The sequence below is a fragment of the Bordetella sp. 2513F2 genome (genome assembly GCF_054642735.1).
Window position 1 is genome coordinate 999,489 of sequence record NZ_CM137755.1, and the last position, 56,247, is coordinate 1,055,735.

The window sequence follows — 56,247 nt, forward strand, 5'->3', positions numbered from 1 at the left end:
TGTTCCAGGGCGAGCGCGAGATTGCCGCGGGCAACAAGGCGCTGGGCGAGTTCAATCTCGAGGGCATCCCGCCCGCGCCGCGCGGCGTGCCGCAGATCGAGGTGACCTTCGACATCGACGCCAACGGCATCCTGCACGTGTCGGCCAAGGACAAGGGCACGGGCAAGGAAAACAAGATCACGATCAAGGCCAACTCGGGTCTGTCCGAAGAGGAGATCCAGCGCATGGTCAAGGATGCCGAGGCCAATGCCGAGGAAGACCATCGCCTCGCCGAGCTGGCCCAGGCCCGCAACCAGGCCGATGCGCTGGTGCACGCCACCCGCAAGTCGCTGGGCGAGTACGGCGACAAGCTGGAGGCTTCCGAGAAGGAAGCCATCGAGCAGGCCGTCAAGGACCTCGAAGAGGTGCTCAAGACCGGCGACAAGGCCGAGATCGACGCCAAGGTTGCCGCGCTGTCCACCGCCTCGCAGAAGCTCGGCGAGAAGATGTACGCCGATGCGCAGGCGCAGCAGCAGCAGGGCGCCCAGCAGGCGGCCGACGAAGCCAAGCCGGCCGACGACAACGTGGTCGACGCCGACTTCAAGGAAGTCAAGCGCGACCAGTGATGGCCTGCGCCCGATACTGATGGCCCTCGCCTGCCCTCGGCCGCCCGGTAGCCGGATTTCCGCCTACCGGGCGGGCCGTTTTGTGTAGTACTGAAACAAGGTTCCGTCCGGACCCATCCCGACATGGCAAAACGCGACTACTACGAAATCCTCGGCGTGGCGAAGAACGCCTCCGAAGAAGAACTCAAGAAGGCCTACCGCAAGCTGGCCATGAAATACCATCCGGACCGCAATCCGGACAGCAAGGAGGCCGAGGAGAAGTTCAAGGAAGCCAAGGAGGCCTACGAGGTCCTGACCGACGAGCAGAAGCGCGCCGCCTATGACCGCTACGGCCACGCCGGCGTGGATCCGAACGCGGCCGGCATGGGCGGCGCCGGCATGGGTGGGGGTTTTGCCGATGCCTTCGGCGACATCTTCGGCGAGATCTTCGGCGGCGGCCGGCGCGGCGGAGGCGGTCCGCAGGTGTATCGCGGCGCCGACCTCAAGTACGCGCTGGAGATCACGCTGGAGCAGGCGGCAAGCGGTTTCGACACCGAGATCCGCGTGCCCAGCTGGGAGAACTGCGATACCTGCCATGGCAGCGGCGCCAAGCCCGGCACGTCTCCCAAGACCTGCCGCACCTGCGGCGGCGCCGGCGCGGTGCGCATGCAGCAGGGCTTCTTCAGCGTGCAGCAGACCTGCCCCACCTGCCACGGCAGCGGCAAGGAGATCACCGATCCCTGCCCCGCCTGCGACGGCGTGGGCCGCATCCGCCGCAACAAGACCCTGCAGGTGAAGATCCCGGCGGGCATCGACGACGGCATGCGCATCCGTTCCAGCGGCAACGGCGAGCCCGGCCTGAATGGCGGGCCGCCGGGCGACCTGTACGTCGAGATCCACATCAAGCAGCACAAGATCTTCCAGCGCGACGGCGACGACCTCCACTGCGAGCTCACCATTCCGTTCACCACGGCGGCGCTCGGCGGCGAGATCCAGGTGCCTACGCTGGGAGGCAAGGCGGAGATCTCCATCCCCGAGGGCACGCAGTCGGGCAAGACCTTCCGCCTGCGCGGCAAGGGCGTGCGGGGCGTGCGCGCCAGCTATCCCGGCGACCTGTACTGCCACGTGGTGGTCGAGACGCCGGTACGCCTGAGCGACGAGCAGAAGGCAATCCTGCGCCAGTTCGAAGCCTCGCTGAACGACGGCGGAGACCGCCATTCGCCCCAGAGCAAGTCGTGGACGGACCGCGTGAAGGAGTTCTTCTCCTGATCGGGGATGCTGCACCGCCAGCAGGAAAGACGAAGCCTCCCTCGGGAGGCTTCGTCGTTGTTGAAGGGCCGGATGCGGCCCCGGCCTATTTCTTGTCGAAATCGCCCGCCACGGCGCTGCTCAGCGCCTGCGGCTTCAGGTACTTGCGCAGCGCCGCGTTGACGGCCTCGGGCGTCAGGGCCTTGAGCCTGGCGTCGATGTCGGCCGACCACGCGAAGGTGCGGTCGGTCTTGAGGTAGTCGATCCAGGCGCCGGCCAGCACGTCGTCCTGCGAGCGGGCCAGGGTGCGGTAATTGAGCAGCGCCCGGATGCCGTCGCGCACCTCGGCCTCGGTGAAGCCCGAATCCAGCGCGCGGCGCAGTTCTTCGGACACCGCCGCCTCCAGCCGCTGGCGGTTCTGGGGCGCGTAGATGGCGTAGACGGTCCAGTTGCCCGACGGTTCGAACGACGACACCGACAGGTTGCTGCGCACGTTGTACGACAGGCCCTCGGTTTCGCGCACGCGGTGCCACAGGCGCGAGGTCTCGGAAGTGCCGAGCAGGAAGTTGGCCAGATACAGGGCGGGGAAGTCCGGGTCGGTGTCCTGCAGGGCCACGGGCATGCGCGCGATGTAGAAGGCGTTCGCCTTGTCCGGCGTCGGCAGCGTGAACTGCCGGGCCGGCACCTCGCGATAGGGCTGGTCCAGGCGCGTGTACGGGGCGCCCGGCTGCCATCCCTGCAAGCCGCGGGTGAGCGCCTGCTCCACCGCCTGCACGTCGAAGTCGCCCACCGCCGAGAACTTCACCCGGCCGGCGCCATAGAAGGTGTCATGGAAGGACTGCAGCTGCGCCCGGGTCAGGCCCTGCACTTCGGCCAGCGCCTCCTCGAAGCTGGGCACATAGCGGACGTCGTCGGCCGGCCATGGATTGGCATGGCGCGACAGCGCGCGCGACGCCAGGGACGTGGGTTCGGTCATCGCGTCCTGCAGGCCGGTGGCCACCTGCCGCTTGTACTCCGCCAGTTCGGCTTCGGGGAAGTTCGCGTTGCGGATCACGTCCAGCACCAGGCTCACGAGCTCCGGCAGGTGCTCGCGGGCGGTGGACATGGTGATTTCGAGATCGGTGCCCGCGCCTTCGAACGCCACCTCCGCCTGCAGGCGGTCGAAGCGGTCCTGGATGGCCTGGCGGGTCAGCTCGGCCGTCCCGCGTGCCAGCAGGTCGGCGGTGGCCGAGGCCGCCAGGCGCTGGCCCCGCAACGACCGGGCGTCGCCGAACTGCAGCAGCAGCTGGGCCTGCACGCGTCCGCCGCGGGTGGCCTTGGGCAGCAGCGCGAGCTGCAGCTGGCCGTTGGGCAGGTCCAGCGTGCGCCGCTGCGTGAGCGCGTCGATATTGGCCGGGGTGGGGTCGAAGGCGGCAGCGGCCTGGAAGTCCGGATCCCCCTGGTAACCCTCGAAGATCCTGGCGAGGTCCGGGGTCTCGCCCTGCGGGGCACGCTCGGGCTTGGCCGTGGGCAGATAGCGGCCTTCGGTGCGGTTGCTGCGTACCAGGTAGGCGGTGGCCACGCGCTGCACGTCATCGAGGCTGGCGGCCTTCACGCGGTCGCGCTGCAGGAAGAACAGCCGCCAGTCGCCGGCTGCGATCGCTTCCGACAGGGCAACCCCCACGCGCTCGGGGTCCGCATAGGTCTGCTGCCAGCTCGTCAGCCACTTGCTGCGGGCGCGTTCCAGTTCTTCCCCGGTGAAGGGCTGCTTGCCCAGCGATTCCAGCGTGGTGGTGAGCGTGGCGAGGGCCTTGTCCGGGTCCATGTCGGGCTGCAGCTGCGCGCCGAACATGGCGATGCCCGGGTCGTGCTGGTCCATGGAGAAGCCGAACACCGCAGCGGCCTGGCCGGTGGGGACCAGGGCATGGTAGAGGCGGCCGGACGGCGTGTCGCCCAGGATGGTGGTGGCGAGGTCGAAGGGCACGTAGTCGGCGCTTGCGGCAGCGGGGGCGTGATAGACGGCGGCCACCAGCGGCGTGCCGCCGGCGCGGCGCAAGGTGACGGCGCGCTCGCCGTCCTGCACCGGCTCCACGGTGTATTCGGGCGGCAGCGTGCGCTTGGGCCGCGGCAGCTTGCCCAGCGTGTCGCGGATGTCCTGCAGCGTGGCCACGGGATCGAACTTGCCGGCCACGATGAGCACGGCGTTGTCCGGCTGGTAATACTGGCGGTAGAAGGCCCGCAGCTGTTCGACGTCGACGTTCTCCACATCGGAGCGCGCGCCTATGGTGCTCTTGCCGTAGTTGTGCCACTGGTAGGCGGCGGCCTGCATCTTCTGCATGAGCACGCGGAACGGGTTGTTCTCGCCGCTTTCCATCTCGTTGCGCACCACGGTCATCTCGGAATCGAGGTCCTTCTTGTCGATCAGCGAGTTCACCATGGCATCGGCCTGCCAGCCCAGGTACCACTTGAGCGTGTCGGGGTCGGCCGCGAAGCTGGCGAAATAATTGGTGCGGTCCGACGAGGTGGAGCCGTTGGCCTGCAGCCCCCGGCGCGAGAACTCGCCCAGGGCGTTGCGGATGTCGGGCGTGCCCTTGAACAGCATGTGCTCCAGCAGGTGCGCCATGCCGGTCTGGCCGTAGTTCTCGTGGCGCGATCCCACCAGATACGTCATGTTCACGGTGGTGGTCGGCTTGGACTCGTCCGGCGCGAGCAGCACGCGCAGCCCGTTCTCGAGCCGGTATTCGGTGATGCCTTCCACCGACGCCACCTCGGAGACGCCGGCCGGGGGCTCGGCTGCCATGCCCGGGAAGGCGAGGAAGGCGGATACCAGCAGGAAATGCAGGCGGCGCGACAACGCCGGAAAGAGTGAACGCATATCGGGGAGTTCCTGTCAGCGGGACGAATCCGTTGGAGTGTATACGCAGCGGCGGGTTCCTCCGCCACGGCGTGCCGGCAGGCGCAGCCGCCCCGGAGCCGTTTGAAGCGCTTCAGTGTGCGGGTGTAAGCTATTGAAGACAAAGAAATAATCCAGGCGGGGCGAGGCGCGGACAGCGCCCCGCCGCCGTCGGGCGCCGGGCGGGCCCAGGCCTGCGGGGAAGGCGCGCGTGCGCGATGCCGGCAGAGGCCGGCCTTCAACCGGAGGACACATCCCATGCTGCATGATCTCGTTACCCAGGCCTTGTCGCAACTGTTCGGACAGGACCGCGGCGGCCAGCCGGCAGGGCGCTTCCGCTATGCCTATGCCAGCGACGACGGCCGCTACGTTGCCATCCTGACCCACGAGCTGGTGACCTACGTGGTCGACGTTCCGCAGAAGCGCTATTTTGCCGAACGTGCAGGGCTGCCCTGCGGCTTCGCCGGCCACGTGCTCGAAATGGAAGACGCGCCGCGGCGCCAGCGGACGCTGCCTGCCAACGACATCTTCGACCTGGACCTGGAGGCCGAGGACATCGACTGGCGCGTCTGCCCGGGAGCGCGGGCGGCCTGAGTTCCGCCGCGCTCCTGGCTACAATGCGCGGCATGAGCCTTCCGCCGCCTGCCGGTCCGTGCGCCGGCGCCACCCTGATCGATTGCACGCACGCGCGCCATGCCGCCGCCATCCTGGCCATCTTCAACGACGCCATCCTGACGTCCACGGCCCTGTACGACTACAAGCCGCGGACCATGGCGTCCATGGATGCCTGGTTCCAGGCCAAGTCGGCCGGCGGATTCCCCGTGATCGGCTACGAGGATGCCGACGGCCAGCTCATGGGCTTTGCCAGCTACGGCACCTTCCGCGCCTGGCCGGCCTACAAGTATTCGGTGGAGCACTCGGTGTACGTGGATGCGCGCTATCGCGGCCGCGGCCTGGGCGAGGCGCTGCTGCGCCATCTGGTGGCCCGCGCCCGCGCCAACGACGTGCACGTCATGGTCGGCGGGATCGACGCGGCGAACGGCGCCAGCATTGCGCTGCACCGCAAGCTGGGATTCGTGCACGCCGGCACCATCACGCAGGCGGGCTTCAAGTTCGGCCGCTGGCTGGACCTGGCCTTCTACCAGCTCACGCTCGATACCCCTGCCCAGCCCCGGGACGGCTGAGCGCCGGGCAGAGGCGCCGCGCCTATTTCGACAGCAGGCGCATCGCCTGCTCGAGGCCGGCCACCGTGACGGGGTACATGCGGCCCTGCATGATGTCGCGCATCAGCGCAATGGACTGCCGGTAGCGCCACGACGCCGAGGGCTCGGGATTGAGCCATGCCGCCTTGGGCCAGGCATCGAGCAGCCGCCGCATCCATGCCGCGCCGGTCTCCTTGTTGTAGTGCTCGACCGAACCGCCGGGCTGCAGGATCTCGTACGGGCTCATGGTGGCGTCGCCGACGATGATCAGGCGCCAGTCGGCGTTGTAGCGGCGCAGGATGTCCCAGGTGTCGAAACGCTCGGACTGCCTGCGGCGGTTGCTCTGCCACAGGCTTTCGTAGGGGCAGTTGTGGAAGTAATAGACCTCGAGGTTGCGGAATTCGCTGCGCGCCGCCGAGAACAGCTCCTCGACGCGCGTGATGTGGTCGTCCATGCTGCCGCCCACGTCCAGCAGCATCAGCACCTTGGCGTTGTTGCGCCGCTCGGGCACCAGCCGGAGGTCGAGGTGGCCGGCATTGCGCGCCGTGCTGGCGATGGTGTCGTCGAGGTCGAGCTCGAGGTCCGCGCCGTCGCGCGCGAAGCGCCGCAGGCGGCGCAGGGCCACCTTGAAATTGCGCGTGCCGAGTTCTACCTGGTCGTCGTAGTCGCGGAACTGCCGCAGGTCCCAGACCTTCACCGCCGTGCGGTTGCCGGCCGACTCGCCGCCCACGCGTATGCCTTCCGGATGGTAGCCGCCGTTGCCGAAGGGCGAGGTGCCGCCGGTGCCTATCCACTTGCTGCCGCCGGCGTGGCGTTCGTGCTGCTCCTCGAGGCGCTGCTTGAAGAGCTCCATGAGCTTGTCCCAGCCATGCTGCCGGATGGCTGCCTTTTCCTCGGGCGTGAGGCTGTTCTCGAACTGCTTGACCAGCCAGTCGAGCGGGATGTCCTTGCCGGCCGGCAGCGCGGCCTCGATGCCCTTGTAGTAGGCCGCGAAGGCCTGGTCGTAGCGGTCGTAGAGGGATTCGTCCTTGATCAGCGCAGTGCGGGCGAGGAAGTAGAAATCGTCCAGCGTCGGCGTCATCACGCCGCCGCGCAGCGCGCCCAGCAGCGTGAGGTACTCCTGCACCGAGACCGACAGACGGTGCGCGCGCAGGTGGTAGAAGAAGTCGATCAACATGGCGACGCGGGGGGAATTCAGCGGCGGGTCATGGCCGAAAGCCGCTCCAGCAGCTGCATGTCCTGTTCGTTCTTGAGCAGGGCGCCGGCCAGCATGGGCACCGCCGTGGCGGCGTGGGCCTCGATCTGCGCGGCGGTGGCGTCCTCGGCCAGCAGCAGGCGCAGCCAGTCGAGCAGTTCGGACGTGGAGGGCTTCTTCTTGAGGCCGGGCGCTTCGCGCAGCGCGAAGAAGGTGTCCAGGGCCGCGCGCAGCACGTCCTGCTTGAGGTCGGGGTAGTGCACCGCCACGATCTCGCGCATGGTCTCGCGGTCGGGGAAGCGGATGTAGTGGAAGAAGCAGCGGCGCAGGAAGGCGTCGGGCAGGTCCTTCTCGTTGTTGGATGTGATGATGACCAGCGGCCGGTGGCGCGCGGCAATGGTCTGGCGCGTCTCGTATACATGGAACTCCATGCGGTCGAGCTCGCGCAGCAGGTCGTTGGGGAATTCGATGTCGGCCTTGTCGATCTCGTCGATCAGCACCACCACGGGCTGCTCCGACTCGAAGGCCTGCCACAGCGTGCCCTGCACGATGTAGTTGCGGATGTCGCGCACTTTCTCGTCGCCCAGCTGCGAATCGCGCAGGCGCGAGACCGCGTCGTATTCGTAGAGGCCCTGCTGCGCCTTGGTGGTGGACTTGATGTGCCATTGCAGCAGCGGGCGGCCCAGCGCACGGGCCACTTCCTCGGCCAGCATGGTCTTGCCGGTGCCGGGCTCGCCCTTGATCAGCAGCGGCCGCTGCAGCGTGAGGGCGGCGTTCACCGCGAGCTTGAGGTCGTCGGTAGCGACGTAGCGGTCGGTGCCTTCGAAACGGGACGCGGGATGCGGGGCAGGGGATGCGGGGAATGAGGACATGGCAGGCGATCGGGGCAGGATGGGCGCGGTTGCGCCCGCAAACCACACAGTATGGACCTGGATCAATTATCGTACAATGCTGGCGTTTGCCAGCAGGGTCAGTGCGAACAGGTTCTCGCCCCGCTGTGGTGTACCAGCTTCATTCCTCAGACATACCAAGAGAAGAGACAAGCTTATGAAGTTGAGACGTCCCCTGAAGCACATGTTGCCTCTGCTGGCCCTGGCGGCCTCCTGTGCCATGGCCGGCCAGGCCCGCGCCCAGGCTGCCGGCGCGCCTGCCGCCGGCAATGTGCAGAACGCGCGCGACAAGGTGTCCATGTGCATCGGCTGCCACGGCATACCTGGCTACAAGGCGTCGTTCCCGGAGCTCTACCACGTGCCCATGATCGCGGGCCAGAATGCCAGGTACATCGAGGCGGCTCTCAACGAATACAAGAAGGGCGCGCGCAGCCATCCCACGATGGACGCCATCGCCGGCAGCCTGTCCGACCAGGACATCGCCGACCTGGCCGCCTACTACGCCAATCTCAAGTGACCCGGGGAGAGACCATGAATCGCGCGACTCTCGCCCTCGCGGGCGCCATCCTCGCCCTGGCCGGCCTCGCGCCGGCGCAGGCCCAAGACCTGGCCGCCGGCAAGGCCGTGTTCGACAAAATGAACTGTGCCTCGTGCCATGGCGCCGATGCCAAGACCTCGGTGCAGCCCGAGTACCCGGTCCTGGCGGGGCAGCATGCCGACTACCTGGCGCATGCGCTGCGCGCCTACAAGCGGGGCGCCTCCGGCAGCCCCGCCACCGCCAACGTGCGCAAGAATCCCATCATGGGCGCATTCGCGGCGCAGCTGTCCGACCAGGACATCGTCAACGTCGCGGCCTGGCTGTCGTCGCTGCCCAGCGACCTCGGCGTGCGGCGCTGAACCCGGCAGCCCGGGAAATCCGACTCCACCCACGGCCCGCCCGGCAGACGCCGCGGCGGGCCGTGTCGCCATGGCGCAATGCGCGCTCAGCGCCCCGCGCGCTGGCGGATGAGCTCGATGTAGGCGTCGCTGTCGAGCGGCGTGCCCAGGCGCTGGGCTTCCCACACCACCTGCCCCAGGCACTCCATGATCTCGTGCGCCGCCTGGTGCGCGTCGCTGCGCGCGACCAGCTTCTGGTAGGCGGCGCGGATGCCGCGCGGATGGTCGATGGACAGCTGCTCGGCGATGGCCAGGTGCATCGACAGATGCAGGAACGGATTGGTGCGGCCCTGCTCGACCGGATACTCGGCCTCGGACGCGGCGGGACTTTCGAGGTCGCCGTGGTACTCCGGATGCTCGATGATCCAGTCCAGCGCCATGGACTCGAGCGGCGTGAGGACTTCGGCGGCGCGGTGCTTGCGCCAGGTCTGGACGAAGAATTCGCGGACCTGTTCGCGGGAAGGGTTGAACATCGGATGGGGTGCAGGACGGCGGGAAAACTCCGATTTTACGCCCGGGCGCAGGTGGCCCCCAGTGGGGGCAGGAGATAAAATCGGTTCACATCCGCCATCCGGGCGAGGGTTGCAGCAACTGGAGCATTCATGTCCTACCAGCACATCGAGGTCCCCGAGCAGGGGCGGAAGATCACGGTCAATGCCGACGCCAGCCTGAACGTGCCGGACGAGGTCGTCGTCCCGTACATCGAGGGCGACGGCACGGGCGTCGACATCATGCCCGTGATGCGGGAAGTGGTCGACGCCGCCGTGCAGAAGGCCTATGGCGGCACGCGCCGCATCCACTGGATGGAAGCCTACGCCGGCGAGAAGGCCACGCGCCTGTATGGTCCGGACGTCTGGCTGCCCGACGAGACGCTGGAGGCGGTGAAGGAATACGTGGTCTCGATCAAGGGCCCGCTCACCACCCCGGTGGGCGGCGGCATCCGTTCGCTCAACGTGGCCCTGCGCCAGCGGCTCGACCTGTACGTGTGCCTGCGGCCGGTGCGGTACTTCAAGGGCGTGCCGTCCCCGGTGTGCAACCCCGAGCGCACCGACATGGTGATATTCCGCGAGAACTCCGAAGACATCTACGCGGGCATCGAATATCCCGCCGAGTCCGAGCAGGCCCGGGCGCTGATCCGGTTCCTGCAGACCGAGCTGGACGTGCGCAAGATCCGCTTTCCCGACACCTCTTCGATCGGCGTCAAGCCCGTGTCGCGCGAGGGCTCCGAACGCCTGGTGCGCAAGGCCCTGCAGTACGCCATCGACCACGATCGCGCCTCGGTCACGCTGGTGCACAAGGGCAACATCATGAAGTTCACGGAAGGCAGCTTCCGCGACTGGGGCTACGAACTGGCGCGCCGCGAGTTCGGCGCGCAGCCGATCGACGGCGGCCCGTGGTGCAGGCTGAAGAACCCGCGCACGGGTCGCGACATCGTGGTCAAGGACGTCATCGCCGACGCCTTCCTGCCGCAGGTGCTGCTGCGCCCCATGGAGTTCGACGTGATCGCCACGCTGAACCTCAATGGCGACTACATCTCGGCCGCGCTGGCCGCGCAGGTGGGCGGCACCGGCATCGCCCCGGGCGCCAACATGTCCGACTCCGTGGCCATGTTCGAGGTCACGCACGGCACCGCGCCCAAGTATGCCGGCAAGGATTACGTCAACCCGGGCTCGGCCATACTTTCGGCAGAGCTCATGCTGCGGCACATGGGCTGGACCGAAGCGGCCGGGCTGATCATCGCAAGCATGGAAGCCACCATCCAGTCCAAGGTGGTCACCTACGATTTCGCCCGCCTGATGCCGGGCGCCACCCAGGTCTCGTGTTCCGGTTTCGGCCGGGCCATGATCGCCAACATGTGACGGCAGGGCGGATTGATGCATAATATCGCCGTTGTCTTATGTCTTATATAAGACTTGGCGGCCTAACCCCGCGGAGGCGGCCAGGATCCCGCAATGCAGCCGTTCCCGCGACAGATCAAGGTTCAAGAGGAAAATGTCCACCACTCCTAAGATCATCTACACCCTCACCGACGAAGCGCCGGCGCTGGCCACCCACTCGCTGCTGCCCATCGTCGAGGCGTTCACCCGTTCGGCCGGCGTGTCGGTCGAGACGCGCGACATTTCGCTGTCGGGCCGCATCCTGGCCGCCTTCCCCGATCGCCTGACCGACGCCCAGAAGACTTCCGACGCGCTCGCCGAGCTGGGCCAGCTGGCCACCCGGCCCGAGGCCAACATCATCAAGCTGCCCAACATCAGCGCCTCGATCCCGCAGCTCAAGGCTGCCATCAAGGAGCTCCAGGACCAGGGCTACGCGCTGCCCGACTACCCCGACGAGGCCACGACCGACGCCGAGAAGGACGCCAAGGCCCGCTACGACAAGATCAAGGGCAGCGCCGTGAATCCGGTGCTGCGCGAGGGCAACTCCGACCGCCGCGCGCCGCTCTCGGTGAAGAACTACGCCCGCAAGCATCCGCACAAGATGGGTGCCTGGACGGCCGATTCCAAGTCCCACGTGGCCAGCATGGATGGCGGCGACTTCTACGGCAGCGAGAAGTCCACCACCGTGGCCCAGGCCGGCGACCTCAAGATCGAGCTCACCGCCAAGGACGGCACCAAGACCGTGCTCAAGGAAAAGACCCCCGTGCTGGCAGGCGAGGTGATCGACGCGTCCGTGCTTTCCGTCGCCAAGCTGCGCAGCTTCCTGCAGGCCCAGATCGAGGATGCCAGGAAGCAGGGCGTGCTGTTCTCGGTGCACCTGAAGGCCACCATGATGAAGGTCTCCGATCCGGTGATCTTCGGGCATGTCGTGTCGGTGTTCTACCAGGACGTGCTGGCCAAGCATGCCGACGCGCTCAAGCAGGCGGGCTTCGATCCCAACAACGGCATCGGCGACCTCTACACCAAGATCGCCTCCCTGCCCGCCGAACAGCAGGATGCCATCAAGGCCGACATCGACGCCGCCTACCGGAACCTGCCGGGCCTGGCCATGGTGAATTCCGACAAGGGCATCACCAACCTGCACGTGCCCAGCGACGTCATCGTCGATGCCTCCATGCCCGCCATGATCCGCGACTCGGGCAAGATGTGGAACGCCGAGGGCAAGCTGCAGGACGCCAAGGCCGTGATTCCCGACCGCAGCTATGCCGGCGTCTACCAGGCCGTCATCGACGACTGCAAGCGCAACGGCGCCTTCGACCCGGTCACGATGGGCAGCGTGCCCAACGTGGGCCTGATGGCGCAGGCTGCCGAAGAATACGGCTCGCACAACAAGACCTTCATCGTGCCGGCCGACGGCACGGTCCGCGTGACCGACGCCTCGGGCACCGTGCTGCTCGAGCACGCGGTGCAGGCCGGCGACATCTGGCGCATGTGCCAGACCAAGGATGCGCCCATCCAGGATTGGGTGAAGCTGGCCGTCACCCGCGCGCGCCTCAGCAACACGCCGGCCGTGTTCTGGCTGGACCAGAACCGCGCCCACGATGCGCAGCTGATCGCCAAGGTCGAGCGCTACCTGAAAGACCACGACACCACCGGGCTGGACATCCGCATCCTGAGCCCCGTCGAGGCCACCCGGTTCTCGCTGGAGCGCATCCGCCAGGGCAAGGACACGATCTCGGTCACGGGCAACGTGCTGCGCGACTACCTCACCGACCTGTTCCCCATCATGGAACTGGGCACCAGCGCCAAGATGCTGTCCATCGTGCCGCTGATGGCGGGCGGCGGCCTGTTCGAGACCGGTGCGGGCGGCTCCGCGCCCAAGCACGTGCAGCAGTTCGTCGAGGAAGGCTTCCTGCGCTGGGATTCGCTCGGCGAGTTCCTGGCGCTGGCCGCCTCGCTCGAGCACCTGGCCAACACCTACCAGAACGCCAGGGCCAAGGTCCTGGCCGACACGCTGGACCGCGCCACGGGCAAGTTCCTCGACGAGAACAAGTCGCCCGACCGCAAGGTCGGTGGCCTGGACAATCGCGGCAGCCACTTCTACCTGGCCATGTACTGGGCGCAGGCGCTGGCCGAACAGACCGACGACGCGGCCCTGCAGGCCCAGTTCGCCGGCCTGGCCAAGGCGCTGGCCGACAACGAGGCCAAGATCGTGGCCGAGCTGGCCGCGCCGCAGGGCAAGCCCACCGACATCGGCGGCTACTATCGTCCCGACACCGCCAAGGTGAACGCAGCCATGCGCCCCAGCGCCACGCTGAACGCCGCGCTGGCCGCGCTGGGCTGACGAGCCGATAAGCCATCCCCGGGCCTTCGGGCCGGTGGGGCAGAAAGCGGGGTCCGTTCCGTACGGACCCCGCTTTTTTGTCGACTGATTCGGGGCGGAAATGCGATGGCGCCGTGGTCGTCGTGTCAGCTTGGCCGGAAGGGCGCCCAGACCTGCTTCAGCCTACCGACAATTCCCGCGCGCGCTGTTCGGCCTTGTGCACCGCTTCGCTGATCGCTTCGGCCACCCCGGCGTCGCGCAAGTGCGTCAGGGCCGCGTAGGTGGTTCCGCCTTTGGATGTGACGCGATCCTGCAATTCGGCCAGCGACGTCTCTTCGCTGGCCGCCAGGCCCGCGGCGCCACGAAACGTGGCGACGGCCAGGCGACGGGCGTCCGAGCCGGAAAAGCCCAGGTCGGCCGCGGCCTTTTCCAGGGCCGCCATGAAATGGAATACATAGCCCGGGCCGCTGCCCGTCACGGCGGTGACGGCGTCGATCATGGCTTCGGTGTCGGTCCAGATGCGATCGCCCACGGCAGCGAACAGCTCGTCCACGCGGTCGCGTTCGGCCGCGCTGCATGCTGCCGTGGCGTACAGGCCCGTCACGCCCAAGCCCACCTTGGCGGGCGTGTTGGGCATGGCGCGCACGATGCGCGCATGCCCGCCTAGCCAGGTCGACAGCGACGCCAGATTCACGCCCGCGGCGATGCTGACCACGGTGGCGGAAGCGGCCAGGTGTTCCCGTACTTGGCCGCAGGCGTCCTCCAAGCTCTGTGGTTTGGTGGCCAGCAGGCATAGCGCGGCGTCCCCGATGGTCGGCCCCACGCTTTGCCGGCAGGCCAATCCCCGGGCAAGCAGCGCATCACGCGTGGGCGCGTAAGGCTCGATCACCAGGAAGTCGGCTCGGTCCCGGCCTTGTCCGAGCAAGCCATCGATGATGGCGGAGGCCATGTTGCCGCCTCCGATGAAAACGATCTTTTCACGCATGGGAATCTGGTTCCAACAAGGCTGCGACGTCAGATAGAATATTGTATATCACTACATATAATCGTATATCGATTATTGGTCGGTAGGAGAATCTGTACAGGATGTCCGCTCCAAGGCCTAGGACATACCCTAGATTCAATTGATATACGATTAATCAAATCGAAAAACGATTTAAGTGATCGTATTCTGTGCCCCCAATGCGCTCGGGTTCCTGTGATGCCCGGGCTTCATCCGGGACCACAGACATGACCAACGGCATCACTGTGCTAGACGCGTTGACCCAGGCCCTGGGCGTCGACGCCATCCTTCATTCCGAAGCCGACACGGCGGGCTATACCGAAGACTGGCGCGGCCGCTACAAGGGCCCGGCGCTGTGCGTCGCTCTTCCAGGCACCACGCAGCAGGTGGCTGATGTCGTCAGGCTATGCAACGCCCATGCCACACCCGTGTTGCCGCAGGGCGGCAACACCAGCCTGTGTGGCGGCGCCGTGCCGGCAGCCAGCGGCAATCCCCCCGTGATTGTCAACCTGGCACGCATGCGCCGCATACGCCGGATCGACGCCGCCAACAATTCCATGGAAGTCGAGGCGGGTTGCGTCCTGGCCACCGTCCAGGAAGCGGCGGCCGCCGAAGGCCGGTTGTACCCAATCAGCCTGGGCGCCGAAGGCTCGTGCCAGATCGGCGGCACCATTGCCACCAATGCGGGCGGCACGGGCGTTCTGCGCTACGGCAACACCCGTGACAACATCCTGGGCCTGGAAGTGGTGCTGCCCGACGGCACCATCTGGAACGGTCTGACCGCATTGCGCAAGAACAATACCGGCTTTGACCTGAAACACCTGTTCATCGGGGCCGAGGGCACGATGGGCATCGTCACCGCCGCCGTGCTCAAGCTGCACCCGCTGCCCACCCGCTACGCCGTCGCCTGGCTGGCGCCGGACAGCCCCGAAGCGGCTCTGGAAATATTGGGCATGTTCCAACGCGCCTGCGGATCGCGCTTGTCGGCCTTTGAAATGATCGACAGCAATCAGCTGGACATCGTGATGACGCATGTCCCGGGTCGCAAGAATCCGCTGGGCGGCCGGCACGCGTGGCATGTGCTGGTCGAACTGTCCGACACCGGAAGCGGCGACGAATTGCAGGAGCTATTGCAGCAGACGCTTGAACGTGCGTCGGAACAGGGCCTGTTGCACGACGCCGTCCTGGCCAGTAACGACGCCCAGCGCGCCGCGCTTTGGGAAGTGCGCCACAGCGTGTCCGAAGGCAATAAGAAGGCGGGCGTGGGCCTGACAACGGACAGCGCTGTGCCCGTGTCCAGCGTGCCTCGCTTCATCGACGAGGCCACTGCCGCGGTGCGTCGCCTGGTGCCCGGCTTGCCGGTGCTGATCGTGGCACACCTTGGCGACGGCAACGTGCATTTCATTCCCTTCTTCACGTTCGATGCCTGGAACGCCCTGCCCGACCGTGACGCGATGGCCGCTGACATCCGCCGTACCGTCAACGATGTGGCTGACGCGCTGGGCGGTACCTTCAGCGCCGAACACGGGGTGGGCCGCACGTCGCTGGCCGAAATGGCGCACTACAAGTCGCCCGTTGAACTGGCGATGATGCGCGCGTTGAAAACCACGTTCGATCCCGCCAATCTCTTCAACCCCGGCCGCTTGCTGCCTTGAGCCGCCGTCCCTGACCCGACCCGAAGGAGCTTTCCATGAAATCGATCGCCCACAATGCTTCGCGGCGCACCGTGCTGAAAACCGTGGCCGCCGGCACTGCCGCCCTCGCCATGCCCATGATCTGGACGCCCTCGCGCGCGGCTTCCAAGCGCATTGTCGTGCGCGACGATGGCGGCATCTACAGCAAGGCGTACGGTGCCGTGTTCTATAAGCCGTTCTTGGAAGCCACCGGTATCCAGGTGGTGGGCGTCCAGGCCAACGCCGAACCCACCGCGCAGATCCGCAGCATGGTGGATACCGGCAACTACACCTGGGACATGGCCAAGGTCAGCCAACCCGCCATCCTGATGCTGACCGAAGGCGACAAGGTCTATCTGGAAAAACACGGCCTGGAATCCGACCCGGTCGTGGCCACCATCCCGAAGCAATACATGTCGCCGTACGGCGTTGGCCACAACGTCTACACCACCGTGCTGGCGTACCGCACGGATGCTTTCAAAGGCCGCCGTGCGCCGGCGTCTTGGGCCGACTTCTGGAATGTCCAGGAGATCCCCGGCCGCCGTGGCTTGCGCAAGCATCCGTTCGACACCATCGAAGAAGCGCTGATGGCCGACGGCGTTCCGACCGACGAGGTCTACCCCTGCGACATAGACCGCGCGCTGGCCAGCCTGGACAAGGTAAAACCGTCGGTGGACGTGTGGTGGAACACGGGTGCGCAGGTCGAACAGATGCTGGGCTCCGGCGAGGTCGACATGATCGCGACCTGGGTGTCGCGCGCGCAAGCGGCAATTGCCAGCGGCGCGCCGGTACAGATCGTGTGGGACCAGAACATCTGGGGCTGCGACAACTGGTCCATCCTGAAAGGCACGCCGAACGCGGACGCCTGCCGCGAATTCATCAAGTTCGCGTCCGACCCCAGGCGCCAGGCCGCGTTGGTCGAGTACTTCGGCGCCGGCGTCACCCAGCCCGCTGCCTTCGATTACATCAAGGCCGATGTGGCGCGCAGCTGCCCGACCCACCCCGACAACATCAAGACCGGCCTGCATATCAATGCCGCGTACTGGTTGGAGAAGCAGCGCGACGTGCTTGAACGCTTCAACGGCTGGGTCCTGAAATAACCCATCGGCCGCGTGCCATCGCCATGGCCCGCGCCGGGGCAAATCTTAATGTATTGAACACCATGTCTTCTTCCAATCTGCAAATTTCGGGCCTGGGCAAACGCTATGGCGATTTCGTCGCGTTGGCGCCCACATACCTGGACGTCGCCCGCGGCGAATTCCTGACCCTGCTGGGCCCGTCCGGGTCCGGCAAGACCACCTTGCTGAGCCTGATCGCCGGTCTCGCGCAGCCCGACGAGGGCCGCGTGCTGATCGATGGTGCCGACGTGACCTATGGCGCCCCGTACGAGCGGGACATCGGCATGGTGTTCCAGAACTACGCGCTGTTTCCGCACATGAGCATCGAAGAGAACATTGCGTTCCCCTTGAAGATGCGCAAGGTGCCTGCGGCGGAGGCGCGTCGCCGCACCCAGGAGGCGCTCGAAATGGTGCGCCTGGCGCATGTGGCCACGCGCCTGCCGCGCGAACTGTCCGGCGGCCAGCAGCAGCGCATCGCGCTGGCGCGCTGCATGGTCTATCGACCGGCCATCATCCTGATGGATGAACCGTTGGGCGCGCTGGACAAGAAACTGCGTGATCAGATGCAGTTGGAGATCAAGCGCATCCATCGCGAGCTGGGTACCACCATCGTGTACGTGACGCATGACCAGGAAGAGGCCATGACCATGTCAGACCGCATCTGCCTGATGAACGGCGGCGCGATCGAACAGTTGGGTACGCCGGCAGATCTGTACTTTCGGCCCCGCACGCTCTTCGTTGCCGACTTCCTGGGCGAGTCGAATCTATTGCAGGGCGAGGTCACGGCGGTGGACGGTGACACCCTGACCATCAAGCTGGCCCACCAGGGCGTCACCGGCCAGGCGCTGTCCAACGGCGCTCCCATCAGAGTTGGCCAGAAGGTCACGGTGATGTTGCGCCCGCAGAACCTGCGCGTGGCTACCTCAGGCGCCGGCCTGACCGGCAAGCTGCTGGACGTGATGGTTACCGGCAGCCTGACCAAGCTGTATCTGGACCCGGGCGTGGCCGACGCTTCGCCGATCGTCGTGGCGCACCCCACGCAGCGCCAGGCCGAGCAATACGCCATCGGCCAACCGCTGACGGTCAGCTGGCAGGCCGCAGATGCGGTGGCCATTGCGGAGTGAACGCATGATGACCCCTGCTACTTCCCGCAAGCGCATGAGTCCGGGCCTGCGCCATTTCTTCATGGCTGCCCCGCTGGTCGTGCTGCTGCTGGTGCTGCTGATTTATCCGGTGGGCCAGCTGCTATTGCTCAGTGTCGTCGGCGACCAGGGTTTCACGCTGGCGCAGTATCACCGGCTCTTCGAGTCGTCCGTGTACGTGAACGTGCTGTTGATCACGTTGAAGATCTCGTTGTGGACAACGTTCTTCTCCGTGGTCGCCGGCTACCCCGTTGCCTATCTGATATCCAGCCTGTCGGCCGGGCGCAAGACCTCGCTGCTGTTCTGGGTGCTGCTGTCGTTCTGGACCAGCTTCCTGGTGCGCACCTTCGCGTGGGTGGTGCTGCTTGGCCGAAACGGCGTAGTCAACCAGCTGCTGCAGGCATTGGGCATTCTGGATGCGCCAGCCAACCTGCTCTACAACTTTGGAAGCGTGCTGGTGGGCATGGTGCATGCGCTGATGCCGCTGGCGGTCTTGACGATGCTGTCTGTCATGGAGAACATCGACCGCAACCTGCCGCGCGCCGCATCCACGTTGGGCGCGCGCCCCGGCACTGCATTCTGGAAGATCTATTTCCCACTGTCGATGCCCGGCGTCGCGGCCGCGGCCATCATGGTGTTCGTGACCGCCATCGGCTTCTTCATTACGCCAGCGCTGCTGGGTGGACGCAAGGAAACGATGATCACGCAGATCATCATCGATCAGGTGCAGCAGACCATGAACTGGGAGTTTGCCGGCGCGGTGTCGGTATTGCTGCTGGTGGTGGTGCTGGCGGTCTTCGCCATCTATGACAAGATCCTGGGCTTGTCGACCATGACGGGCAGCGCGTCTACCCGCGTCCGCGCATCCGGCAAGGAAAGCCTGTCGCGGCGTGCGGGCGATGCCGTGCTCACGATTTTGGCGCGTGTGTCGGATGCGCTGTTCGCGCTGCTGCCCAAGCGGGTTCGGCGGTCGGTGTCGGGTACCGGACAATCCCGCACGCTATGGTGGGTCGTGCTCGGCGTGCTGGCGTTTCTTAGCGCGCCGGCCTTCCTTATGATCCCGTTGTCATTTGATTCGGGTTCCGGGCTGACGTGGCCGCCTACGGGTTTTTCGCTGCAATGGTACGAGCAGATGTTCACCTCGCCCGTGTGGATGCAGGCCATCACACGATCGCTGACCGTAGGTGTGGGAACCGGCTTGCTGGCGATGCTGATCGGTACGCCCGCCGCCTTCCTGCTGGTGCGCGCCAACATGCGCGCCAAATCCGCCATGCTGGCCTTCGTGCTGTCGCCCATCGTGGTGCCGCGCATGATCATCGCCGTGGGCATGTTCTATTTCTTTGCCCGCGTAGGGCTAGTGGGCTCCACCATCGGGCTCATCCTGGCGCATACCGTGGTGGCGGTGCCCTATGTGGTGATCACGATGATGGCCGTGCTGCGCAACTACGACACGCGGCTGGACCTCGCGGCGCAAAGCCTCGGCGCGGGGCCGTGGGCCACGCTGCGCTTCGTGACGTTTCCCATTCTGGGCGCTGGGTTGATGTCTTCATTCCTGTTCGCCTTCGCCACGTCGTTCGACGAATTGACGATAGCCCTGTTCGCCTCCGGCGGCCTGAACGCCACGCTGCCTAAACAGTTCTGGGACGAGGTGACGCTGCAGATTTCCCCGGTCATTGCCGCCGTCTCTACCTGCTTGTTCATTTTCATTGCCGCCCTCATCTGGCTGGCCGACCGGCTGCGCCGCCGCAGCCTGGCCAACTGAATCCGGTTTTTTCTCTAGGATACGCAACATGCTGAACGCAACCCAATTGCGCGGAGTCTTCCCCGCCATTCCCACCCCGGTCAACGCCGACGACACGCTCAACGCCGCGGCCGCGAAGGCGCTGGTCGCCTACCTGATCAAGCAGGGCATCGATGGCATCGTCCCGCTGGGTGGCACGGGCGAATACGGCGCATTGGCCCGCGCCGAGCGCATCCGCATGTGTGAGCTGACGGTTGAGGCCGTTGGCGGGCGCGTGCCGGTCATCCCCGGGGTGCTGGATCCCGGTTTTCATGACGCCCTGCAAGCCGGGCGCGAATTTGCCGAGGCCGGCGCCGATGCCCTGATGGTGCTGACGCCCTATTACACGACGCCCACGCAATCGGGCATCCGCGACTATTTCCTGCGCTATGCGGATGCGTCGCCGCTGCCGTTGATGATCTACGAAATCCCGTACCGCACGCGTATCGCGATTGCACCCGAGGTGCTGCATGAACTGTCGCGCCACGAGAACATCATCGGCATGAAGGCCTGCAATACAGACATGTACCACTTTCTGCGCACGGTGGCGGGCGTGGACGAATCGTTTGCGGTGTTCAGCGGGGAAGACACGCTGCTGCCGGTACATCTGGCGGCCGGCGCGCGCGGCGGCATCGTGGTAACGGCAAGCTTGCTGCCATCGGCCTGGCGCAAGGTTTACGCCTTGGCCGTCGAGGGGCGCACGCGCGAATCGATGGCGTTGCATCGCCGCTTGATTCCGTTGATGAACCTTGCGTTTGCAGAGACGAATCCAGGGCCCATGAAATCAGTCATGGACCTGATCGGAGTGAATGCGCCCGACGTCCTGGATCCGCTGGTGGCCCCTGGGCAAGCGTTGCAGGCGGCGTTGCGTGAAACAGTGAAACCGCTGCTGGAGGAATTCGAAGGGGTGAAGTGAAGCCGTCCTATCTTGAATAGCCCGCGAACTTCGACTTTGAAATCGACGTGGCCGCCACTTGCACGTGTGGCGCCAGTTCGGCTTCAACGCGGGTCACCGTCCACCGCGTCGTGGGCACCGAAATATTGATGGCGGCCACGGCAAGGCCACGATGGTCAGTGATCGGTGCGGCGACCGAGATGTCGCCCAACACCGTCTCGTTCACGATGACCGCGTAGCCTTTTTCGGCTACGCGCTGCACGCGCTCCAGCAGCTTTTCGGGATTCACCTCGGTATAGGGCGTGATGGGATCCAGCCGTGTCTGCGCCAGGATTTCGCGGCGATCCTCGTTCGTCAGGCGGGACAGGATCGCCGTGCCCGATGCGGTGAAGAACGCCGGCAGGCGGCTGCCGACGGCGATGTCGACGTTCACGAGGTGATGGCCGGGGAAACGCGCAACAAACACGATCTCATGGCCATCCAGTTCTTGGAGGTTGGTGGTTTCGCCCAGCGTGCGGCTGATGTCCAGCAGATACGGCGAGGCCTTGTCGATCAATTCGTTGGCACGCACATAGTTGTATGAAAACTGCAGCACTTTCGGTGTCAGGCCGTAGTTGCGCGTATCGGGGATTCGGCGCAAGTAGCCCAGCGTTTCCAGCGTATAGACCATGCGCTGCGTGGCGCTGCGGTCCAGGCCCGAAGCGCGCGCGATATCGGCCAGGGTCATGTGGCGTTTAGACCCGTCAAAGGCGTGCAGCACCTGAAACGCTTTCTCGGTGGATCCGACAAACAGCGACGACCGGTGTGCGGTGGGCGCCTGCGGTTCCTGCGTGTCGTCGATCGTTGTGTTGCGCACGGGAAATAGCCTGTGGAGTTCTAGAGGGACCACGCAATAACCAACTACGATGCGTATTTGCCGTCCCAGGATCGCGTATTGCGGTTGAAGTAATTGTAATTTAATTATTAATAGCAGATATCAATTATTCATTCCGCCCAGCGGTAGCCCACGCCCACCTCGGTGACGAGATGGCGCGGGCGGGCCGGGTCGGCTTCCAGCTTGTGGCGCAGTCGGCCTGTGTAGATGCGCAGGTAATGATGGTGTTCCACATAGGCCGGGCCCCAGACTTCCCGCAGCAGTTCGCGGTGGGTCAGCACCTTGCCGGGCTGTGAAACCAGGGCGGCGAGCAGCCGGTATTCGCGCAGCGTCAGGCGCACGTGCTGGCCGGCGCGCGTGACCACGCGGCGTGCCAGGTCGATGCGCAGCTCGCCATATTGCAGTTCGGCGGCGTGTCCCGCTTCGCCGCGCGCATGGCGGCGCAGCAGCACGCGCAGGCGGGCCAGCAGTTCGCCCACGCCGAAAGGCTTGGTGAGGTAGTCGTCGGCGCCCGCATCCAGCGCGGCGATCTTGTCGGGCTCGCCGCTGCGCGCCGACAGTACCAGCACCGGCACGGGGGTCCAGTCGCGCAGCTTGCGGATCAGCTGCATGCCGTCCGCATCCGGCAGGCCCAGGTCCAGGATCACGACATCGGGATGGCGCGTGCCGGCCTCGATCAGCCCGCGTTCGACGGTGTCGGTTTCGTGCACGGTGCAGCCTTCGGCGTGCAGCGCGTCGCGCACGAAGCGGCGAATGTGCGCGTCGTCTTCGACCAGCAGTACGGTGGGGGCATATTCGAACATGGTGGTCAGGAAGCATCCGGGGGCGCGCCCGGCGGCTGCCCCAGGGGCAGGGTGAACACGAAGCGCGCGCCCCGTCCGGCGGGGCGGGATTCGGCGTGGATGGCGCCGCCGTGCGCGTCGACGATGGCGCGGCATACGGCCAGGCCCAGGCCGACGCCGGGCGTGGCGCTCTCGCGGTCGGCCCGCGTGAATTTCTCGAAGATCCGTTGCTCCATGCCCGGCGGGATGCCCGGCCCGTCGTCCTCCACGCTGATTGCCAGCGTGGCGTCCGATGCGCTTGCGCCGATCCGTATGCGGCTGTCGCGCGGCGTATGCTTGGCGGCATTCTCCAGCAGGTTCACCAGCACGCGCTGGATCAGCACGCCGTCGCACTCGACCAGGGGCAGGCGCGACAGCGGTGCCACTTCCACGTGGTGCGTCGCCAGCGGTTCATGCAGCTCGGCCAGCGCGGCGCCCACCAGCTCCTCGATCGACTGCCAGCCGCGCCGCAATGGCGCTTCGGCGCTCTGCAGCCTGGCCATGTCCAGCAGGTTTACCACCTGCGCATGCAGGCGCAGGGTCTGGGCGCGCATGGCGGAGAGCACTTCGCGCGTGGCGTCGGAAAGCCCGGCGGGCGAGCGCAGCAGCGTCTCGGACATGCCGACCAGGCTGGTGAGCGGCGTACGCAGGTCGTGCGACACGGCGGCCAGCACCGAGTTGCGCAGGCGTTCCGACTCCATGCCCACCAGTGCGTGCTGCGCCACCTCCACGTAATGCAGGCGCTCCAGCGCGATGGCGATGAGGGTGGCGTAGGCCTCGAGCTTCCTGCGCACCTGCGGCAGGGCGTAGGCGCGCGGGTCGGAGAGCTGCAGGGCCAGCACCCCGCGTACCCGCATGGGCGCTTTGAGCGGCAGATAGAGCAGCGCTGCGTGCGCCAGCGTGCCGGTGCCTGCGCCGGCGGGCTGGCCGTGGTCATGCACCCATTGCAGTATTGCCGGGTCGGGCGCGGCCATGCCGGCCGGCGCGGGAGCGGCCGGGCGCAGCTGCTCGTCCAGTTCGAGCACATGCAGGGCCGCATGCGCGTCGAAGGCGGCATCCAGGAAGGCCTCGGCCGCGGCGGCGATCTGGACGGGCTGCAGCGCCGACGACAGCTCCCGCGCGAGCTCGTACAGGCCGCGCACGTCGGCTTCCCGGCTGGCTGCGGCCTGCGCCTGCACGCGCAGCCCGGCGGTGAGCTGGCCCACGAGCAGTCCCACGCCGAGCAGCACGGCGAAGGTCAGCAGGTACTGCACGTCCGACACGGCGAAAGAGCCCAGCGGCTGGACGAACAGGAGGTCGAAAAGGGCGACGCTGACCACGGCCGCGAGTGCCGATGGACCCCGGCCGTGGCGCAGGGCCGCCGCCACCACGGCCAGCAGGAACACCATGGCGATGTTGGTCTGGTCCAACAGCGGGAAGACCGCATGCGAGGCCAGCGCCGCCAGCGCGCAATACAGCAGGCTCCACGCGTAGCCCGCATGCAGGCGCGGCGGCGAGGCGGCAGGCGGCGGCGCGGCGTCGGCAGGCGGGCGCACCGGCGGGCGGGCCACGCGCAGCAGGTCGATGTCGGGACAGGCCGCGCCCAGGGCCTCGGCAAAGCCGGGGCCGGCGAGCGCCCAGCGGCGGCGCCAGCCGGCACGGGGCTGCCCCACCACAGCCTTGGTGAGGTTGTGGCGGCGCAGATAGGCCGCGGCAGTCGCGGCTGCCTGCGGTCCGGCCAGCGTCTCGATGCGTGCGCCCATGGCCTCGGCCTGCGCCAGCGCCTGCTCCAGCTGGTGCTGGCCCCGCGCCGGCGTGGCGCTGCCAGGCTGGGTCACGGTGATGACGTGCAGTTCGGCGTCCAGTTGCCGTGCGAGCCGGTGGGCGCTGCGCACCACGTGCACGGCCTGGGCATCCGCCGCGATGCAGGCGGCCACGGCTTCGCGCGTGCGCCACACCGGCGCGATGACCTGTTCCTGCCGATAGGCGTGCACCGCGTGGTTCACGTGGTCCGCGGTACGGTGCAGGGCCAGCTCGCGCAGCGCGATCAGGTTGCCCTTGCGGAAAAAGTTGTGGGCGGCATGGCGCGCCTGTTCGGGCAGGTAGACCTGGCCCGCGCGCAGCCGCTGCAGCAGCGCATCGGCGGACAGGTCCACCAGGATGATTTCATCGGCGCCGTCGAACACCGTGTCGGGCACGGTTTCCGCAACGCGGATTCCGGTAATGCCGCCCACCGCCTCGTTGAGGCTGTCGAGGTGCTGCACGTTGAGCGTGGTCCAGACGTCGATGCCGGCTTCCAGCAGTTCGTCTGCATCCTGCCATCGCTTGGCGTGGCGCGCGCCCGGCGCGTTGCTGTGGGCGAGTTCGTCGAGCAGCAGCAGCCGCGGCCGGCGGCGCAGCGCCTCGGGCAGGTCGAATTCCTCGAGCATGCGCCCCTGGAACGCCAGCCGCGCCGGCGGCAGCCGCGGCAGGCCCTCGAGCAGGGCGGCCGTCTCGGGGCGTCCGTGGGTTTCCACGATCCCGGCCAGCACGTCCAGCCCCTCGGCATGCTGGGCGCGCGCATGGGCCAGCATGGCGTAGGTCTTGCCCACGCCGGCAGAGGCGCCGAAGTAGATGCGCAACCGCCCGCGCCGGGCGTGGGCCTCGGCCTGGTCCAGCGTCTTCAGCAGCAGGTCGGGATCGGGACGTTCGGACGTCATCGGAGGGGGCGGGAAGGCCGGGCAGCCATACTATACGCGTCCGGTTTCAGGGTGTGGCCAGTGCGTCCAGCGCCAGGTTGAGCGCCAACACGTTGACGACGGCGTCGCCGCCGAGCCCGAGCGGCGGCCGCCGGGTGTGCCGCGCGATGAGGGCCTCGACGTCGGCCGGCTGCAGGCCGCGGACGCGCGCCACGCGCCCCGCCTGGTAGCGCGCCGCCGCAGGGCTGATGTGGGGATCCAGGCCGCTTCCGGATGCCGTGACCAGGTCCACCGGCACATCCCGGGTATTGCCGGGATCTGCCGCGCGCAGGGCGGCGAGGCGCTGGCGGACGGCATCGGCCAGCGCCGGGTTGGTGGGGCCCAGGTTGGATCCGCCCGAGGCCGTGGCGTCGTAGGGGCGTCCGGCGGTGGCCGACGGCCGCCCCCAGAAGTACCCGGGTGCAGTGAACGGCTGGCCTATCAGGGCCGACCCCAGCACGCGGCCATTGCGTTCCACGAGCGAGCCGGCCGCTTCCCGCGGGAACAGCCATTGCGCCAGTCCGGTCGTGGCCAGGGGATAGACCAGCCCCGTAAGGGCCGAAAGCGCCAGCAGCATGACCACGACGGGCCGCAGCAGGGGCATGGCGGGTGGGTTGCGAGTGTCCATGAAGGCAGGTCCTCCGGTGTCATGCCAGCCCGGGCAGGGCCAGCACCATGTCGATGAGCTTGATGCCGGCGAAGGGCAGGAGCATGCCGCCGACGCCGTAGATCAATCCATTGCGGCGCAGCAGCCGCGCGGCGCCGATGGGGCGGTAGCGCACGCCCCGCAGCGCCAGGGGAATCAGCGCCACGATGATGAGGGCATTGAAGATCACGGCCGAAAGGACGGCCGAGTCCGGACTGCCCAGGCGCATCACGTCCAGGGCGCCGAGCTGGGGGTAGATGCCGGCGAAGGCGGCGGGAATGATGGCGAAGTACTTGGCCAGGTCGTTGGCGAAGCTGAACGTGGTGAGCGCACCCCGCGTCATCAGCATCTGCTTGCCGATCTCCACTATCTCGATCAATTTGGTGGGATCGGAGTCCAGGTCGACCAGATTGCTCGTCTCCTTGGCGGCCTGGGTGCCGCTGTTCATGGCCACCGCCACGTCGGCTTGGGCCAGTGCCGGCGCATCGTTGGTCCCGTCGCCCGTCATGGCAACCAGCCGGCCGCGGCGCTGTTCGGCGCGGATGCGTTCCAGCTTGGCCTCGGGCGTGGCCTGCGCCAGGAAATCGTCCACGCCGGCCTCGGCGGCGATGGCGGCTGCCGTCAGCGGGTTGTCGCCCGTGATCATCACCGTTTCGATGCCCATGCGGCGCAGGGCCGCGAAACGCTCGCGCATGCCCGGCTTGACGATGTCCTTGAGCTCGACCACGCCCAGCGCACGGTCGTTCTCGCACACCACTAGGGGCGTGCTGCCGCGTCGCGCAACGGCTTGCGCGTCCTCGCGCACTGCCGCAGGCAGGTCCTGGCCGCGCGCGGCCAGCCAGGCGTCCACGGCGTCCTGCGCGCCCTTGCGCAGGGCGCGCTGCGGGAGGTCCACGCCGCTCATGCGCGTCTGCGCCGAGAAGGCGATCGCCTGGGCGTCGGCAGCCGGCTCGGCGGCCCAGCCGTGGCGACGCGCCAGCGCGACGATGCTGCGGCCTTCCGGCGTGTCGTCCGCCATCGAGGCCAGGCAGGCGGCACGGCCCAGCGTCTCGGCCGTCACGCCGGGGGCGGGCAGGAAGGCGGCGGCCTGCCGGTTGCCATAGGTGATGGTGCCGGTCTTGTCGAGCAGCAGCACGTCCACGTCGCCCGCGGCTTCGATGGCGCGGCCCGACGTGGCGATCACGTTGGCGCGCATCATCCGGCTCATGCCCGCCACGCCGATGGCCGACAGCAGGCCGCCTATGGTCGTGGGGATCAGGCAGACGAGCAACGCGATCAGGGCCGCCAGCGACACGGCGCCGCCGTCCGCGCCGGCGGCGTACAGGGAGAAGGGCACCAGGGTGGCAACCGCCACGAGCAGGACCAGGGTCAGGCCTGCCAGCACGATGGTGAGTGCGAGTTCGTTCGGCGTCTTGCGGCGCCGGGCGCCTTCGACCATGGAGATCATGCGGTCCAGGAAGCCCTCGCCCAGGTCGGCGCCGATGCGCACCACCAGCCAGTCCGACAGCACCCGCGTCCCGCCCGTCACGGAGGAGAAGTCGCCGCCCGCCCCGCGGATCACCGGCGCTGATTCCCCGGTCATGGCGCTCTCGTCCACGGACGCAATGCCCGCGACGGCCTGTCCGTCCCCCGGCACCACTTCGCCCGCCAGCACCAGCACCGCGTCGCCCTTGCGCAAATCCGTGGAGGCACGGATTTCCGCATCCCGGGCCCAGGCAGGCGCATCGCCGCCCGGCGCAAGACCGCCCCGCGCGTCGCCGTCATCGAAGCGCCGCAGCACGCGCGCCTGGGTGGCGCTGCGCAATCCGCGCAGCGCGGCAGCCTGCTGCTTGCCGCGGCCTTCGGCCAGGGCTTCGGCGAAGTTGGCGAATATCACGGTGAACCATAGCCAGGCGGCCAGGGCCAGCACGGTTGCGGGGCGAGCCCCGGGTTCGCCGTGGCCGGCGGCCGCCAGGCATCCGAGCACCGAGGTGCACAGCGCGCCGACGTACACCACGAACATCACCGGGTTGCGCCACTGCGCTGCCGGGTTGAGCTTGACCAGGCTGTCGAGCAGGGCCGAGCGCCACAGGCTCGCTGTCCATCCCGGCGCAGTGGGGCGCGCAAGCGGGGCCGGCGCGCCCGTCGCCATCGCGGGCGGGCCGGAATGCAGGGAAGGGTTCATGTCTGTCTTCCGACGAATCAGGGTTGGAGGAATTCGGCGATCGGCCCCAGGGCCAGCGCGGGGACGTACGTCAGGGCGCCGACCAGCAGCATGCAGCCGGCCAGCAGCAGGGCGAACATCGGGCCGCCCGTGGGCAGCGCGCCCGGACCGGCGTCGAGCCGCGGCTTGACGGCCAGCGAGCCCGCGAGTGCAAGCAACGCGACGATGGGCAGGTACCGCCCCAGCCACATGGCCACGGCCAGCAGCACGTTGTAGAACGGCGTATTCGCCGACAGCCCGGCAAAGGCGCTGCCGTTGTTGTTGGCGGCCGAGGACAGGGCATAGAGCACCTCGCTGTAGCCGTGCGGCCCCGGGTTCAGCATGCCGGCCCGGCCGGCATCGGCCAACACCGCCACCGCCGTGCCGCCGAGCACGAGCAAGGGCGTGACCAGCAGCGCGATCGCCACCATCTTCATGTCGCGCGGTTCGAGCTTCTTGCCCAGGTATTCCGGCGTGCGGCCTATCATCAGGCCGCAGACGAACACGGTGAGCAGCGCGAACGCCAGCATGCCGTACAGTCCGGAGCCCACCCCGCCGTACACCACTTCGCCCAGTTGCATCAGCAGCATGGGCACCATGCCGCCCAGGGCCGAGAAAGAATCCATCATGCCGTTGACCGCGCCGCACGACGCCGCCGTGGTGATGACCGCGTACAGTGCTGTGGCGCCTATGCCGAAGCGGACCTCCTTGCCTTCCATGTTGCCGCCGTCCGGCAATACGCCGGCCTGTGCCAGCGCGGGGGTGAGCGGGTGCTCCAGGTGGCCCGCCGCGAGGGCGCAGCCCACGAACAGCAGGGTCATGGCGCCGAGCAGCGCGTATCCCTGCCGCCGCTGGCCGGCCAGGTGGCCGAAGCTCACGCACAGCGCGGCAGGAATGGCCAGGATCGCCAGCATCTGCAGCAGGTTGGACAGCGCGCTGGGATTCTCGAAAGGATGGGCCGAGTTTGCGTTGAAGAAGCCTCCGCCGTTGGTGCCCAGCAGCTTGATGGCCTCCTGCGAGGCCACGGGCCCCATGGGGAGGGTCTGGGCGCCCCCTTCGAGGCCGTGCGCGATCACGGAGGGAGAAAGATTCTGGATCGTGCCGGCGGCCACCAGCGCGAGCGCCAGCAGCAGCGACAGCGGCAGCAGCACGTACAGCGTGATCCGCAGCAGATCGCGCCAGAAGTTGCCCAGCGTTCCATCGCCCTGGCGCGTCAGGCCGCGCATCACGGCAAAGGCCACCGCGATGCCGGTCGCGGCCGACAGGAAGTTCTGCACCCCGAGCCCGAGCATCTGCGTGAGGTGGCTCATGGTGGTTTCGCCGGCGTAGCCCTGCCAGTTGGTATTGGTGGCGAAAGACACCGCCGTGTTGAACGCCGAGTCCGCTGGCACGGCGCCCAGTCCGGCGGGATTGAGCGGCAGCCAGCCCTGCAGCCGCTGCAGCGCATACACCGCCAGCGCGCCCGCCAGATTGAATGCGAGGACGGCCATCGCGTATTGCCGGGCATTCATGCCCGCCTGCGGCGAGACGCCGGCGGCACGGTACAGCAGGCGCTCCCCCAGCCCGCCGCGGCCGGCGCCGCTGGAATGCTGCAGGCACCAGGCCAGATAGCGGCCCAGCGGCACGGCGATGGCGGCCAGCAGCGCCAGGTAGCCGGCAAGCAATGCGAGATAACGGGCGTCCATCAGAACCACTCCGGCCGGCACAACGCAACCAGCAGATAGCCCGCCAGCAGGCCCGCAATGAGGGCGGCAGACAGATACAGCGCAGTCATGATCCTTCTCCCCGGGTCAGGGCCGCGCAGCCCAGGATCGACGCCCATACCGAACCGGCCAGCAGGCCGGTCAGCCCCGCATACAGCAAATCCATGATGCAAGCCTCCGCAGCAAGGCGGTCCGTAACCTGGACCGACGAGGGCGAAGATTACGGAGCCCGGCGTAAAAACGGTGTAAAGCTTGGGGGAGCGAGCCGCGATGCACGTTTAAGGTGCATTTGTGCTGGGAAGGAAAGAATCGGCCGTCTCGCCGTTTTCCGCATTTGGAAGTACGATGCAGGCCACCCGAGGGGCCAAGTGGCCGTTTTGCACCATGTCGGTGCGTAACATAAGTAAATGAATGCGCCGAATTAGGGCATTCCCCTAGTGTGACAATCCCGTAACTGGTGCAGAATGCTTTCCATGCAGGTGAGGAGACAAATGCCCTTCAGGGCATAACCGGCGGCACCGGTATAAAAAAAGCAGTATCCAAGAAAAGCAAGAAAGCACAACGGCTGGCACATCGTGCCAGCCGTTGTCGTATCGGCGTCCGGGCAGCCTCCGGCGCCGGCAACGCACGTGACCCGATGGCGCCAACCCGCAATTCTCCCGCGTCCCAGGCCTGCTATTGGCGCCGCAACGTCCGGCTCATCCTGGCGCTGCTGGCGGTCTGGCTGCTGCTCGCCGTGGCGCCGGCCCTGCTTACCGCCCACATGGGTTTCACCTTCATAGGCTGGCCATTCTCTTTCTGGCTTGCGGCCTACGGCGCACCGCTGTCGTTCCTGGTCATCGTGGTCCTGTACGCCTGGTTCATGAACCGCCGTGACGCGCGCGCCGCCAGGCCGCAGGACGAGGAGCGGCCCTAGTGCCTTTCTCGGCGCCCTCCCAGCACGAATTCGGCCGGCGGCTGCGCCGCATCTATGTGCTGTACACCGGCGGCGTGGTGCTGCTGGTGGTGCTCCTGGCCCTGGCAGAACTGGCGGGCATGGCGCGCAACTGGATCGGCTATGCCTTCCTCATGGTCACCGTGAGCCTTTACGCCGGCATAGGCATCGTGTGCCGCACGTCCGACCAGTCGGAATACTACGTGGCCGGCCGGCGCGTGCCTGCGCTCTACAACGGGATGGCTACTGCCGCCGACTGGATGTCGGTGGCCTCGTTCATCGGGGTGGCCGGCACCCTGTACCTGTCCGGCTACGGCGGGCTGGCCTATGTCATGGGCTGGACCGGAGGCTACGTGCTGGTGGCACTGCTGCTGGCGCCCTACCTGCGCAAGTTCGGCCAATACACCATTCCCGACTTCCTCGGGGCGCGTTTCGGCGGGCACATGCCGCGGCTGGCCGGCGTGGCGTGCGCCGTGCTGTGCTCGTTCACCTACCTGGTGGCGCAGATCTACGGCGTGGGCATCATCACCACCAGGCTGACCGGCATCGCCTTCGAGCTCGGCATTTTCGTGGCGCTGGGCGGCATGCTGGTCTGTTCCTTCCTCGGGGGCATGCGCGCCGTGACCTGGACGCAGGTGGCCCAGTACATCATCCTGGTCATCGCCTATCTGGTGCCGGTCGTCTGGCTGTCGGTGAAGCACACCGGCACGCCGGTGCCGCAGCTGTCGGCCGGTTCGGTGCTGCAGCAGGTGAGCGAGAAGGAGGCCTACCTGCAGAACGATCCCGCCGAGCAGGAGGTGCGGCGCCTGTGGCATGAGCAGGCCCGCCAGATGGACGACCGCCTGCGGGACCTGCCGGCGTCATGGCAGCAGGAGCGCGAGCGCCTGCGCGCCCGCCTGGCTGCGCTCACCGCCGCCGACGCGCCCATGGTGGAGATCCGGTCGCTGGAGCGCGAGCTGGCCGCGTATCCGCGCGATCCCGAGGCGGCCAGGGTGGCCTGGTCGCAGGCGCGCGCCGCGTTCGAGGCCCGCGGCTCGCCGCCCGTGCCGCACGCCCAGCCGTTTCCCGCGCAGGATCCCGACGCGCGCCGCGACATGCAGGTCAATTTCCTGGCGCTGATGCTGTGCCTGATGCTGGGCACGGCGGGCATGCCGCACATCCTGATGCGTTCCTACACCACGCCGTCGGTGGCCGATGCGCGGCGCTCGGTGGGCTGGACGCTGCTGTTCATCCTGCTGCTGTACTTCACCGCCCCGGCGCTGGCGCTGCTGGTCAAGTACGAGGTCTACGCCCAGGTGGTGGGCAGCAGCTTCTTCAACCTGCCCGGCTGGGTGCACGCCTGGAGCGCCGTCGATCCCAACCTGCTGGACGTGGCCGACATCAATCGCGACGGCATCGTGCAGCTCGGCGAGATCAGCCTGGGCGCCGACGTGGTGGTGCTGGCCATGCCGGAGATCGGCGGCCTGCCGTACGTGCTCTCCGGCCTGGTTGCGGCAGGCGCGCTGGCCGCGGCGCTTTCCACCGCCGACGGTCTGCTGCTCACGCTGTCGAACTCGCTGTCGCACGATATGTGGTATCGCGTCATGTCGCCGCGCATGCATACAGCGCGCCGCGTGCTGGTGTCCAAGGTCCTGCTGCTGCTGGTGGCCTTTGCCGCGGCCTGGGTGGCGGCGCGCAAGCCGGGCGACATCCTGTTCATGGTGTCCGCCGCCTTCTCCTTCGCCGCATCGTCGTTCTTCCCGGTGCTGGTGATGGGCATGTTCTGGCGTCGCGCCAACAAATGGGGAGCCACGTGCGGCATGTTCGCCGGCCTGCTCGCCACGTTTGCGTACATGGCCCACATGCACCCTTCGTTGCGCGAATGGGTGTTCGGCATCGCGCGGACCGAGCCGGTGCACCTGTGGTGGGGCGTGCAGCCCATTGCGGCGGGGGTGTTCGGCGCCCCGGTTGCTTTTGCGGTGATCGTGCTGGTGTCGCTGCTCACGCCCGCGCCCGACCGCGCCACGCTGGCGCTGGTGGACTACCTGCGCCGGCCCGGCGGGCAGCCGGGCGACCGCGGCGTCTGACTCTGCAGCGGTCTTCTCAGTGCCCGGTAGATCGGGAGTAGAGATTCATCACCAGCACGCCCGCCACGATGAGGGCGATGCCGATGACGGCAGGCAGGTCGAGCGTCTGCTTGAAGAACACCAGGCCCACCAGCGAGATCGCGACGATGCCCACCCCCGACCAGACCGCATAGGCGATGCCGATGGGCAGCTCGCGCAGCGTGAGCGACAGGAAGTAGAACGATACGACGTAGCCCGCCACCGTGGCGGCCGTGGGCCAGAGCCGCGTGAAGCCCGCAGAGCTCTTGAGCATGCTGGTGGCCACGATCTCCGCGCCGATGGCCAGCGCCAGGTATAGCCACTTCATCGCGGCGTTTCCTCGGGCAGGCGCAGCAGCACCAGCAGCGCGCCGGCCCCGCCCTCGCGCTCGGGCGCCTCGCTGAAGGCAATCACCGCGGCTTTCTGCACCAGCCAGCTGCGGGTCCGGTCTTTCAGCACAGGCTCCATGCCCTGCGAGCCGTAGCCTTTGCCGTGCACGATGCGCAGGCAGCGTATGCCGTGTTCCAGGCATTCGTCCACGAACGACAGCACCGCGTGGCGCGCCTGCTCCACGCGCAGGCCGTGCAGGTCGAGTTCGGCGCCGGCGCGCCACTGGCCGCGCCGGAGCCTGCGCGCCGTATCGGGTGCGGCATCGGCGCGCACATAGGCGGTGCCTCCTTCGGACAGCAGGTGGGTCACGCTGCCATCGGAGACGCCGGCGTCTATGCGCGCGGGCGTTTCGCCCAGGGCTGCAGCCCGGCGCACCGCGAGCGCGGGCGTGACGGCGGCGCCGGCGGCGGCAGGACGATGCTCGACGGTATCGCGTGCCGGAATCGGCGTGACGGCCTGCATGGCGCGCCGGAAGGCGGCCAGGTCGTCGTCGGCGGACGGCTGCGCCGCGTCCGCGGCGCAGCGTCGGGCTGCCTCCCGCTCAGCCTGCTGCCGCGCCTGCGCTGCCTCCTGGTGCAGCCGCTTCAGGTCGGCCAGGCGGCCTTTACTGTTCGCCATTCTCCAGCCACCGCTGCGCATCCAGCGCGGCCATGCAGCCGGTGCCGGCGCTGGTGATCGCCTGGCGGTAGACGTGGTCCTGCACGTCGCCCGCGGCGAACACGCCCGGCACCGAGGTCATGGTGGCCATGCCCGACAGGCCGCTGCGCGTGATGATGTAGCCGTCTTTCATGTCGAGCTGGCCGGCGAAGATCTCGGTGTTGGGCTGGTGGCCGATGGCGATGAAGCAGCCCGCCACGTCGAGGTCTTCGGTGGCGTCGGTCTTGGTGTGGCGGATGCGCGCCCCGGTGACGCCGCCGTCGTCGCCCAGCACTTCCTCGAGCGTGCAGAACAGCTTGAGCGCCATGTTGCCGTTGGCGACCTTGTCCATGAGCTTGTCCACCAGGATGGGCTCGGCGCGGAACTTGTCGCGGCGGTGGATCAGGGTGACCTTGCGGCAGATGTTCGAGAGGTACAGCGCTTCCTCGACGGCGGTGTTGCCGCCGCCCACCACGACCACGTCCTTGTTCTTGTAGAAGAAGCCGTCGCAGGTGGCGCAGCCCGACACCCCGCGGCCCATGAAGGCCTGCTCGCTGGGCAGGCCCAGGTACTTGGCCGATGCGCCGGTGGCGATGATGAGGGCGTCGCAGGTGTACACCTTGCCGGTGTCGCCCGTGAGCGTGAAGGGACGACGGGAAAGGTCGACCTTGGCGATGTGGTCGAATACCATCTCGGTGTTGAAGCGCTCGGCGTGCTGCTGGAAGCGCTGCATCAGGTCGGGGCCCTGCACGCCGTGCACGTCGGCAGGCCAGTTGTCGACTTCGGTGGTGGTCATGAGCTGGCCGCCTTGGGCCAGCCCGGTGATGAGCAAGGGGCTGAGATTGGCGCGGGCCGCATAGACGGCTGCGGTGTAGCCTGCCGGGCCGGACCCCAATATCAGGACTTTCGCGTGTTTGGGCGTGGACATGGATGGATATCTTCAGGGTAATGCCCAATTATAATGAGCCCCATGCCGCGTATTACCACCGCCACGCCGCGCGCCTCGCGCAACACCCGCAACGGTCCGTCCCCCCTGCAGACGCGGATTTCCGCGCTGCTGCGCGAGGCGCGATGGATCCTGTTCGCCGCCCTGGCCGCCTGGCTTGCCCTGGTGCTGGCCACCTGGGATCCCGCGGATCCGGGGTGGTCACACTCGGTAGCATCCGGCGTCATCCACAACCGCGGCGGCACGCTGGGCGCCTACCTGGCCGACATCCTGCTGTACCTGTTCGGTTTCTCCGCCTGGTGGTGGGTGGTGCTGCTGCTGCATCGCGTGCGCGCCGGCTACCGGCGCCTGGCCACCCACCTGCGCACGCCGTCCAGGGAGCCCGAAGTCCTGCCTCGCGTGCACTGGGAGCAGGGCGTGGGCTTTTTCCTGCTGCTGCTGGGCTCGCTGGGCATCGAGGCGCTGCGCCTGTATTCCTGGGGCATGCACCTGCCCGGGGGCGCCGACGGCGGCAGCGGCGCGGGCGGCGTGATAGGCCAGATGCTGGCCGACGCGCTGGCCCGCGGGGTGGGTTTCACGGGCGGCACGCTGGTGCTGCTGGTGCTGCTGGCCATCGGCCTGAGCCTCTTCTTCTCGTTCTCCTGGCTGCAGGTGGCCGAGCGCGTCGGCAGCTGGCTCGAGAACCTGGTGCGGCGCGTGCGGGATTCCTACACCGCCCGCCAGGATCGCCGCGTCGGCGAGGTGGCCAAGGCGGCCCGCACCGAGCAGGTGGTGGCCAAGCAGGAAAAACTGGTGCACGAGCAACCCGTGCGCATCGAACCGGCCATCACGGTGGTGCCGCGTTCCGACCGGGCCGAAAAGGAAAAGCAGCAGACCCTGTTCGCCCCGCCCGCCGGCGAGAGCGACCTGCCTGCGCTCAGCCTGCTCGACGCCCCGCAGTTCAACCAGGAAACCGTGTCGGCCGAAACCATCGAATTCACGTCGCGCCTGATCGAGAAGAAACTCGCAGACTTCGGCGTGGCCGTCACCGTGGTGGCGGCCCAGGCCGGCCCCGTGATCACCCGCTACGAGATCGAGCCGGCCACCGGGGTCAAGGGCAGCCAGATCGTCAATCTCGCCAAGGACCTCGCCCGCGCCCTCAGTCTCGTCAGCATCCGGGTGGTCGAGACCATCCCGGGCAAGAACCTCATGGGTCTGGAGCTGCCCAATCCCAAGCGCCAGATGGTCAAGCTCTCCGAGATCCTCGGCTCGCAGACCTACCACGCCAGCCCCTCGGTGCTCACCATGGCGCTGGGCAAGGACATCGCGGGCAACCCGGTGGTGGCCGACCTGGCCAAGATGCCGCACCTGCTGGTCGCGGGCACCACGGGCTCGGGCAAGTCGGTGGGGATCAACGCCATGATCCTCTCGCTGCTGTACAAGGCCGACGCCTCCCACACCCGCCTGATCCTGATCGACCCCAAGATGCTCGAGATGAGCGTCTACGAGGGCATTCCGCACCTGCTGGCGCCGGTGGTCACCGACATGCGCCATGCCGCCAACGCGCTGAACTGGTGCGTGGGCGAGATGGAGAAGCGCTATCGCCTCATGAGCAAGCTGGGCGTGCGCAACCTGGCCGGCTACAACAGCAAGATCCGTGACGCCATCAAGCGCGAGGAGCCGATCCCGAATCCCTTCTCGCTCACCCCCGACCAGCCCGAGCCGCTCACCACGCTGCCCATGATCGTGGTGGTGATCGACGAGCTGGCCGACCTGATGATGGTGGTGGGCAAGAAGATCGAGGAACTGATCGCGCGTCTCGCGCAGAAGGCGCGGGCGGCCGGCATCCACCTGATCCTCGCCACGCAGCGCCCCAGCGTCGACGTCATCACCGGCCTGATCAAGGCCAACATTCCCACCCGCATCGCCTTCCAGGTGTCGTCCAAGATCGATTCGCGCACCATCCTCGACCAGATGGGGGCGGAAACCCTGCTGGGCCAGGGGGACATGCTCTACATGCCGTCGGGTTCGGGGCTGCCGGTGCGCGTGCACGGCGCCTTCGTGCACGACGACGAAGTGCACCGGGTGGTCGAGGCCCTCAAGGCCCAGGGCGCGCCCAACTATATCGATGGCCTGCTCGAAGGCGGCGCCGAGGGCGAGACGGGCGACGGCCTGAGTTCGGTCACGGGCATGGGCGATGCCGAGTCGGACCCCATGTACGACCAGGCCTGCGAAGTCGTGCTCAAGCACCGCCGCGCCTCGATCTCGCTGGTGCAGCGCCACCTGCGCATCGGTTACAACCGTGCCGCGCGGTTACTCGAGCAGATGGAGCAGGCTGGTATGGTGTCGGCGATGCAATCCAACGGCAACCGGGAGATCCTGGTGCCGGCCCGGGAGGAAGCCTGATGCGCCATACCCTTCGTCGATGCGCCGCCGCGGCGGTGCTCGGCCTGTGTCCGCTCGCCGCGCTGGCTGCCAGCGCCCAGGAGCAGCTCAAGACCTTCGTGTCCACCGTGCAGGCGGCCAAGGGCAGCTTCACCCAGTCCACCGTGAGCCCGCAAGGGCGCGCCCAGCAGGCGCAGCGCGGCCAGTTCGCCTTCCAGCGGCCCGGCAGGTTCAAATGGGCCGTGCAGCAGCCCTACGAGCAGCTGGTCGTGTCCGACGGCAAGCAGCTGTATCAGTACGACCCGGATCTCGCGCAGGTCACGGTGCGCCAGGTCGACCAGGCCATCGGCACCTCGCCGGCGGCCATCCTGTTCGGGTCCGGAGACCTCGAACACGCCTTCAACGTCGAGGCGCTGCCCGCGCGCGACGGCCTCGACTGGCTGCGCGCCAAGCCGCGCAACGCCGATGCCGGCTTTTCGCGCGTGGACATCGGCATGAAGAACGACCAGCCGGTGCGCGTGGAACTGCTCGACGCCTTCGGCCAGACCACGCGCGTCGAGCTTACGGGCATCCAGCCCAATGCCGCCGTGCCGGCGTCAGAGTTCCAGTTCAACGCGCCGCCAGGGGTGGACGTCGTGAAGATGTAGGCGGTGCGAAAAGGCCGGCGTTGCCAATGAGGCCGGCACAGGCATGGCGCCTCACTTCTGGCTGGCTTGCAGCAGCCTGGGCATGCGTTCCCCTTCTTCCGCGTAGGTGCGCCTGGCATATTCCGCGTACGCCGACGGATCCAGGTAGTTCAGCTCTATGGCGTTCTGCGCCGCGACTTGCCGGAACTCCGGGTTCTTCATGACAGCCTCGAACATGGCGGCGATCCTGTTGACGCGATCTTTCGGCATGCCGGCTGGCCCGACCAACCCAAAAGGCGCTTTCGCGACCACCGGATAACCCTGTTCCTTCAGGGTGGGCCAGTCCGGATGCGAAGCGCTGCGCTCATCGGCGATGGATGCCAATACGCGCAGCTGTCCGGTCGCGAGGTACTGGTCCAGCGTGGAAGAGCCCGTGCCCGCCACGATGTCCACTTGTTTTCCCAGCAAGGCGGACACGATCTCGGAAGCACTCTTGTAGGGTACGTGGGTCCACTCGATGCCTGCCAGCGTTCCCAGCTTTTCCATGGACAGATGGGGCGTGCTGAACGCGCCTGGCGTGCCGTAGCGGTACTTCCCGGGATGCTTCCCGGCATCCTCCAAGAACTCTCCCATGGTCTTCCAGCTGGAATCCGCCCGGACCGCGATCATGTAGCTATAGTCCACCAGCGCGCTGATGTAGGTGAGATCGCGCAGCGGGTCGAACGAGGTCTGCTGGATGTACGGCTGGCGGAAAATGCCGACGGGCACGATGGCCAGGTGGTAGCCATCCGGCTTGGCGTTCTTCATTTCCACGGCGCCCAGCGTGCCGTTGGCGCCAGGCTTGTTTTCCACGACCAGCGGTACGCCGAGTTCCTTCTCCATCAGGCGTCCCGCAGCGCGCACGATGAGGTCGGACGGCCCGCCGGGCGCGTAGGGCACCAGTATGCGGATCGGGCGGTCCGGGTAGCGTTCCGCCTGCGCGGCGGGCGAGGCGGCGATTGCTGCCGCGATGACCAATGCAGCCGAGGCGGCGCGCAGCCATGGCGTCGAGGGCGACTGTTGCATGGAAACCTCCTGGAAGGCTATTTGGCCTGGATCTTCAGGCTGGTGATGATCTGGCCGAAGCGCTCGACTTCAGCGCGGGAGAACTCGGCCAAGTCCGCGGGGGTGGTGTAGGTGGGTTCCGCGCCCTGAGAGGCCATGCTCTGGCGCACATCGCTGCGCGCGATCACTTCCCGTGCGGCCTCGTTCAACCGGGTGATCGTGGCGGGCGGTGTGCCCGCGCGCGCGAAGAGCGCGTACCACTGGGCGAACACCACGTCCTTGAAGCCCTGTTCGGCGAAGGTGGGCACTCCCGGCAGGGACGACACCCTTGCAGGGTTGGCGACGGCAATGATCTTCAGCTTTCCGGTTGCCACGTGCGGGGCGGCGGATGCGACGCCCACGAAACTCATCGATACCTGGCCGCCCATCGTATCGGTGACCGCCGGCGCGTCCCCTTTGTATGGGATGTGTGTCATGTTGAGGCGGGCGGCTGCATTGAGGCTTTCCCCGGCGAGGTGGCCGGTGCCGCCCAGGCCGCTGCTGCCGAAGCTCAGTTTGCCGGGGTGCGCGCGGGCATAGGAGATCAGCTCCTGCATGTTGCCTATCCCCAGGCTGGCGTTGACCGCGAGCACGATCGGGACCGAGCCCACCATGCTGATGGGCGCGAAGTCCTTTACCGGGTCGTAGGGAGCGTCGGGATACAGCGTGGGATTGGTGCCGTGCGTGGCGCTGTTTCCCATCAGGGCCGTATAGCCGTCCGGCGCGGATTTCGCCACATATCCGGCGCCCACGATTCCGTTGGCGCCCGCCCGGTTCTCCACCACCACGGTGCCGCGCAGGGCGTCGCCCATATGGCGGGCCATCAGCCGGGTGAGGAAGTCATTCGTGCCGCCTGCCGAATAGGGCGATACGAACTGGACGGGCCGTTCAGGGAATTCCGCGGCCCAGGCCGCTGCGCTGCTCAGGCTGGCCATTACGCCCGCGGCGAGCAGCCTTCTGCGATATCGATCGCATCGATCCATGGTTGTCTCCTCATGTCGCCATGTTTGGCGGTTCTTATGAGAGGTATGGCCGCCTTGCCGCCGGCCGTGCCATGCCGGCACCATGAAAAGTCTACGGATGAATCCGCATGAAGGGATGCAATGCCCTGCAGTTTGAAGTCCGCATATTGGACTTGATGGCGGATGTCCGGCTGGGCGCTATAGATTCAATGCTTCGACCGAATCGGGATTCTCGCGGAGGCATTCATGCAGCTCCGCCTCGATGGCCGCCACCGCTTCGTCGAGGTAGCGTACCGACGCGTCCATGCGCTCTCCTGCGAGCCGGGATGCCAGCGTGCAGATGCAGATGGCCGCGGCGGCCTTCTGGTCGGGATAGCGGACAACCTTGCCGATCGAGAGCACCGCGGGCATATCCATGACCTTGTTGATGGAGTGGCCGCGCCGGCGGGTTCCCAGGATGCTCTGGCGCAGTGCCGTCTCGCAATAGCGGGGATTCTTGCGCAGCGTGCGTTCCGCATTGGCCTGGCATATGCGCCGGACTTCCTCGTCGGGAAGCGTTGCGAGCAGCGCGATGCCGCCCGCGCCGACGTTGAGGGGACGGTGGGCCCCCACATTGAGAATCAGCGCCTTGATGGGGAAGGCGCCTTCTGCCCGGGCCACGCACACTGCGTCGAATCCGGAACGTACCGTCATGAAGACGGTGTCGCCAGTGCGGTCCGCCAGCGTCTGCAGGTGGGGCTTGCAGATATCGCGCAGCGCGATCTTCGGCGTTGCGGCCAGGCCCATCTCGTAGATGAGCGAGCCGAGGTAGTAGCGTTTGCTGCGCTCGTCCTGCCGGATGAATTTCTCCGCGATCAACCCCTGCAGGATGCGATGCGCGGTGGGGCGTTCCATGCCCGTGCGTCGGTACAGGTCCACCAGCCGCATGCCCTGGCGATTGTGCGAGGTGATGAGGCGCAGCAGCGATGCGGCGCGCTGCAAAGTCTGAGTACCCGTAGAAGGCGCGACACGGTTTGAGGGGGAGGCGTGGCTCATGATCGAAACCCTGCACGGTTGATGGCAATGCGCGGCAGGCCTGCCTGCGCCGCCACGACGATCATAGGAAATTTGCGCGCCGTCGGGACATAAGTATCTCGAAATGTGGACTTCTGCGTGGACTCCGCTAGCGCTGGGGCGCAGGGGCTTGGCATAGTATGAAAAAAACGAATTCCATCCCCGAGACATGCAAGATTCGCCTCTCCTGATCCATGCCGATGACGGCGTGCGGGTTCTGACCCTGAACCGGCCGCAACGCCGCAATGCGCTGAGCCTCGAGCTCTACGATCGGCTCCTCGATGCGCTGCAGCAGGCCGCCAATGATCCCGACGTGGGAGCCGTCGTCCTCACCGGCGCGGGAGGCGCTTTCTGCGCAGGCGGCGATGTGAGCAGGATGGCAACGGGCGAAGTGCCGCGCTTCGAGCAGAAAGTGGCCAGCCTGCGTCGGCGCTCGCGCATCTGCGAGCTGCTGCATGCCATGCCGCAGCCCACCGTGGCGATGCTGCGTGGGCCGGCCGTCGGGGCGGGGCTGTCACTGGCGCTGGCCTGCGACCTGCGTATCGGCGATACCAGCACGCGCCTGCGTACGGGCTTCCTGCAAGTCGGCCTGCCGGGCGATTTCGGCGGCCACTATTTTCTGCCACGGCTGGTGGGGATGGCCAAGGCGCGCGAACTGTATCTGGCTTCGCCGATGCTGGACGCCGCATCTGCGCTCGAGCTGGGCCTGCTGAACCAGGTCTGCCAGCCCGAGGCACTCGAGCCTTGCGTGATGGAGCTGGCCCGGCGCTGGGCGCAGGGTCCCCGCACCGCATTGGCGTACATGAAGCAGAACCTGAACCAGGGCCTCGATGCTTCGCTGGCCGAGGTGCTGGACGGCGAGGCATGGCGTCATGTGCGCTGCACCGAAACGGAAGACCACAAGGAGGCCGCCAGGGCTTTCGTGGAGAAACGCGCTGCGCAGTTTCGCAGGAGCGCCCAGACGAGGGAGGGGTGAGATGGAAAAGCTGTGCCGGGACCGGGTGGTGATCGTGACGGGAGCGGCGCGCGGCATAGGCCGCGAGTATGCCCTGCAGCTTGCCGCCCATGGTGCGACGGTCGTGGTCAACGACGTCGGCACTTCGCGTGATGGCCAGGGGCGTGACCACTCGGCAGCGCAGGCGGTGGTGGAGGAGATCCGCGCCGCCGGCGGCATCGCCGAGGCCGACTCCACCGATGTGGGCGATTGGCAGCAGGCCGGCCGGATGATCGAGGGCGTTCTGGCGCGCCACGGCAGGCTGGACGTACTGGTCAACAATGCAGGCATCCTGCGGGACCGCATGCTGGTCAACATGGAAGAGGCCGAGTGGGACGAGGTGATCCGGGTGCACCTGAAGGGAACTTTTGCGCCGATGCACTATGCGGCTGCCCACTGGAAACGCCTGCACAAGCAGGAAGGCAGGCCGGTAGGCGCGAGGATCATCAATACGACCTCGTCCTCCGGACTGTTCGGCAATATCGGGCAGAGCAACTACGGCGCAGCCAAGGCCGGCATTGCCGCCCTGACCATCATCGCGGCGCGCGAGCTGGCGCGGCACGGCATCACGGTCAATGCCATCAGTCCGCACGCCCAGACCCGGATGACGGAAGGCCTGCGCGAGCGCAGCGAGGCCGAGATCGAGGCCAGGCATCCACGCTGGATAGCGCCGGTGGTGGTCTGGCTGGCAAGCGAACGCAGCGGCGGCGTTACCGGCCGGGTATTCGAGGCGGGCGGCGGGTTCCTGGCCGCCCTCGAAGGCTGGCATCGAGGCCCGGAAGCACAGCCCGTCGACGACGCCGGCCGCATCGGCGAAGTCCTGGAGGACCTGGCACGCCGGGCGCGCCGCAACGCCGACATGAAGGGTCAGGACCTGGACTGACGCCATGATAGACAAACGCGCAGCTGATCTGGCCACGGCGGTCCGGGGAATACAGGACGGGGCGGTATTGCTGGTAGGGGGCTTCGGCTCTTCCGGCAGGCCCGCACGCCTCATGGAAGCGATCCTCGACCTGGGGGTGCGCGAGCTCACCATCGTTGCCAACAACGCCACCACGGGTGATGACGTCATTGCGGAATTGATGCGGGCGAACCGGATCCGCAAGGTGGTGTGTTCGTTTCCCCGCGGGTTGTCGGGTCCGACGATCTTCGATGAGCTGTACCGGGCCGGCCGCATCGAACTGGAGCTCGTGCCTCAGGGCACGCTGGCCGAACGCCTGCGGGCGGCGGCGGCCGGCATAGGCGGGTTCTACACCCGTACGGCAGCCGGAACCGAACTCGCGCGCGGCAAGGAGACCCGGATGATCGGCGGCCAGCCCTACGTGCTGGAGCAGCCATTGCACGGAGACGTGGCGCTGATCAAGGCCTTGCGCGGCGATCGATGGGGCAACTTGGTGTACCACCGCGGCGCCCGCATCAACAATCCCGTGATGGCTGGCGCTGCGAGGCTCACCGTGGCGCAGGTGAGCGAGGTGGTGGAGCTCGGATCGCTCGATCCGGAGTGCATCGTGACCCCCGGGGTTTTCGTCGACAGGATGGTGGAGGTCGCTCCATGATGAAAGGTCTGAGCCGTGATCAGATTGCGCGCATGGCCGTACAGGACATTCCCGAGGGAAGCTGCGTCAACCTGGGGATTGGCCTGCCGACCTTGATGGCCGATTACGTTCTTCCGGATCGGGAGATCCTGTTCCAGAGCGAACAGGGCTTGCTGGGGCTGGGGCCCAAGGCACCGCCCGGAGAAGAGGACGAAGACGTGCTCAATGCCGGGAAGCAGTTCGTCACGTTGTTGAAGGGCGCCTCGGTCTTCAGCCATAGCGACTCCTTCATGATGATCAGGGGCGGCCACATCGACATCGCCTGTCTGGGCGCCTTCCAGGTGGCTGCCAATGGCGATCTGGCGAACTGGTCGACGGGTTCCTCCGATTACGCGCCTGGGGTGGGCGGGGCCATGGACCTGGCGGCTGGGGCGCGCAGCGTCTGGGTATTGATGGAGCACTGCCAGAAGGATGGAGCCCCCCGCCTGCTGGAGCGCTGTACCTATCCGCTGACGGCGCCCGGCTGCGTGCAGCGCGTATATACCAATCTGGCCGTATTGGCTGTAACGCCCGCCGGCTTCGTGGTTGAGCGCATGGTCGAGGGCATGGCGCTGCAGGACCTGCAGCGGCTCACGGGCGCCACACTGCGCCTGAGCCCGGATTGCAGACCCTATTGCGTGGAAACGCCCGCGGCCGACGAAGCCGCGCCGGATCGTCGCTGACTTGGAAGGATTCAATAATCGTGGAAACCGCCATTACGCGCCTTTTCGGCATACGCCATCCTATCGTCCAGGGGGGGATGCAGTGGGTGGCAAGGGCCGAACTGGCCGCTGCCGTGTCAAATGCCGGAGGGTTGGGAATCCTGACGGCGCTCACGCAACCAACCCCCGAGGCCCTGGCCCGCGAAATCGAGCGTACGCGTGAGCTCACGGATCAACCCTTCGGGGTCAACCTGACCTTTCTGCCGACCCTGAAGCCGGTGCCCTACGAGGCCTACCGCGATGCCATCGTCGATTCCGGCGTCAAGATCGTGGAGACGGCCGGCAACAATCCGGCGGCGCACATGCCTGTTTTCCGCGCAGCCGGCATCAGGGTCATACACAAATGCACGACGGCGCGGCACGCGCTGAAGGCGCAGGCCATCGGCGTCGACGTGGTCAGCATCGACGGGTTCGAATGCGCCGGCCACGTCGGCGAAGACGATATCCCCGGATTGATCCTGATTCCTGCAACCGTGGCGAAGCTGCGCATTCCCGTCATCGCCTCGGGCGGTTTCGGCAGCGCAGCCGGCCTGGTGGCCGCCCTGGCGCTGGGCGCCGAAGGCATAAACATGGGAACACGCTTCATGTGCACGGTCGAGTCGCCGGTCCACATGAACATCAAGCAGGCCATCGTGGCGAACACCGAGTTCGATACCTGCCTGATCCTGCGCAGCCTGCGCAATACCAGCCGGGTGGCGCGCACGCCCCTGTCGGAAAGCGTCATTGCCATGGAGCGCGGGGGCGCCACCATCGAGGAAATCGGTCCCAGGGTCGCCGGGGTCAAGGGCCGCCGCGCCTATGAGGAGGGCGACGTGGATGGCGGCATCTGGACGGTGGGTATGGTGCAGGCGCTGATCCACGACATCCCCACTTGCGCGGAGCTGGTCGCGCGCATCATGTCGGGGGCCGAGAGCCTGATAACGGGGCGGCTGGCGCAACTGGCCCGCGCCCCGGGATTGGCAGCCTGAATTCATCGGCAGCATCCCATTTGAGGAGGTGGAAATGCTCGAGCTGGAGACACTGGAAGAACTGCGCAGCTATGTAGGGAAGAAGCTGGGGACGAGCGACTGGATCACCATCGACCAGCAGAAGATCGATGCATTCGCCGCGATAACCGGCGACGAGAACTGGATACATGTGGACGTTGCGCGGGCAGCCCGGGAACTGCCGGATGGCAGGACCATCGCACACGGCATGCTGACGCTGTCCCTGGTCACGTATCTGGGCGCCCAGATATGCCGCATACGCCGGCGCGAGAAGGGCATCAACTATGGGTCCAACAAAGTGCGCTTCACCGCGCCGGTCCAGGCCGGCCGCCGCATCCGGCTGCATCGCACGCTCGACAAGTTCGAGCCGGTCGAGGGCGGCGCCCGGCTCACCTTCGGCAACACCATGGAAATAGAGGGTTCCGAGAAGCCGGCGCTCGTCGCGCAGACCGTTTCCATGGTGTATGTGCCCAGGGGAAGCCGGTGAGAGGGCCCATGGAAGGCGGCGCTTCGCCCTATGCAGTCTATGTGGAACACCTGCGGCGCGGCGAGCTCGCTTATCAATACAGCGAAGCGGCCGGCAAGGCGGTGTTCTATCCGCGCGTGCTTTGTCCGGACACGGGCGCTGCCTTGACGTGGCGCGTCAGCAAGGGCCTGGGAACCGTGCACAGCACGACGGTCGTGTATCCGCGCCAGGGCGAGCCCTACAACGTCGCGCTCATCGACTGCGACGAAGGTTTCCGCCTCATGAGCCGTGTCGAGGGCGTGCCCGCGGAACAGGTTGCGATCGGGATGCGCGTGTGTTTCGCGGCGCAACCGCCGCAGGGCGACGAAGACCCTTATCCTGTGTTCCGTCCCGTGGAGGCTTCATGATGCAGCCTATCGAGCGTGGCCGCGCCGCCATTGTGGGCGTGGCAGAGTCCGACCTGGGAGAGGTCGGGCCAGGTTTCTCGCCCCTGGACCTGATGGCCCAGGGCGTGCAGCGCGCACTGGCGGATTGCGGCCTGAACCTGCGCGACGTCGACGGCCTGTTCTGCGCCACCTCGCAATCGCGCCTCTCCGCCCTGGCGCTTGCGGAATATCTGCGGCTGCCGGATGCCTATCTGGATTCCACCATCGTCGGCGGCTCCTCCTTCATGCTGCACCTGGCCAAGGCGCACCATGCCATCTCCACGGGCCTGTGCCGCGTGGCGGTGATCGCCTATGGCAGCACCCAGCGCTCCCTGGGGCGCAGGAATACCAGCGTGCCGGAGCGCAACCCGTACGAGTCGCCGTTCAAGCCGTTCCTCCCTCCCACTGCGTATGCGCTGGCCGCCGCCCGCCATATGCATGAATTCGGCACCACGCGGCGTCAACTTGCCGAAGTCGCCGTGGCGGCACGGCAATGGGCCCTGCTGAATCCGGCGGCGTGGGAAAAGCAGCCGCTCTCGATCGATGAAGTGTTGGCCTCCCGCATGGTGAGCCATCCTTTGACGATACGTGATTGCTGCCTGGTCACGGACGGCGGCGGCGCGATCGTGATGACTACGCGGGAGCGCGCGGCTGACCTCCCCAGGCAGCCCGTCTTCGTGCTGGGGGCGGGGCATCATACGACGCATGCTTCCATTTCCAGCATGCCGGACCTGGTTCGTACCGGCGCGGAGCATTCGGGCAGGCAGGCCTATGCCATGGCGGGCATCGGGGCAAAGGATGTGGACGTGCTGGCGCTCTACGATGCATTCACCATCAATACGATCCTGTTCCTCGAAGACCTGGGTTTCTGCCGCAAGGGCGAGGGCGGGGCATTCGTCGAAGGCGGCCGCATTGCGCCAGGCGGGGAACTGCCGGTGAATACCAATGGCGGCGGGCTGTCGTATTGCCACCCCGGCATGTATGGCCTTTTCCTGCTCATCGAAGCCGTCCGGCAGCTGCGTGGGGAATGTGGCCCCAGACAAGTGCGCGATGCGCGCATTGCCCTGGCGCATGGGAATGGCGGTGTACTGTCATCGCAGAGTACGGTACTGATGGGTACGTCGGAAACGCTGTAGCGGCCCCTCGGAAAGGCTGGCAAGGCGTTCAGTCGTCCAGCCTGCAACAACGCTGAAGCTTGCCATGCCTTTTTCTCGAACCATGACGTCTCCGGATTCCGGACCTGCCTGCAACGAGGCCGCCCGGCCGTACGCGAACGAGTCCAGGCGCCTGTCCGGGCGCAGCGCCCCGCAGCGGCCTGCCGGGGCGTCGCGATGAGCCGGCTGCAGCAAGGGGCGCGGGCCATGCACCCGGAGATGGCGCGGCTGGACGCGCTGGTGGGTTGGCGCGATATCGCCGGCCCGCTGGGGCCGATACGCTGGCGCCACCTTGGGCAAGGCAGCCCGCTGGTGCTGCTGCACGGCGGCCACGGCAGCTGGCTGCACTGGTTGCGCAATATCGAAGCGTTGGCGCGGGACCATACCGTCTGGGTGCCCGACATGCCGGGCTATTTCGATTCGGCGGATGCGCCGTCGCCAAGGGGCCCGGACGATATCGAGCCGCTGCTCGCGGTGCTGCAATGCACGCTGGACCGTGCCGTGGGTGCGCAGACACCCGTGGACCTCGCGGGATTCTCGTTCGGCGGCCTGGTGGCCGCCCGCCTCGCGGCGCGCAGGCCGCACGTGCGCCGGCTGGCGCTGCTGGGTTCGGGCGGCCATGGCACGCCCCGGCCCCGGATGCTCGACATGCTTCCTTGGCGCAAGGCCGAATCCGATGCGCAGCGGCGCGACATGCTGCGGCACAACCTCAATGCCCTGATGCTGTGGCGGCACGAGCCCGACGAGCTGGCGCTGGCGATACACGAGGCCAGCTGCATGGCAACGCGCTTTCGCAGCCGCGCGGCATCGCTGGGCGGTGGGCTGCGCCAGGCGCTGCGCGACTACGGCGGCCCGGTGCTGCTGGTCTGGGGCGCCCGCGACGTGACCGCCGTGGCCGAGGCCGTGGCGCCATTCCTGGCCGCCGACGGGCCGCATCGGCAGTGGCGCATCGTGCCCGACGCGGGGCACTGGGTGCAGTACGAGGCCGCTGCCGAGGTGAACGGGCTGCTGGCGCGCTGGTTCGCGGGCCGGCCGCTGTCCTGATGCGCTCTGCGGCGCAGCCGCCCGATGCTAGGGCTTCCTGTAGGCCACGCAGTCCACTTCCACCTTGGCATCCACCACCAGGCGCGATTCCACGCAGGCGCGCGCCGGGGGGTGCTCGCCGAAATATTCGCGGAACACCTTGTTGAAGGCGGCGAAGTCGCGCGGGTCATCCAGCCATACGCCGCAGCGCACCACGTGCTCCGGTCCGTATCCGGCTTCGGCCAGGATGGCCAGGACGTTGCGTATGGCCACGTGCGATTGTGTGACGATGCCGCCCTCGACGATTTCGCCTTGCTCCATCGGGACCTGGCCCGACACGTAAAGCCAGCCGTCGGCCTGCACCGCCCGGGCAAAGGGCATGTGCTGGCCTCCCTGGCCGGTGCCGCCGGACACGCCGTAGCGCACGATGCCGTTGGCGTCGGGAGTCGGTTTGCTCATGGGAATGCTCCTGGATGGGGATGGAAAAGCGGGATCAGGCCGCGGCCGAGGCGAAGCCCGCGCGCAGGTCGCCGGTGCGGGGCAGCCAGCGGCCGGCGCGCTGTCCGGTGGGGGCTGCATCCGTGTAGGACAGCACGCCGTTGACCCATACCGCGTCGATGCCTCCGGACACCTGCACGGGATCCTGGAACGTGGCGCGGTCGGATACCGTGGCGGGGTCGAACAGTACCAGGTCGGCGTGGCAGCCGGCGCGGATCTCGCCGCGGCCGGCCAGGCCGAAACGGCGGGCCGACAGGCCGGTCATCTTGTGCACGGCCTGGTGCAGCGGGAACAGGCCCAGGTCGCGGCTGTAGTGGCCGAGCACCCGGGGGAACGCGCCCCACAGGCGGGGGTGGGGCAGGGGATCGTTGGGCAGGCCGTCCGAGCCTATCATGGTGAGGCGATGCGCCAGCATGCGGCGCACGTCGTCCTCATGCATGCCGTGGTAGACGGCGCCGGCCGGCTGCAGCCGCCGCGCCGCTTCCCGCAGCGGCACTCCCCATTCTGCGGCGATGTCGGCCAGCTTGCGGCCCGACATCCCGGGATGCGGCACAGACCAGGTGATGTCGATGTCGAATTCCCCCGTGACCTGCTTCAGGTCCAGGGTGGACGAGCTGGCAGAGTAGGGGTAGCAGTCGCAACCCACGGGCTGCATGCGGCCTGCCGTGTCCAGCAGCCCCAGTACTTCCCCGCTGCGGCCCCAGTTGCCGGCGCCTGCGCATTTCAGGTGCGACACCACCACCGGCACGCCGGCATGCCGGCCTATGTCGAACGCCTCCTGCATGGCCTCCAGGATCTCCGCGAACTCCGAACGCAGGTGGGTGGTGTACAGCGCGCCATGCGCGTCCAGTTCCTCGGCGAGCGCCTGCACCTCGGCCGTGGGAGCGGCGTTGGCCGATGCGTACGCCAGACCGGTGCTCAGGCCCAGGGCGCCGTGGGACAGCGCGTCGCGCAGCTCGGTGCGCATGGCCTCGATCTCGGCCGCGGTGGCGGGGCGGTCCAGCCGGTCCATGTGATTGCTGCGCAAGGCCGTATGCCCCACCAGGGCCGCCACGTTGACGGCAGGGCGGGCCGCGTCCACGGCCCGGGCGTAATCGGCAAAGGACGGGTAGACGAAATCGCCGGCGCCGCCCAGCAGGTTCATGGGATCGGGCGGCTCGCCCTTCAGGCGCACCGGCGCGGCGCTGATGCCGCAGTTGCCCACCACCACCGTGGTCACGCCCTGCGACAGCTTGGGCAGCATCTGCGGCGCGCGCACCACGTTGGTGTCGTCGTGCGTGTGCACGTCGATGAAGCCCGGAGCCAGGGCCCGCCCGCGCGCGTCCACCACCGTGCCGGCCTGCGCGCCCGCCAGTGCGCCGACCGCCGCGATGGCGCCATCGGCCAGCGCCACGTCGGCGCGCACCCCGGGCGTGCCGGTGCCGTCGAACACCAGGGCGTCGCGGATCAGGGTGTCGTACATCGGATCAGTCTCCCAGCGGCAGGCGATTGGGCCCGCCGCGGTATTCGTCCAGCGCCAGCTTGATGCGGCGCAGGCGCTCGCGCGTGTCGTCCTGGCGGGCCAGGGCCAGTTCCGTGGCCAGCAGGTCGATCGCCAGCAGCATGGCGTAGCGCGAAGCCGAGGGCTTGTAGATGAAATCCGTCTCGTCGGTCCGCACGGGCAGCACCACGTCGGCGGTCTGTGCGAGCTCGGACGCGGGGTCGGTGATGGCGACGATGCGGGCGTCGTACTGCTTGACGATGCGCGCGGCCGAAAGGATCTCCGGAGTGCGGCCCGAGACCGAAAGGAACAGCACGGCGTCGCGGGCATCGAGGGTGGAGGCCACCATGCGCATCAGCACCGCGTCGCTGTAAGCCGCCACGGGATAGCCCAGGCGAACCAGGCGCGACTGCACCTCCAGCGCCAGCGCGGCCGAGGCGCCGCCCATGCCGAAGACGTGCGTCATGCGCGCTGCGCCCAGCAGCGAGGAGGCCTGCCCGAACAGGGCTTCCGAATACAGCGACAGGTGGTCGCGCAGCGTGCTTTCGATGTCGGCGCACAGGCGCGCGTAGAAGGTGCTCTCCTCGACGGGCGAGTTGCCGTCCAGGAAGCGTTCGCCGATGGCGCTGGCCTGGGCCAGGCGCAGCTTCAGGTCGCGGGTGTCGTCGCAGCCCACCGAGCGCGCGAAGCGCGAGATGGTGGCGATGCTCACGCCGGCCTTGCGCGCCAGCTGGTCGACGGTGGCCGACGACGCGTGGGCGATGTCGTCCAGGATGGCGTCGGCCACCTTGCGCTCGGTTACGCTCAGCGTGTCGCGCCGGCTGCGGATCTGGTAGACGATGTCGCGGTGGGGATTCATGCGGATTCCGTCGTGGAGGCTATGCGGGCAGGTCGTCCAGGCGGACGCAGGCGGCGAAATGGCCGTCGCCCAGGTCGCGCGCCTCCGGAGGCGCGGCAGCGCAGGCCTCGGCGGCATGCGGGCAGCGCGTGCGGAACACGCAGCCCGAGGGCGGGTTCACCGGGCTGGGGATCTCGCCCTTGAGGAGTATGCGCGAGCGCGCGGCGCGCGGGTCGGGCACCGGCGCGGCCGAGAGCAGGGCCCGCGTATAGGGATGGCGCGGCGTCGCGTAGACCTTGCGGGTCGGCCCGCGCTCCATCACGCGGCCCAGGTACATCACCACCACCTCGTCGCACAGGTAGTCCACCACCGCCAGGTCGTGGGCAACGAACAGCATGCTCAGGCCCAGGTCGCGCTGCAGGTCCTGCAGCAGGTTCAGCACCTGGGCCTGCACCGACACGTCCAGGGCCGAGACGGGCTCGTCGGCGACAATGAAGTCCGGCTCCACGGCCAGGGCCCGGGCGATGCCGATGCGCTGGCGCTGGCCGCCCGAGAACTCGTGCGGATAGCGCCGCCGATGGTCGCCGTTCAGGCCCACGCGCTCCAGCAGCTCACAGATGCGTGCCTCCCGGCGCTGGCGCGCCAGCCCGTGCGTGTCCAGCGCCTCGCCGAGGATCTCGGCCACCGTCATGCGCGGGTTGAGGCTGGCGTAGGGGTCCTGGAACACGATCTGCATGCGCTTGCGCCAGGGCAGCAGCTGGGACTGGTCCAGCGCCGAGATGTCGGTGCCGTCGAACACGATGCGTCCGGCGGTGGGGGCGAAGAGGCGCAGCAGGGCGCGTCCAGTGGTGGTCTTGCCGGAGCCGGATTCGCCCACGAGGCCGACGATGCTGTGGCGCGGCACGTCGAAGCTCACGTCGTCGACCGCACGCACCACGGGCGCGTGCCTGCCCGATCCGGTCGGGAAATGGACTTTCAGGCCTTGCACGCGCACCAGCGGCTCGACTGCGCGCATGGGAGTCTCGGCGTTCATTGGACTGCCACCTTGAAGCAACGGGCCCGGTGGCCGGGCTGTACAGGAACGAGTTCGGGCACGCCGGCCGTGCAGCCGCCGTCGGCCAGCCCGCAGCGCGCCGCGAAGGTGCAGCCCGGAGGCAGCGCCAGCGCGCTGGGCACGCTCCCCGGGATGGGCTGCAGGCGTTCGCGGCGCGCCAGGATCGCCGCCGTGGGAATGCACGACAGCAGGCCGCGCGTGTAGGGGTGCGCAGGGCGGTCGAACAGGTCGTGGACCTCGGCGTCCTCGACCACGCGCCCGGCATACATGACCGCCACGCGGTGTGCGATCTCGGCCACCACGCCCAGGTTGTGCGTGACGAACAGGATGCTCATGCCGGATTCCGCCTGCAGCCGGCGCAACAGGTCGAGGATCTGTGCCTGCACGGTGACGTCCAGCGCCGTGGTCGGCTCGTCGGCGATGAGCACCGAGGGATTGCAGGCCAGCGCCAGCGCGATCATCACGCGCTGGCGCATGCCCCCCGACATCTGGTGCGGGTATTCATGCAGGCGGCGGCCGGCCGCCGGGATCTCCACGCGTTCCAGCATTTCCTGGGCGCGCCGGAAAGCCGCCGCCCGGCTGCAGCCTTCGTGCTGCAGCACGGTCTCGGCGATCTGGTCTCCCACCGTGAACAGCGGGTTCAGGCTGGTCATGGGCTCCTGGAAGATCATGGCGATCTCCGCGCCACGGATGCGCTGCAGCGTGGCGGCGCTGGCATGCGCCAGGTCGTGCTCGTGCCCGTTGCGGTCGCGGAAGCGGATGCTGCCGGCCTCTATGCGGCCGGCCGGCTTGGGCAGCAGCCCCATGATGGAAAGGCTGGTCACCGACTTGCCGGACCCCGATTCGCCCACGATCGCCAGGGTTTCGCCGCGGGCCAGGTCGAAGGTCACGCCATCGACCGAACGGGCCACGCCGTCGCGGCTGTGGAACCAGGTCTTCAGCTCCTGCACCGACAGGACGATGTCTCGGCGGCTCGCGCTCATGTTCAGATCTCCTTGCGCAGGCGCGGGTCCAGCACGTCGCGCAGGCCGTCGCCCACCAGCTGCAGCGACAGCACGGACAGCACGATGGCCAGGCCGGGGAACAGCATGATCCAGTCGGCCTTGCCCATGTATTGTTGCCCGGCGTTGATCATGGTGCCCCAGGTGGGAATCTCGGGCGATACCCCCACGCCCAGGAACGACAGGCCGGCCTCGGCCAGGATGGCGTAGGCGAAAATGAACGTGCCCTGCACGAGCAGGGGTGAAACGAGGTTGCGCAGCACGTGCACGGTGACGATCCGCCACGTCGGCACGCCCAGCGCGCGCGCCGCTTCCACGAAAGGCAGCTCGCGGATCACCAGCGTGGACGCACGCACCACGCGCGCCAGGCGCGGCGTGTAGACGATGCCCAGCGCGATCACCACGTTGGCCACGGAAGGCCCCAGCGCCGCCACCAGCGCGATCGCCAGCAGGATGTCGGGAAAGGCCATCATGGCGTCGATCACGCGCGACACCACCTTGTCGGCACCGCGGAAGAATCCGGCAACCAGGCCCAGGGCGATGCCCAGCACGCTGGACAGCACCACCACCGCAAAGCCCACGGCGAGCGACAGGCGCCCGCCATGCACCACGCGGCTGAACACGTCGCGGCCGAAGTCGTCGGTGCCGAACCAGTACGTGGCGCCGGGCGCCTTGAGCCGGTTCATGATGGACAGCTTGTAGGGATCGTAGGGGCTGATCCATGGCGCCAGCAGGGCGGCCAGCACCAGCACGGCCAGCACGATCAGGGCGACCAGCACGGTCTTGCGCGCCGCCAGCAGGCGCAGCACCTGCCAGCGGTCGGCCCCGGCGTTCATGGGAGTTGCGATGGCCATTGTCAGTAACGTACCCGTGGATCGACCGCCAGATACAGCAGGTCGATGAAAAGATTGATCAGCACGTACAGGGCGGCGATCACCAGCAGCGCACCCTGGATCACGGGGTAGTCGCGGCGCAGCACGGCCGACACCACCAGGCTGCCCACGCCGGGCAGGCCGAACACGGTCTCGGTGACGACGGCGCCGCTGATCAGCAGCGCGGTGGTGAGGCCCAGCACGGTCAGGATGGGGATCAGCGCGTTGCGCACGGCGTGCTTGAGGATCACCCGCCGTTCGGGCAGCCCCTTGGCCCGGGCCGTGCGCACGTAGTCGTCGCGCAGCACGTCCAGCATGCTGGCGCGGATGAAACGCGTGATCAGCGCCGAGTTCACCAGGCCCAGCACCACCGCCGGCAGGATCAGGTGCGACAGACGGGTGCCGATGGAGGCGTCGGGCCCGCCGTAGCCCGCCACCGGCAGCCAGCCCAGTTTCACCGAGAAGACCTGCATCAGCACCAATCCCAGCCAGAAGCTCGGCACGCTGGACGTGAACATCGAGAAGGTCAGCACCGACTGGTCGAGGGCCGTGCCCCGCCGCACCGCCGACAGGATGCCCACCGGCAGAGCGATGGCGGCCGCGATGACGAGCGACATCAGCGTCAGCCAGAACGTGGGTTCGGCGCGGTCCGCCAGGGCCGCCAGCACGGGCTTGCCGAGGAATATCGATTGTCCCAGGTCGCCGCGGGCGAGCTGGCCCAGCCAGCCCAGGTACTGCACCGGCAGGGGCCGGTCCAGCCCCAGGCGTGCGCGCAGCGCGTCGATGTCCTGCTGGCTGGCCTCGGGCCCCAGCATCACGGCGGCCGGGTCGCCGGGCGTGATCCGGAGGATGACGAAGACGATGGTGGCGACGATGAACATCACCGCCACCAGCCCCACCAGCCGGTTCAAGAGATAGCGCAACACGGGAGACTTCCTTGCATGGACATGGCCCCGGCCGCGCCGGGTCCGGCGAGGACGGGGCGCAGGCTCATTTGGACTTCCAGGCGTTCCAGAAGTACGGCCAGGGTGCGGGCACCACGCCCTGCAGCGCGGGCGAACGCGCCGCCTGGGCGTTGAAGTCGCCCACCTTGATGAACGGCACCTCGTCGTACACCGCCTGCTGCACGTCGGCCCAGCGCTTCACCCGCTCTTCCTGCGTGCGCGCCTGGTTGAACGCATCCAGCACCTGGTTGCGGCGCGGCGTGTCCCACCAGCCCGGCGCATCCCTGGACGGGAAGTCGATGAGCGCGGGCTCGGGCAGGAAGGGGCTGTGGGTGATGAAGATGTCCCAGAGCGCAGGGTCCTGGCGCCGCTGGGTCAGCGTGGCCCAGTCCACCACCTGCATGTCGACCTTGAAGCCCGCCGCCTTCAGGTACTCCGCGGCCACCAGCGCCATCTTGTAGTGGAACTCGTATTGCTGGCTGGTGAGGATGCGCAGGGTGGGGTCCTTTACCTTCGCGCCTTCCAGCAGCTTCGTTGCGCCGGCGGTATCGCCCTGGTTGTAGACCTTGCCGCCAAGGCTGGTGGCCCAGGGATAGCCCTTCGGATAGAGGTCACCGTTGAGCGTGTAGAAGGCCTTGTCGCCGAAGGCGGCATACAGCATGTCTTCTTCGTTGAGCGCGCGTTGCACCGCCTGGCGCACGGCCAGATCGGACAGGATGCCCTGCTTCGTATTGAGCACCAGGCGCGGCCAGCCGAAGGGCGCGAGCATGACCGGATCCGAGCGGCCTCCCTTGAGCTTGTCCAGCGATTCCACGGGCAGCGAGTCCACATAGTCGAACTGCCCGGCCATGGCTGCTTCCACGCGCGTATTGGCATTGCTGACCGGGACGAAGCGGATCTCGTCCAGGTATTGCTTGCGTGCGCCGCCATAGCCGTCGGGCTCGCCGGCGCGGGGCTTGTAGCCGTCGAAGCGCGTGAGCTGGATGTACTGGTCGGGAACGCGGGCCTTGAGCTGGTAGGGGCCGGTGCCGACGAATTCGGTCAGCGCGGGAGCGATCTTTTCCGAAGGCAGGACGATCGCCGCGCTGTTGTTCATGGCCAGCAGGGCGGTCAGCGGCGCGTACGGCTGGCTGAGCGTGATCTTCACCGTGTTGGCGTCGGGCGCCTCGATGGCGGTGATCAGCTTGGCAGCCTGCTTGCCGCGCGAGGCGATTTCGGTCCAGCGCTTGAGCGAGGCCACGACGTCGGCGGAGTCGAGCGTCGAGCCGTCGTGGAAGCTCAGGCCCTGGCGCAGCGGGATGGTATAGACGAGGCCATCGGCGCTCACGTCGGGCAGCCTGTCGGCCAGCAGCGGCGTGAGGCTCCATTTTGCGTCGAACGTGTACAGCGTCTCGAAGATGTGCTGCGAGACGATGCCTACCAGGTCGGCCGTGCTCGTCATGGGATCCAGCGTGGGCGGCTCACCGATGGTGGCCACC

At 67.6% G+C, this 56,247-nt stretch carries 51 protein-coding genes (2 of these 51 running past the window's edge); 26 read left to right on the forward strand and 25 right to left on the reverse strand.

Going from position 1 to position 56,247, the window contains the following annotated elements:
* Positions 1–605, forward strand: the end of a protein-coding gene (gene dnaK, locus ACYBYQ_RS04715) for a molecular chaperone DnaK (protein ID WP_459617268.1). It extends 1,321 nt beyond the left edge of the window; only the last 605 of its 1,926 coding nucleotides appear in the window; its start codon lies off the left edge, out of view; it ends in the stop codon at positions 603–605.
* A 123-nt stretch (positions 606–728) separates the two neighbouring features.
* On the forward strand, positions 729–1,853 hold the full coding sequence (gene dnaJ / locus ACYBYQ_RS04720; protein ID WP_459617270.1) for a molecular chaperone DnaJ: 1,125 nt from the start codon (positions 729–731) through the stop codon (positions 1,851–1,853).
* 85 nt (positions 1,854–1,938) lie between these two features.
* Here dnaJ and ACYBYQ_RS04725 read toward each other — a convergent pair whose 3' ends face one another.
* Positions 1,939–4,686: a M16 family metallopeptidase gene (locus ACYBYQ_RS04725; protein WP_459617272.1), complete on the reverse strand. Its 2,748-nt coding sequence runs from the start codon at positions 4,684–4,686 to the stop codon at positions 1,939–1,941.
* A gap of 276 nt (positions 4,687–4,962) precedes the next feature.
* On the opposite strand from ACYBYQ_RS04725, the gene ACYBYQ_RS04730 reads away from it, so the two are divergent.
* Both ACYBYQ_RS04730 and ACYBYQ_RS04735 read left to right on the forward strand, forming a co-directional pair.
* Entirely contained in the window at positions 4,963–5,298 is a 336-nt protein-coding gene (locus ACYBYQ_RS04730) for a hypothetical protein (protein ID WP_459617274.1), read from the forward strand.
* Between the two features lie 32 nt (positions 5,299–5,330).
* Positions 5,331–5,888: a GNAT family N-acetyltransferase gene (locus ACYBYQ_RS04735; RefSeq protein ID WP_459617276.1), complete on the forward strand. Its 558-nt coding sequence runs from the start codon at positions 5,331–5,333 to the stop codon at positions 5,886–5,888.
* Positions 5,889–5,910: 22 nt separating this feature from the next.
* Here ACYBYQ_RS04735 and ACYBYQ_RS04740 read toward each other — a convergent pair whose 3' ends face one another.
* Positions 5,911–7,083, reverse strand: a complete 1,173-nt coding sequence (locus ACYBYQ_RS04740) for a vWA domain-containing protein (RefSeq protein WP_459617278.1) — start codon at positions 7,081–7,083, stop codon at positions 5,911–5,913.
* A gap of 17 nt (positions 7,084–7,100) precedes the next feature.
* Positions 7,101–7,973, reverse strand: a complete 873-nt coding sequence (locus ACYBYQ_RS04745) for an AAA family ATPase (RefSeq protein ID WP_459617280.1) — start codon at positions 7,971–7,973, stop codon at positions 7,101–7,103.
* Positions 7,974–8,148: 175 nt separating this feature from the next.
* Here ACYBYQ_RS04745 and ACYBYQ_RS04750 point away from each other — a divergent pair, with 175 nt between their 5' ends.
* Both ACYBYQ_RS04750 and ACYBYQ_RS04755 read left to right on the forward strand, forming a co-directional pair.
* A complete protein-coding gene (locus ACYBYQ_RS04750) occupies positions 8,149–8,508 on the forward strand; it encodes a c-type cytochrome (protein ID WP_459617282.1) in 360 nt (119 codons plus the stop codon).
* A 14-nt stretch (positions 8,509–8,522) separates the two neighbouring features.
* Positions 8,523–8,888 (forward strand): c-type cytochrome, encoded by a 366-nt coding sequence (locus tag ACYBYQ_RS04755; RefSeq protein WP_459617284.1) that lies wholly within the window; start codon positions 8,523–8,525, stop codon positions 8,886–8,888.
* Positions 8,889–8,974: 86 nt separating this feature from the next.
* Here ACYBYQ_RS04755 and ACYBYQ_RS04760 read toward each other — a convergent pair whose 3' ends face one another.
* Complete coding sequence (locus ACYBYQ_RS04760) at positions 8,975–9,400, reverse strand: DUF1841 family protein (protein WP_459617286.1); 426 nt, start codon at positions 9,398–9,400, stop codon at positions 8,975–8,977.
* A 129-nt stretch (positions 9,401–9,529) separates the two neighbouring features.
* Here ACYBYQ_RS04760 and icd point away from each other — a divergent pair, with 129 nt between their 5' ends.
* Positions 9,530–10,786, forward strand: coding sequence for an NADP-dependent isocitrate dehydrogenase (gene icd, locus ACYBYQ_RS04765; RefSeq protein WP_459617288.1), 1,257 nt, complete (start codon positions 9,530–9,532; stop codon positions 10,784–10,786).
* A gap of 133 nt (positions 10,787–10,919) precedes the next feature.
* A complete protein-coding gene (locus ACYBYQ_RS04770; RefSeq protein WP_459617290.1) occupies positions 10,920–13,148 on the forward strand; it encodes an NADP-dependent isocitrate dehydrogenase in 2,229 nt (742 codons plus the stop codon).
* 157 nt (positions 13,149–13,305) lie between these two features.
* On the opposite strand, the gene proC is transcribed toward ACYBYQ_RS04770, so the two are convergent.
* Positions 13,306–14,112: a pyrroline-5-carboxylate reductase gene (gene proC, locus ACYBYQ_RS04775; RefSeq protein ID WP_459617292.1), complete on the reverse strand. Its 807-nt coding sequence runs from the start codon at positions 14,110–14,112 to the stop codon at positions 13,306–13,308.
* A 245-nt stretch (positions 14,113–14,357) separates the two neighbouring features.
* Here proC and ACYBYQ_RS04780 point away from each other — a divergent pair, with 245 nt between their 5' ends.
* The 5 genes from ACYBYQ_RS04780 (at position 14,358) to dapA (ending at position 20,759) form a co-directional block, all read left to right on the forward strand.
* Positions 14,358–15,785 (forward strand): FAD-binding oxidoreductase, encoded by a 1,428-nt coding sequence (locus tag ACYBYQ_RS04780; protein ID WP_459617294.1) that lies wholly within the window; start codon positions 14,358–14,360, stop codon positions 15,783–15,785.
* A gap of 35 nt (positions 15,786–15,820) precedes the next feature.
* A complete protein-coding gene (locus tag ACYBYQ_RS04785) occupies positions 15,821–16,903 on the forward strand; it encodes an ABC transporter substrate-binding protein (protein ID WP_459617296.1) in 1,083 nt (360 codons plus the stop codon).
* A 62-nt stretch (positions 16,904–16,965) separates the two neighbouring features.
* Positions 16,966–18,045: an ABC transporter ATP-binding protein gene (locus ACYBYQ_RS04790; RefSeq protein WP_459617298.1), complete on the forward strand. Its 1,080-nt coding sequence runs from the start codon at positions 16,966–16,968 to the stop codon at positions 18,043–18,045.
* A 4-nt stretch (positions 18,046–18,049) separates the two neighbouring features.
* A complete protein-coding gene (locus ACYBYQ_RS04795; protein WP_459617300.1) occupies positions 18,050–19,825 on the forward strand; it encodes an ABC transporter permease subunit in 1,776 nt (591 codons plus the stop codon).
* A gap of 28 nt (positions 19,826–19,853) precedes the next feature.
* Positions 19,854–20,759, forward strand: coding sequence for a 4-hydroxy-tetrahydrodipicolinate synthase (dapA, locus tag ACYBYQ_RS04800; RefSeq protein WP_459617302.1), 906 nt, complete (start codon positions 19,854–19,856; stop codon positions 20,757–20,759).
* A 7-nt stretch (positions 20,760–20,766) separates the two neighbouring features.
* Here the strand turns inward: dapA and ACYBYQ_RS04805 are convergent, their stop codons facing one another.
* The 6 genes from ACYBYQ_RS04805 to kdpA all read right to left on the reverse strand — a co-directional run bounded on the left by ACYBYQ_RS04805 (position 20,767) and on the right by kdpA (position 29,642).
* Positions 20,767–21,594 (reverse strand): IclR family transcriptional regulator, encoded by an 828-nt coding sequence (locus ACYBYQ_RS04805; protein ID WP_459617304.1) that lies wholly within the window; start codon positions 21,592–21,594, stop codon positions 20,767–20,769.
* A gap of 128 nt (positions 21,595–21,722) precedes the next feature.
* A complete protein-coding gene (kdpE, locus tag ACYBYQ_RS04810; protein ID WP_459617306.1) occupies positions 21,723–22,415 on the reverse strand; it encodes a two-component system response regulator KdpE in 693 nt (230 codons plus the stop codon).
* A gap of 5 nt (positions 22,416–22,420) precedes the next feature.
* Entirely contained in the window at positions 22,421–25,111 is a 2,691-nt protein-coding gene (locus ACYBYQ_RS04815) for an ATP-binding protein (protein WP_459617308.1), read from the reverse strand.
* A 46-nt stretch (positions 25,112–25,157) separates the two neighbouring features.
* Positions 25,158–25,757, reverse strand: coding sequence for a potassium-transporting ATPase subunit KdpC (kdpC, locus tag ACYBYQ_RS04820; RefSeq protein ID WP_459617310.1), 600 nt, complete (start codon positions 25,755–25,757; stop codon positions 25,158–25,160).
* 19 nt (positions 25,758–25,776) lie between these two features.
* The gene (gene kdpB / locus ACYBYQ_RS04825) at positions 25,777–27,939 is read right to left on the reverse strand and encodes a potassium-transporting ATPase subunit KdpB (RefSeq protein WP_459617312.1); all 2,163 of its coding nucleotides are present in this window, start codon (positions 27,937–27,939) and stop codon (positions 25,777–25,779) included.
* A gap of 17 nt (positions 27,940–27,956) precedes the next feature.
* Positions 27,957–29,642 (reverse strand): potassium-transporting ATPase subunit KdpA, encoded by a 1,686-nt coding sequence (gene kdpA, locus ACYBYQ_RS04830; protein ID WP_459617314.1) that lies wholly within the window; start codon positions 29,640–29,642, stop codon positions 27,957–27,959.
* A gap of 655 nt (positions 29,643–30,297) precedes the next feature.
* Between kdpA and ACYBYQ_RS04835 the strand changes: the two genes are divergently transcribed.
* Entirely contained in the window at positions 30,298–30,576 is a 279-nt protein-coding gene (locus ACYBYQ_RS04835) for a DUF4212 domain-containing protein (protein WP_459617316.1), read from the forward strand.
* Complete coding sequence (locus ACYBYQ_RS04840; RefSeq protein ID WP_459617318.1) at positions 30,576–32,660, forward strand: sodium:solute symporter family protein; 2,085 nt, start codon at positions 30,576–30,578, stop codon at positions 32,658–32,660. Before ACYBYQ_RS04835 ends, ACYBYQ_RS04840 begins: the two co-directional genes overlap by 1 nt.
* A gap of 16 nt (positions 32,661–32,676) precedes the next feature.
* Here the strand turns inward: ACYBYQ_RS04840 and ACYBYQ_RS04845 are convergent, their stop codons facing one another.
* From ACYBYQ_RS04845 to trxB, 3 genes are read right to left on the reverse strand one after another with little or no spacing between them, the layout of a single operon-like run.
* Positions 32,677–33,006 (reverse strand): DMT family transporter, encoded by a 330-nt coding sequence (locus ACYBYQ_RS04845; RefSeq protein ID WP_459617320.1) that lies wholly within the window; start codon positions 33,004–33,006, stop codon positions 32,677–32,679.
* Positions 33,003–33,686: a Smr/MutS family protein gene (locus ACYBYQ_RS04850; protein WP_459617322.1), complete on the reverse strand. Its 684-nt coding sequence runs from the start codon at positions 33,684–33,686 to the stop codon at positions 33,003–33,005. The genes ACYBYQ_RS04845 and ACYBYQ_RS04850 overlap by 4 nt, the downstream gene beginning before the upstream one ends.
* Positions 33,673–34,632 (reverse strand): thioredoxin-disulfide reductase, encoded by a 960-nt coding sequence (trxB, locus tag ACYBYQ_RS04855; protein WP_459617324.1) that lies wholly within the window; start codon positions 34,630–34,632, stop codon positions 33,673–33,675. The genes ACYBYQ_RS04850 and trxB overlap by 14 nt, the downstream gene beginning before the upstream one ends.
* Positions 34,633–34,674: 42 nt before the next feature.
* On the opposite strand from trxB, the gene ACYBYQ_RS04860 reads away from it, so the two are divergent.
* Both ACYBYQ_RS04860 and lolA read left to right on the forward strand, forming a co-directional pair.
* Positions 34,675–37,035: a DNA translocase FtsK gene (locus ACYBYQ_RS04860; RefSeq protein ID WP_459617326.1), complete on the forward strand. Its 2,361-nt coding sequence runs from the start codon at positions 34,675–34,677 to the stop codon at positions 37,033–37,035.
* The gene (gene lolA / locus ACYBYQ_RS04865) at positions 37,035–37,661 is read left to right on the forward strand and encodes an outer membrane lipoprotein chaperone LolA (RefSeq protein ID WP_459617328.1); all 627 of its coding nucleotides are present in this window, start codon (positions 37,035–37,037) and stop codon (positions 37,659–37,661) included. The genes ACYBYQ_RS04860 and lolA overlap by 1 nt, the downstream gene beginning before the upstream one ends.
* A 51-nt stretch (positions 37,662–37,712) precedes the next feature.
* Here lolA and ACYBYQ_RS04870 read toward each other — a convergent pair whose 3' ends face one another.
* The 3 genes from ACYBYQ_RS04870 to ACYBYQ_RS04880 all read right to left on the reverse strand — a co-directional run bounded on the left by ACYBYQ_RS04870 (position 37,713) and on the right by ACYBYQ_RS04880 (position 40,666).
* Positions 37,713–38,705, reverse strand: a complete 993-nt coding sequence (locus tag ACYBYQ_RS04870; RefSeq protein ID WP_459617330.1) for a tripartite tricarboxylate transporter substrate binding protein — start codon at positions 38,703–38,705, stop codon at positions 37,713–37,715.
* A 17-nt stretch (positions 38,706–38,722) separates the two neighbouring features.
* Positions 38,723–39,706 (reverse strand): Bug family tripartite tricarboxylate transporter substrate binding protein, encoded by a 984-nt coding sequence (locus ACYBYQ_RS04875; RefSeq protein WP_459617332.1) that lies wholly within the window; start codon positions 39,704–39,706, stop codon positions 38,723–38,725.
* Between the two features lie 177 nt (positions 39,707–39,883).
* A complete protein-coding gene (locus ACYBYQ_RS04880) occupies positions 39,884–40,666 on the reverse strand; it encodes an IclR family transcriptional regulator (RefSeq protein ID WP_459617334.1) in 783 nt (260 codons plus the stop codon).
* Between the two features lie 241 nt (positions 40,667–40,907).
* Between ACYBYQ_RS04880 and ACYBYQ_RS04885 the strand changes: the two genes are divergently transcribed.
* From ACYBYQ_RS04885 to ACYBYQ_RS04925, 9 genes are all read left to right on the forward strand, one after another.
* Positions 40,908–41,714 (forward strand): enoyl-CoA hydratase, encoded by an 807-nt coding sequence (locus ACYBYQ_RS04885; RefSeq protein ID WP_459617336.1) that lies wholly within the window; start codon positions 40,908–40,910, stop codon positions 41,712–41,714.
* Position 41,715: 1 nt separating this feature from the next.
* Positions 41,716–42,615 carry an SDR family NAD(P)-dependent oxidoreductase gene (locus ACYBYQ_RS04890; protein WP_459617338.1) on the forward strand — a complete coding sequence of 300 codons (900 nt, stop codon included), beginning with the start codon at positions 41,716–41,718 and terminating at the stop codon, positions 42,613–42,615.
* A 4-nt stretch (positions 42,616–42,619) separates the two neighbouring features.
* Positions 42,620–43,288, forward strand: a complete 669-nt coding sequence (locus ACYBYQ_RS04895) for a 3-oxoacid CoA-transferase subunit A (RefSeq protein WP_459617340.1) — start codon at positions 42,620–42,622, stop codon at positions 43,286–43,288.
* Positions 43,288–43,989 (forward strand): 3-oxoacid CoA-transferase subunit B, encoded by a 702-nt coding sequence (locus tag ACYBYQ_RS04900; RefSeq protein WP_459618708.1) that lies wholly within the window; start codon positions 43,288–43,290, stop codon positions 43,987–43,989. Before ACYBYQ_RS04895 ends, ACYBYQ_RS04900 begins: the two co-directional genes overlap by 1 nt.
* Positions 43,990–44,009: 20 nt before the next feature.
* Positions 44,010–44,996, forward strand: a complete 987-nt coding sequence (locus ACYBYQ_RS04905) for an NAD(P)H-dependent flavin oxidoreductase (RefSeq protein ID WP_459617342.1) — start codon at positions 44,010–44,012, stop codon at positions 44,994–44,996.
* 34 nt (positions 44,997–45,030) lie between these two features.
* Positions 45,031–45,501, forward strand: coding sequence for a MaoC family dehydratase (locus tag ACYBYQ_RS04910; protein WP_459617344.1), 471 nt, complete (start codon positions 45,031–45,033; stop codon positions 45,499–45,501).
* 8 nt (positions 45,502–45,509) lie between these two features.
* Entirely contained in the window at positions 45,510–45,887 is a 378-nt protein-coding gene (locus ACYBYQ_RS04915) for a Zn-ribbon domain-containing OB-fold protein (RefSeq protein WP_459617346.1), read from the forward strand.
* Positions 45,884–47,041, forward strand: coding sequence for a thiolase family protein (locus ACYBYQ_RS04920; protein WP_459617348.1), 1,158 nt, complete (start codon positions 45,884–45,886; stop codon positions 47,039–47,041). Before ACYBYQ_RS04915 ends, ACYBYQ_RS04920 begins: the two co-directional genes overlap by 4 nt.
* Positions 47,042–47,236: 195 nt before the next feature.
* Complete coding sequence (locus tag ACYBYQ_RS04925; protein ID WP_459617350.1) at positions 47,237–48,103, forward strand: alpha/beta fold hydrolase; 867 nt, start codon at positions 47,237–47,239, stop codon at positions 48,101–48,103.
* A 27-nt stretch (positions 48,104–48,130) separates the two neighbouring features.
* On the opposite strand, the gene ACYBYQ_RS04930 is transcribed toward ACYBYQ_RS04925, so the two are convergent.
* From ACYBYQ_RS04930 to ACYBYQ_RS04965, 8 genes are all read right to left on the reverse strand, one after another.
* Positions 48,131–48,541, reverse strand: coding sequence for a RidA family protein (locus tag ACYBYQ_RS04930; RefSeq protein WP_459617352.1), 411 nt, complete (start codon positions 48,539–48,541; stop codon positions 48,131–48,133).
* Positions 48,542–48,575: 34 nt separating this feature from the next.
* Positions 48,576–50,042, reverse strand: a complete 1,467-nt coding sequence (locus ACYBYQ_RS04935) for an N-acyl-D-amino-acid deacylase family protein (RefSeq protein ID WP_459617354.1) — start codon at positions 50,040–50,042, stop codon at positions 48,576–48,578.
* Between the two features lie 4 nt (positions 50,043–50,046).
* Positions 50,047–50,919 (reverse strand): MurR/RpiR family transcriptional regulator, encoded by an 873-nt coding sequence (locus ACYBYQ_RS04940; protein WP_459617356.1) that lies wholly within the window; start codon positions 50,917–50,919, stop codon positions 50,047–50,049.
* Positions 50,920–50,938: 19 nt separating this feature from the next.
* Positions 50,939–51,931 carry an ABC transporter ATP-binding protein gene (locus ACYBYQ_RS04945; RefSeq protein WP_459617358.1) on the reverse strand — a complete coding sequence of 331 codons (993 nt, stop codon included), beginning with the start codon at positions 51,929–51,931 and terminating at the stop codon, positions 50,939–50,941.
* Positions 51,928–52,935: an ABC transporter ATP-binding protein gene (locus ACYBYQ_RS04950; RefSeq protein ID WP_459617360.1), complete on the reverse strand. Its 1,008-nt coding sequence runs from the start codon at positions 52,933–52,935 to the stop codon at positions 51,928–51,930. Before ACYBYQ_RS04950 ends, ACYBYQ_RS04945 begins: the two co-directional genes overlap by 4 nt.
* 2 nt (positions 52,936–52,937) lie before the next feature.
* Complete coding sequence (locus ACYBYQ_RS04955) at positions 52,938–53,807, reverse strand: ABC transporter permease (RefSeq protein ID WP_459617362.1); 870 nt, start codon at positions 53,805–53,807, stop codon at positions 52,938–52,940.
* A gap of 2 nt (positions 53,808–53,809) precedes the next feature.
* The gene (locus ACYBYQ_RS04960; protein ID WP_459617364.1) at positions 53,810–54,751 is read right to left on the reverse strand and encodes an ABC transporter permease; all 942 of its coding nucleotides are present in this window, start codon (positions 54,749–54,751) and stop codon (positions 53,810–53,812) included.
* Between the two features lie 64 nt (positions 54,752–54,815).
* Positions 54,816–56,247, reverse strand: partial view of an ABC transporter substrate-binding protein gene (locus ACYBYQ_RS04965; RefSeq protein WP_459617366.1) — the 3' portion only. It continues 119 nt past the right edge of the window; the window shows 1,432 of its 1,551 coding nt (coding positions 120–1,551); its start codon lies beyond the right edge, outside the window; the stop codon is at positions 54,816–54,818.

Excerpts from the sequence above, each read along its gene's own strand:
- ACYBYQ_RS04750 (WP_459617282.1), top strand. The coding sequence starts at position 8,149 with ATGAAGTTGAGACGTCCCCTGAAGCACATGTTGCCTCTGCTGGCCCTG.
- ACYBYQ_RS04945 (WP_459617358.1), bottom strand. The coding sequence starts at position 51,931 with ATGAACGCCGAGACTCCCATGCGCGCAGTCGAGCCGCTGGTGCGCGTG.
- ACYBYQ_RS04785 (WP_459617296.1), top strand. The coding sequence starts at position 15,821 with ATGAAATCGATCGCCCACAATGCTTCGCGGCGCACCGTGCTGAAAACC.
- ACYBYQ_RS04725 (WP_459617272.1), bottom strand. The coding sequence starts at position 4,686 with ATGCGTTCACTCTTTCCGGCGTTGTCGCGCCGCCTGCATTTCCTGCTG.
- ACYBYQ_RS04795 (WP_459617300.1), top strand. The coding sequence starts at position 18,050 with ATGATGACCCCTGCTACTTCCCGCAAGCGCATGAGTCCGGGCCTGCGC.
- ACYBYQ_RS04890 (WP_459617338.1), top strand. The coding sequence starts at position 41,716 with ATGGAAAAGCTGTGCCGGGACCGGGTGGTGATCGTGACGGGAGCGGCG.
- ACYBYQ_RS04900 (WP_459618708.1), top strand. The coding sequence starts at position 43,288 with ATGAAAGGTCTGAGCCGTGATCAGATTGCGCGCATGGCCGTACAGGAC.
- ACYBYQ_RS04780 (WP_459617294.1), top strand. The coding sequence starts at position 14,358 with ATGACCAACGGCATCACTGTGCTAGACGCGTTGACCCAGGCCCTGGGC.
- ACYBYQ_RS04940 (WP_459617356.1), bottom strand. The coding sequence starts at position 50,919 with ATGAATCCCCACCGCGACATCGTCTACCAGATCCGCAGCCGGCGCGAC.
- kdpB (WP_459617312.1), bottom strand. The coding sequence starts at position 27,939 with ATGAACCCTTCCCTGCATTCCGGCCCGCCCGCGATGGCGACGGGCGCG.
- dapA (WP_459617302.1), top strand. The coding sequence starts at position 19,854 with ATGCTGAACGCAACCCAATTGCGCGGAGTCTTCCCCGCCATTCCCACC.
- ACYBYQ_RS04895 (WP_459617340.1), top strand. The coding sequence starts at position 42,620 with ATGATAGACAAACGCGCAGCTGATCTGGCCACGGCGGTCCGGGGAATA.
- ACYBYQ_RS04770 (WP_459617290.1), top strand. The coding sequence starts at position 10,920 with ATGTCCACCACTCCTAAGATCATCTACACCCTCACCGACGAAGCGCCG.
- kdpA (WP_459617314.1), bottom strand. The coding sequence starts at position 29,642 with ATGGACGCCCGTTATCTCGCATTGCTTGCCGGCTACCTGGCGCTGCTG.
- ACYBYQ_RS04845 (WP_459617320.1), bottom strand. The coding sequence starts at position 33,006 with ATGAAGTGGCTATACCTGGCGCTGGCCATCGGCGCGGAGATCGTGGCC.
- icd (WP_459617288.1), top strand. The coding sequence starts at position 9,530 with ATGTCCTACCAGCACATCGAGGTCCCCGAGCAGGGGCGGAAGATCACG.
- ACYBYQ_RS04730 (WP_459617274.1), top strand. The coding sequence starts at position 4,963 with ATGCTGCATGATCTCGTTACCCAGGCCTTGTCGCAACTGTTCGGACAG.
- ACYBYQ_RS04745 (WP_459617280.1), bottom strand. The coding sequence starts at position 7,973 with ATGTCCTCATTCCCCGCATCCCCTGCCCCGCATCCCGCGTCCCGTTTC.
- ACYBYQ_RS04925 (WP_459617350.1), top strand. The coding sequence starts at position 47,237 with ATGAGCCGGCTGCAGCAAGGGGCGCGGGCCATGCACCCGGAGATGGCG.
- ACYBYQ_RS04915 (WP_459617346.1), top strand. The coding sequence starts at position 45,510 with ATGGAAGGCGGCGCTTCGCCCTATGCAGTCTATGTGGAACACCTGCGG.
- ACYBYQ_RS04815 (WP_459617308.1), bottom strand. The coding sequence starts at position 25,111 with ATGACGTCCGAACGTCCCGATCCCGACCTGCTGCTGAAGACGCTGGAC.
- ACYBYQ_RS04955 (WP_459617362.1), bottom strand. The coding sequence starts at position 53,807 with ATGGCCATCGCAACTCCCATGAACGCCGGGGCCGACCGCTGGCAGGTG.
- ACYBYQ_RS04930 (WP_459617352.1), bottom strand. The coding sequence starts at position 48,541 with ATGAGCAAACCGACTCCCGACGCCAACGGCATCGTGCGCTACGGCGTG.
- ACYBYQ_RS04760 (WP_459617286.1), bottom strand. The coding sequence starts at position 9,400 with ATGTTCAACCCTTCCCGCGAACAGGTCCGCGAATTCTTCGTCCAGACC.
- ACYBYQ_RS04790 (WP_459617298.1), top strand. The coding sequence starts at position 16,966 with ATGTCTTCTTCCAATCTGCAAATTTCGGGCCTGGGCAAACGCTATGGC.
- ACYBYQ_RS04735 (WP_459617276.1), top strand. The coding sequence starts at position 5,331 with ATGAGCCTTCCGCCGCCTGCCGGTCCGTGCGCCGGCGCCACCCTGATC.
- kdpC (WP_459617310.1), bottom strand. The coding sequence starts at position 25,757 with ATGGACACTCGCAACCCACCCGCCATGCCCCTGCTGCGGCCCGTCGTG.
- ACYBYQ_RS04740 (WP_459617278.1), bottom strand. The coding sequence starts at position 7,083 with ATGTTGATCGACTTCTTCTACCACCTGCGCGCGCACCGTCTGTCGGTC.
- dnaJ (WP_459617270.1), top strand. The coding sequence starts at position 729 with ATGGCAAAACGCGACTACTACGAAATCCTCGGCGTGGCGAAGAACGCC.
- ACYBYQ_RS04885 (WP_459617336.1), top strand. The coding sequence starts at position 40,908 with ATGCAAGATTCGCCTCTCCTGATCCATGCCGATGACGGCGTGCGGGTT.
- ACYBYQ_RS04835 (WP_459617316.1), top strand. The coding sequence starts at position 30,298 with ATGGCGCCAACCCGCAATTCTCCCGCGTCCCAGGCCTGCTATTGGCGC.
- ACYBYQ_RS04850 (WP_459617322.1), bottom strand. The coding sequence starts at position 33,686 with ATGGCGAACAGTAAAGGCCGCCTGGCCGACCTGAAGCGGCTGCACCAG.
- ACYBYQ_RS04910 (WP_459617344.1), top strand. The coding sequence starts at position 45,031 with ATGCTCGAGCTGGAGACACTGGAAGAACTGCGCAGCTATGTAGGGAAG.
- ACYBYQ_RS04870 (WP_459617330.1), bottom strand. The coding sequence starts at position 38,705 with ATGCAACAGTCGCCCTCGACGCCATGGCTGCGCGCCGCCTCGGCTGCA.
- ACYBYQ_RS04875 (WP_459617332.1), bottom strand. The coding sequence starts at position 39,706 with ATGGATCGATGCGATCGATATCGCAGAAGGCTGCTCGCCGCGGGCGTA.
- trxB (WP_459617324.1), bottom strand. The coding sequence starts at position 34,632 with ATGTCCACGCCCAAACACGCGAAAGTCCTGATATTGGGGTCCGGCCCG.
- ACYBYQ_RS04755 (WP_459617284.1), top strand. The coding sequence starts at position 8,523 with ATGAATCGCGCGACTCTCGCCCTCGCGGGCGCCATCCTCGCCCTGGCC.
- ACYBYQ_RS04920 (WP_459617348.1), top strand. The coding sequence starts at position 45,884 with ATGATGCAGCCTATCGAGCGTGGCCGCGCCGCCATTGTGGGCGTGGCA.
- kdpE (WP_459617306.1), bottom strand. The coding sequence starts at position 22,415 with ATGTTCGAATATGCCCCCACCGTACTGCTGGTCGAAGACGACGCGCAC.
- ACYBYQ_RS04950 (WP_459617360.1), bottom strand. The coding sequence starts at position 52,935 with ATGAGCGCGAGCCGCCGAGACATCGTCCTGTCGGTGCAGGAGCTGAAG.
- ACYBYQ_RS04935 (WP_459617354.1), bottom strand. The coding sequence starts at position 50,042 with ATGTACGACACCCTGATCCGCGACGCCCTGGTGTTCGACGGCACCGGC.
- ACYBYQ_RS04860 (WP_459617326.1), top strand. The coding sequence starts at position 34,675 with ATGCCGCGTATTACCACCGCCACGCCGCGCGCCTCGCGCAACACCCGC.
- proC (WP_459617292.1), bottom strand. The coding sequence starts at position 14,112 with ATGCGTGAAAAGATCGTTTTCATCGGAGGCGGCAACATGGCCTCCGCC.
- lolA (WP_459617328.1), top strand. The coding sequence starts at position 37,035 with ATGCGCCATACCCTTCGTCGATGCGCCGCCGCGGCGGTGCTCGGCCTG.